Origin of the sequence: Oerskovia enterophila (assembly GCF_044748475.1) — a bacterium.
GTDB lineage: Bacteria > Actinomycetota > Actinomycetes > Actinomycetales > Cellulomonadaceae > Oerskovia > Oerskovia enterophila.
The window spans coordinates 115,344-169,177 of record NZ_JBIVFZ010000005.1 but is presented as its reverse complement, the minus strand read 5'-3'; the positions used below and the strand labels follow the sequence as shown (position 1 = coordinate 169,177).

60 protein-coding genes and 1 riboswitch (2 of these 61 cut by a window edge) are annotated in these 53,834 nt (G+C 72.8%); of the genes, 34 read left to right on the top strand and 26 right to left on the bottom strand.

Going from position 1 to position 53,834, the window contains the following annotated elements:
- The 3 genes in view from ACIPWA_RS16900 to ACIPWA_RS16890 are tightly spaced (each overlapping or abutting the next) and all read right to left on the bottom strand, a layout consistent with a single transcriptional unit that may run on beyond the window.
- Positions 1–1,121, bottom strand: partial view of an MFS transporter gene (locus ACIPWA_RS16900; protein WP_400291733.1) — the 5' portion only. Its footprint begins 280 nt before the window's first position; 1,121 of the gene's 1,401 nt are visible here — the first part of the coding sequence; it begins with the start codon at positions 1,119–1,121; its stop codon lies off the left edge, out of view.
- Entirely contained in the window at positions 1,118–2,110 is a 993-nt protein-coding gene (locus ACIPWA_RS16895; RefSeq protein WP_400291732.1) for a polysaccharide deacetylase family protein, read from the bottom strand. The genes ACIPWA_RS16900 and ACIPWA_RS16895 overlap by 4 nt, the downstream gene beginning before the upstream one ends.
- Positions 2,094–3,332, bottom strand: a complete 1,239-nt coding sequence (locus ACIPWA_RS16890) for an ROK family transcriptional regulator (protein ID WP_400291731.1) — start codon at positions 3,330–3,332, stop codon at positions 2,094–2,096. The genes ACIPWA_RS16895 and ACIPWA_RS16890 overlap by 17 nt, the downstream gene beginning before the upstream one ends.
- A 339-nt stretch (positions 3,333–3,671) precedes the next feature.
- On the opposite strand from ACIPWA_RS16890, the gene ACIPWA_RS16885 reads away from it, so the two are divergent.
- Positions 3,672–4,406 carry a DUF4097 family beta strand repeat-containing protein gene (locus tag ACIPWA_RS16885; protein ID WP_400291730.1) on the top strand — a complete coding sequence of 245 codons (735 nt, stop codon included), beginning with the start codon at positions 3,672–3,674 and terminating at the stop codon, positions 4,404–4,406.
- 90 nt (positions 4,407–4,496) lie between these two features.
- Here the strand turns inward: ACIPWA_RS16885 and ACIPWA_RS16880 are convergent, their stop codons facing one another.
- From ACIPWA_RS16880 to ACIPWA_RS16870, 3 genes are all read right to left on the bottom strand, one after another.
- Positions 4,497–5,018 (bottom strand): hemerythrin domain-containing protein, encoded by a 522-nt coding sequence (locus ACIPWA_RS16880; protein WP_082849128.1) that lies wholly within the window; start codon positions 5,016–5,018, stop codon positions 4,497–4,499.
- 190 nt (positions 5,019–5,208) lie between these two features.
- The gene (locus ACIPWA_RS16875) at positions 5,209–5,841 is read right to left on the bottom strand and encodes a nucleoside/nucleotide kinase family protein (protein ID WP_400291729.1); all 633 of its coding nucleotides are present in this window, start codon (positions 5,839–5,841) and stop codon (positions 5,209–5,211) included.
- A gap of 4 nt (positions 5,842–5,845) precedes the next feature.
- A complete protein-coding gene (locus ACIPWA_RS16870; protein WP_400291728.1) occupies positions 5,846–6,646 on the bottom strand; it encodes an AraC family transcriptional regulator in 801 nt (266 codons plus the stop codon).
- Between the two features lie 92 nt (positions 6,647–6,738).
- On the opposite strand from ACIPWA_RS16870, the gene ACIPWA_RS16865 reads away from it, so the two are divergent.
- A complete protein-coding gene (locus ACIPWA_RS16865) occupies positions 6,739–7,542 on the top strand; it encodes a sulfite exporter TauE/SafE family protein (protein ID WP_400291727.1) in 804 nt (267 codons plus the stop codon).
- 527 nt (positions 7,543–8,069) lie between these two features.
- On the opposite strand, the gene ACIPWA_RS16860 is transcribed toward ACIPWA_RS16865, so the two are convergent.
- The 6 genes from ACIPWA_RS16860 to ACIPWA_RS16835 form a co-directional block, all read right to left on the bottom strand.
- Complete coding sequence (locus ACIPWA_RS16860; RefSeq protein WP_400291726.1) at positions 8,070–8,867, bottom strand: C40 family peptidase; 798 nt, start codon at positions 8,865–8,867, stop codon at positions 8,070–8,072.
- Positions 8,868–9,032, bottom strand: a riboswitch (cyclic di-AMP (ydaO/yuaA leader).
- A 202-nt stretch (positions 9,033–9,234) separates the two neighbouring features.
- Entirely contained in the window at positions 9,235–9,525 is a 291-nt protein-coding gene (locus ACIPWA_RS16855; protein WP_191801683.1) for a DUF4287 domain-containing protein, read from the bottom strand.
- A 73-nt stretch (positions 9,526–9,598) separates the two neighbouring features.
- Positions 9,599–9,883 carry a response regulator transcription factor gene (locus ACIPWA_RS16850; RefSeq protein ID WP_056654161.1) on the bottom strand — a complete coding sequence of 95 codons (285 nt, stop codon included), beginning with the start codon at positions 9,881–9,883 and terminating at the stop codon, positions 9,599–9,601.
- Positions 9,884–9,974: 91 nt separating this feature from the next.
- The gene (locus ACIPWA_RS16845; protein ID WP_400291725.1) at positions 9,975–10,589 is read right to left on the bottom strand and encodes a DUF305 domain-containing protein; all 615 of its coding nucleotides are present in this window, start codon (positions 10,587–10,589) and stop codon (positions 9,975–9,977) included.
- 189 nt (positions 10,590–10,778) lie between these two features.
- Positions 10,779–11,309 (bottom strand): DoxX family protein, encoded by a 531-nt coding sequence (locus ACIPWA_RS16840; protein WP_400291724.1) that lies wholly within the window; start codon positions 11,307–11,309, stop codon positions 10,779–10,781.
- Between the two features lie 128 nt (positions 11,310–11,437).
- The gene (locus ACIPWA_RS16835) at positions 11,438–12,007 is read right to left on the bottom strand and encodes a GNAT family N-acetyltransferase (RefSeq protein WP_400291723.1); all 570 of its coding nucleotides are present in this window, start codon (positions 12,005–12,007) and stop codon (positions 11,438–11,440) included.
- A gap of 78 nt (positions 12,008–12,085) precedes the next feature.
- Between ACIPWA_RS16835 and ACIPWA_RS16830 the strand changes: the two genes are divergently transcribed.
- Positions 12,086–12,472 (top strand): ArsR/SmtB family transcription factor, encoded by a 387-nt coding sequence (locus ACIPWA_RS16830; protein WP_056654155.1) that lies wholly within the window; start codon positions 12,086–12,088, stop codon positions 12,470–12,472.
- Entirely contained in the window at positions 12,469–14,238 is a 1,770-nt protein-coding gene (locus ACIPWA_RS16825; RefSeq protein WP_400291722.1) for a SulP family inorganic anion transporter, read from the top strand. The genes ACIPWA_RS16830 and ACIPWA_RS16825 overlap by 4 nt, the downstream gene beginning before the upstream one ends.
- Here ACIPWA_RS16825 and ACIPWA_RS16820 read toward each other — a convergent pair.
- Entirely contained in the window at positions 14,228–14,521 is a 294-nt protein-coding gene (locus ACIPWA_RS16820) for a DUF1905 domain-containing protein (RefSeq protein ID WP_400291721.1), read from the bottom strand. The two genes, ACIPWA_RS16825 and ACIPWA_RS16820, sit on opposite strands and share 11 nt — an antisense overlap.
- Positions 14,522–14,624: 103 nt before the next feature.
- On the opposite strand from ACIPWA_RS16820, the gene ACIPWA_RS16815 reads away from it, so the two are divergent.
- Both ACIPWA_RS16815 and ACIPWA_RS16810 read left to right on the top strand, forming a co-directional pair.
- Entirely contained in the window at positions 14,625–15,407 is a 783-nt protein-coding gene (locus ACIPWA_RS16815) for an SMI1/KNR4 family protein (RefSeq protein ID WP_400291720.1), read from the top strand.
- Between the two features lie 95 nt (positions 15,408–15,502).
- Positions 15,503–15,880 (top strand): hypothetical protein, encoded by a 378-nt coding sequence (locus tag ACIPWA_RS16810; RefSeq protein ID WP_400291719.1) that lies wholly within the window; start codon positions 15,503–15,505, stop codon positions 15,878–15,880.
- A 3-nt stretch (positions 15,881–15,883) separates the two neighbouring features.
- Here ACIPWA_RS16810 and ACIPWA_RS16805 read toward each other — a convergent pair whose 3' ends face one another.
- A complete protein-coding gene (locus ACIPWA_RS16805; protein ID WP_400291718.1) occupies positions 15,884–16,288 on the bottom strand; it encodes a hypothetical protein in 405 nt (134 codons plus the stop codon).
- A complete protein-coding gene (locus ACIPWA_RS16800) occupies positions 16,285–16,728 on the bottom strand; it encodes an SMI1/KNR4 family protein (protein ID WP_400291717.1) in 444 nt (147 codons plus the stop codon). The genes ACIPWA_RS16805 and ACIPWA_RS16800 overlap by 4 nt, the downstream gene beginning before the upstream one ends.
- Before the next feature lie 124 nt (positions 16,729–16,852).
- Here ACIPWA_RS16800 and ACIPWA_RS16795 point away from each other — a divergent pair, with 124 nt between their 5' ends.
- Positions 16,853–17,260 carry a type II toxin-antitoxin system VapC family toxin gene (locus tag ACIPWA_RS16795; protein ID WP_400291716.1) on the top strand — a complete coding sequence of 136 codons (408 nt, stop codon included), beginning with the start codon at positions 16,853–16,855 and terminating at the stop codon, positions 17,258–17,260.
- A gap of 28 nt (positions 17,261–17,288) precedes the next feature.
- On the opposite strand, the gene ACIPWA_RS16790 is transcribed toward ACIPWA_RS16795, so the two are convergent.
- A complete protein-coding gene (locus tag ACIPWA_RS16790; RefSeq protein WP_400291715.1) occupies positions 17,289–18,320 on the bottom strand; it encodes an alpha/beta hydrolase in 1,032 nt (343 codons plus the stop codon).
- Between the two features lie 235 nt (positions 18,321–18,555).
- Between ACIPWA_RS16790 and ACIPWA_RS16785 the strand changes: the two genes are divergently transcribed.
- The 3 genes from ACIPWA_RS16785 (at position 18,556) to ACIPWA_RS16775 (ending at position 20,923) form a co-directional block, all read left to right on the top strand.
- Positions 18,556–19,443: an alpha/beta fold hydrolase gene (locus tag ACIPWA_RS16785; protein WP_400291714.1), complete on the top strand. Its 888-nt coding sequence runs from the start codon at positions 18,556–18,558 to the stop codon at positions 19,441–19,443.
- A gap of 119 nt (positions 19,444–19,562) precedes the next feature.
- The gene (locus ACIPWA_RS16780; protein ID WP_400291713.1) at positions 19,563–20,000 is read left to right on the top strand and encodes a DoxX family protein; all 438 of its coding nucleotides are present in this window, start codon (positions 19,563–19,565) and stop codon (positions 19,998–20,000) included.
- Between the two features lie 80 nt (positions 20,001–20,080).
- Entirely contained in the window at positions 20,081–20,923 is an 843-nt protein-coding gene (locus ACIPWA_RS16775; protein WP_400291712.1) for an alpha/beta fold hydrolase, read from the top strand.
- A 74-nt stretch (positions 20,924–20,997) separates the two neighbouring features.
- Here the strand turns inward: ACIPWA_RS16775 and ACIPWA_RS16770 are convergent, their stop codons facing one another.
- Positions 20,998–22,197, bottom strand: a complete 1,200-nt coding sequence (locus ACIPWA_RS16770) for an MFS transporter (protein ID WP_400291711.1) — start codon at positions 22,195–22,197, stop codon at positions 20,998–21,000.
- Positions 22,198–22,306: 109 nt separating this feature from the next.
- Here ACIPWA_RS16770 and ACIPWA_RS16765 point away from each other — a divergent pair, with 109 nt between their 5' ends.
- A complete protein-coding gene (locus ACIPWA_RS16765) occupies positions 22,307–22,996 on the top strand; it encodes a M23 family metallopeptidase (RefSeq protein ID WP_400291710.1) in 690 nt (229 codons plus the stop codon).
- 248 nt (positions 22,997–23,244) lie between these two features.
- The gene (locus tag ACIPWA_RS16760; protein WP_400291709.1) at positions 23,245–24,552 is read left to right on the top strand and encodes a cellulase family glycosylhydrolase; all 1,308 of its coding nucleotides are present in this window, start codon (positions 23,245–23,247) and stop codon (positions 24,550–24,552) included.
- Positions 24,553–24,663: 111 nt separating this feature from the next.
- On the opposite strand, the gene ACIPWA_RS16755 is transcribed toward ACIPWA_RS16760, so the two are convergent.
- The 3 genes from ACIPWA_RS16755 to ACIPWA_RS16745 form a co-directional block, all read right to left on the bottom strand.
- The gene (locus ACIPWA_RS16755) at positions 24,664–25,152 is read right to left on the bottom strand and encodes a nitroreductase family deazaflavin-dependent oxidoreductase (RefSeq protein WP_400291708.1); all 489 of its coding nucleotides are present in this window, start codon (positions 25,150–25,152) and stop codon (positions 24,664–24,666) included.
- Between the two features lie 108 nt (positions 25,153–25,260).
- Positions 25,261–25,662, bottom strand: coding sequence for a (R)-mandelonitrile lyase (locus ACIPWA_RS16750; RefSeq protein ID WP_400291707.1), 402 nt, complete (start codon positions 25,660–25,662; stop codon positions 25,261–25,263).
- Positions 25,662–26,648: a helix-turn-helix transcriptional regulator gene (locus ACIPWA_RS16745; protein ID WP_400291706.1), complete on the bottom strand. Its 987-nt coding sequence runs from the start codon at positions 26,646–26,648 to the stop codon at positions 25,662–25,664. Before ACIPWA_RS16745 ends, ACIPWA_RS16750 begins: the two co-directional genes overlap by 1 nt.
- Before the next feature lie 188 nt (positions 26,649–26,836).
- Between ACIPWA_RS16745 and ACIPWA_RS16740 the strand changes: the two genes are divergently transcribed.
- The 3 genes from ACIPWA_RS16740 (at position 26,837) to ACIPWA_RS16730 (ending at position 28,629) form a co-directional block, all read left to right on the top strand.
- On the top strand, positions 26,837–27,874 hold the full coding sequence (locus ACIPWA_RS16740) for an alcohol dehydrogenase catalytic domain-containing protein (protein WP_400291705.1): 1,038 nt from the start codon (positions 26,837–26,839) through the stop codon (positions 27,872–27,874).
- A 63-nt stretch (positions 27,875–27,937) separates the two neighbouring features.
- Positions 27,938–28,414, top strand: coding sequence for a DUF2975 domain-containing protein (locus ACIPWA_RS16735; RefSeq protein WP_400291704.1), 477 nt, complete (start codon positions 27,938–27,940; stop codon positions 28,412–28,414).
- Positions 28,414–28,629, top strand: coding sequence for a helix-turn-helix domain-containing protein (locus ACIPWA_RS16730; protein WP_400291703.1), 216 nt, complete (start codon positions 28,414–28,416; stop codon positions 28,627–28,629). Before ACIPWA_RS16735 ends, ACIPWA_RS16730 begins: the two co-directional genes overlap by 1 nt.
- A 46-nt stretch (positions 28,630–28,675) precedes the next feature.
- Here ACIPWA_RS16730 and ACIPWA_RS16725 read toward each other — a convergent pair whose 3' ends face one another.
- Positions 28,676–29,272, bottom strand: a complete 597-nt coding sequence (locus ACIPWA_RS16725) for a dihydrofolate reductase family protein (protein ID WP_400291702.1) — start codon at positions 29,270–29,272, stop codon at positions 28,676–28,678.
- A gap of 244 nt (positions 29,273–29,516) precedes the next feature.
- Here ACIPWA_RS16725 and ACIPWA_RS16720 point away from each other — a divergent pair, with 244 nt between their 5' ends.
- Together ACIPWA_RS16720 and ACIPWA_RS16715 are read left to right on the top strand one after the other, a co-directional pair.
- The gene (locus tag ACIPWA_RS16720; protein WP_068709541.1) at positions 29,517–29,708 is read left to right on the top strand and encodes a hypothetical protein; all 192 of its coding nucleotides are present in this window, start codon (positions 29,517–29,519) and stop codon (positions 29,706–29,708) included.
- Positions 29,705–30,388, top strand: a complete 684-nt coding sequence (locus ACIPWA_RS16715) for a hypothetical protein (protein WP_400291701.1) — start codon at positions 29,705–29,707, stop codon at positions 30,386–30,388. The genes ACIPWA_RS16720 and ACIPWA_RS16715 overlap by 4 nt, the downstream gene beginning before the upstream one ends.
- A 27-nt stretch (positions 30,389–30,415) precedes the next feature.
- Here ACIPWA_RS16715 and ACIPWA_RS16710 read toward each other — a convergent pair whose 3' ends face one another.
- Positions 30,416–32,191 (bottom strand): SulP family inorganic anion transporter, encoded by a 1,776-nt coding sequence (locus tag ACIPWA_RS16710; RefSeq protein ID WP_400291700.1) that lies wholly within the window; start codon positions 32,189–32,191, stop codon positions 30,416–30,418.
- A gap of 181 nt (positions 32,192–32,372) precedes the next feature.
- On the opposite strand from ACIPWA_RS16710, the gene ACIPWA_RS16705 reads away from it, so the two are divergent.
- The 3 genes from ACIPWA_RS16705 to ACIPWA_RS16695 all read left to right on the top strand — a co-directional run bounded on the left by ACIPWA_RS16705 (position 32,373) and on the right by ACIPWA_RS16695 (position 37,894).
- The gene (locus ACIPWA_RS16705; RefSeq protein ID WP_400291699.1) at positions 32,373–34,262 is read left to right on the top strand and encodes an alkyl/aryl-sulfatase; all 1,890 of its coding nucleotides are present in this window, start codon (positions 32,373–32,375) and stop codon (positions 34,260–34,262) included.
- 8 nt (positions 34,263–34,270) lie between these two features.
- On the top strand, positions 34,271–35,104 hold the full coding sequence (locus tag ACIPWA_RS16700) for a CPBP family intramembrane glutamic endopeptidase (protein WP_400291698.1): 834 nt from the start codon (positions 34,271–34,273) through the stop codon (positions 35,102–35,104).
- A 222-nt stretch (positions 35,105–35,326) separates the two neighbouring features.
- Positions 35,327–37,894: an alkaline phosphatase family protein gene (locus ACIPWA_RS16695; RefSeq protein ID WP_400291697.1), complete on the top strand. Its 2,568-nt coding sequence runs from the start codon at positions 35,327–35,329 to the stop codon at positions 37,892–37,894.
- A 76-nt stretch (positions 37,895–37,970) separates the two neighbouring features.
- Here the strand turns inward: ACIPWA_RS16695 and ACIPWA_RS16690 are convergent, their stop codons facing one another.
- The gene (locus ACIPWA_RS16690) at positions 37,971–39,152 is read right to left on the bottom strand and encodes an alpha-D-ribose 1-methylphosphonate 5-triphosphate diphosphatase (protein ID WP_400291696.1); all 1,182 of its coding nucleotides are present in this window, start codon (positions 39,150–39,152) and stop codon (positions 37,971–37,973) included.
- A gap of 220 nt (positions 39,153–39,372) precedes the next feature.
- Between ACIPWA_RS16690 and ACIPWA_RS16685 the strand changes: the two genes are divergently transcribed.
- The 4 genes from ACIPWA_RS16685 (at position 39,373) to ACIPWA_RS16670 (ending at position 43,902) form a co-directional block, all read left to right on the top strand.
- A complete protein-coding gene (locus tag ACIPWA_RS16685) occupies positions 39,373–40,341 on the top strand; it encodes a phosphate/phosphite/phosphonate ABC transporter substrate-binding protein (RefSeq protein ID WP_056654102.1) in 969 nt (322 codons plus the stop codon).
- 2 nt (positions 40,342–40,343) lie between these two features.
- A complete protein-coding gene (phnC, locus tag ACIPWA_RS16680; RefSeq protein WP_400291695.1) occupies positions 40,344–41,222 on the top strand; it encodes a phosphonate ABC transporter ATP-binding protein in 879 nt (292 codons plus the stop codon).
- Between the two features lie 128 nt (positions 41,223–41,350).
- Complete coding sequence (gene phnE, locus ACIPWA_RS16675) at positions 41,351–42,871, top strand: phosphonate ABC transporter, permease protein PhnE (protein WP_400291694.1); 1,521 nt, start codon at positions 41,351–41,353, stop codon at positions 42,869–42,871.
- A complete protein-coding gene (locus ACIPWA_RS16670) occupies positions 42,847–43,902 on the top strand; it encodes a zinc-binding dehydrogenase (RefSeq protein WP_056654099.1) in 1,056 nt (351 codons plus the stop codon). The genes phnE and ACIPWA_RS16670 overlap by 25 nt, the downstream gene beginning before the upstream one ends.
- A gap of 11 nt (positions 43,903–43,913) precedes the next feature.
- On the opposite strand, the gene ACIPWA_RS16665 is transcribed toward ACIPWA_RS16670, so the two are convergent.
- Positions 43,914–44,621: a GntR family transcriptional regulator gene (locus ACIPWA_RS16665; protein ID WP_197487092.1), complete on the bottom strand. Its 708-nt coding sequence runs from the start codon at positions 44,619–44,621 to the stop codon at positions 43,914–43,916.
- 128 nt (positions 44,622–44,749) lie between these two features.
- Here ACIPWA_RS16665 and ACIPWA_RS16660 point away from each other — a divergent pair, with 128 nt between their 5' ends.
- From ACIPWA_RS16660 to ACIPWA_RS16645, 4 genes are all read left to right on the top strand, one after another.
- Entirely contained in the window at positions 44,750–45,439 is a 690-nt protein-coding gene (locus ACIPWA_RS16660; protein ID WP_056654095.1) for a phosphonatase-like hydrolase, read from the top strand.
- A 116-nt stretch (positions 45,440–45,555) separates the two neighbouring features.
- Complete coding sequence (locus tag ACIPWA_RS16655; RefSeq protein ID WP_400291693.1) at positions 45,556–46,224, top strand: class I SAM-dependent methyltransferase; 669 nt, start codon at positions 45,556–45,558, stop codon at positions 46,222–46,224.
- Positions 46,225–46,284: 60 nt separating this feature from the next.
- Complete coding sequence (locus ACIPWA_RS16650) at positions 46,285–46,788, top strand: VanZ family protein (protein WP_400291692.1); 504 nt, start codon at positions 46,285–46,287, stop codon at positions 46,786–46,788.
- Positions 46,789–46,964: 176 nt separating this feature from the next.
- Entirely contained in the window at positions 46,965–47,198 is a 234-nt protein-coding gene (locus tag ACIPWA_RS16645; protein ID WP_056654376.1) for a hypothetical protein, read from the top strand.
- 172 nt (positions 47,199–47,370) lie between these two features.
- On the opposite strand, the gene ACIPWA_RS16640 is transcribed toward ACIPWA_RS16645, so the two are convergent.
- Both ACIPWA_RS16640 and ACIPWA_RS16635 read right to left on the bottom strand, forming a co-directional pair.
- Entirely contained in the window at positions 47,371–47,721 is a 351-nt protein-coding gene (locus ACIPWA_RS16640) for a transcriptional regulator (protein ID WP_400291691.1), read from the bottom strand.
- On the bottom strand, positions 47,718–48,278 hold the full coding sequence (locus ACIPWA_RS16635) for a hypothetical protein (protein ID WP_400291690.1): 561 nt from the start codon (positions 48,276–48,278) through the stop codon (positions 47,718–47,720). The genes ACIPWA_RS16640 and ACIPWA_RS16635 overlap by 4 nt, the downstream gene beginning before the upstream one ends.
- Positions 48,279–48,615: 337 nt before the next feature.
- Between ACIPWA_RS16635 and ACIPWA_RS16630 the strand changes: the two genes are divergently transcribed.
- The 6 genes from ACIPWA_RS16630 to ACIPWA_RS16605 form a co-directional block, all read left to right on the top strand.
- Positions 48,616–49,134 carry a PadR family transcriptional regulator gene (locus ACIPWA_RS16630; RefSeq protein ID WP_354510418.1) on the top strand — a complete coding sequence of 173 codons (519 nt, stop codon included), beginning with the start codon at positions 48,616–48,618 and terminating at the stop codon, positions 49,132–49,134.
- Positions 49,041–50,510, top strand: a complete 1,470-nt coding sequence (locus ACIPWA_RS16625; protein WP_400291689.1) for a DHA2 family efflux MFS transporter permease subunit — start codon at positions 49,041–49,043, stop codon at positions 50,508–50,510. Before ACIPWA_RS16630 ends, ACIPWA_RS16625 begins: the two co-directional genes overlap by 94 nt.
- 367 nt (positions 50,511–50,877) lie before the next feature.
- Positions 50,878–51,828: an ABC transporter ATP-binding protein gene (locus tag ACIPWA_RS16620; protein ID WP_354510414.1), complete on the top strand. Its 951-nt coding sequence runs from the start codon at positions 50,878–50,880 to the stop codon at positions 51,826–51,828.
- The gene (locus ACIPWA_RS16615; RefSeq protein ID WP_400291688.1) at positions 51,825–52,715 is read left to right on the top strand and encodes an ABC transporter permease subunit; all 891 of its coding nucleotides are present in this window, start codon (positions 51,825–51,827) and stop codon (positions 52,713–52,715) included. Before ACIPWA_RS16620 ends, ACIPWA_RS16615 begins: the two co-directional genes overlap by 4 nt.
- 12 nt (positions 52,716–52,727) lie before the next feature.
- Positions 52,728–53,555: a hypothetical protein gene (locus tag ACIPWA_RS16610; protein ID WP_400291687.1), complete on the top strand. Its 828-nt coding sequence runs from the start codon at positions 52,728–52,730 to the stop codon at positions 53,553–53,555.
- Between the two features lie 55 nt (positions 53,556–53,610).
- Positions 53,611–53,834 carry the beginning of a sensor histidine kinase gene (locus ACIPWA_RS16605; RefSeq protein ID WP_400291686.1) on the top strand. 1,216 nt of this gene lie beyond the right edge of the window, so only the first 224 of its 1,440 coding nucleotides appear in the window; the start codon lies at positions 53,611–53,613; its stop codon lies off the right edge, out of view.

Sequence of the window (53,834 nt, the reverse complement as noted above, 5' to 3'; positions counted from 1 at the left end):
ACCCCGAAGTACATGCCCTCGCGTCGCAGCCCGGTGCGGCGCTCGTCGTCGTCGATGACCTGTCCGAGCGCGACCTCGAGGAGCTGCATCATGCCCGCGACGCCGATGCCGACGAGACCCGCGACGGCCATCGCGCCCGGCATCGAGCCCGGGACCATGAACAGCCCCACGGCCACGCCGTACGCCGCGACCGACCACAGCAGCGCGTTGCGCGGCCCGACCTTGCGCACGACCCAGGACCACCCGACGATCGCCGGGATCGCGACCACGAAGATCGGCGCGAGCACGAGCGTCGCGTCGGCCTCGGCCCCGTCGAGCACGTAGCGCACGTAGAACGGCACCGAGGCCAGCAGGATCGCGGTCGTCGACTGCAGCAGCAGCGACCCCAGGACATAGGTCACGAAGGCCTTGTTCGCGAACGTGTACCGCAGCTGGTCCTTGAGGGGCAGCGCGGCCTCGCGGGCCTTGACCGCGACCTCGTCGACGGGCCGCTCGATCATGCCCAGGAGCGACCACAGGTAGAACCCGAGGCACAGCGCCCCGAGCACGACCGCCATGCCGACCCAACCGAGCGGCGACCCGTAGAGCAGCGGCGCGGCCGCGGTCCCCAGGATCATCCCGACCAGACCGAAGATCTGGCGGGGCGTGTTGCCCCGGGCGCGCTCCGCCGTCGTGCGGAAGATCTCCGGGAAGAGCGCCGAGGTGTTGAGGACGACCACGACGTACGCCACGTCGTAGACCGCGACCACGACGAGGAACCAGACCAGCAGGCCCTGCGCGCTCAGGTCCGGCGGCATCCACACGAGCGAGAACGCCGCGACGAGCGGGATGATCCCCAGGCCGATCCACGGGACGCGGCGCCCCCAGCGCGTGCGGTGGCGGTCGGAGGCCGCGCCGACGAGCGGGTTGAGGACCGCGTTGAGTATGCCGTGGGCGATCATCGCGCCCGCGACCCAGCCCGCGGGGAGCTTGAGGTGGTCGACGTAGAAGAACACGACGAACGCCGAGAACGTCTGCGCCATGAGGTTCGCGGGGAACGCCGAGGCGCCGTAGGCGAGCGTCTGGCCGCGCGTGGGCAGCCCGGTCAGGCGGCGGTCGTGCAGCGTGGTCAGGGCGCTCATCGCGCACCCCCGACGGCGTCGCCCACCCGTGCGGCCGGGGCGCCTGAGGCGTCGCGCACCCGGGGCGGCAGGCCCCGTTGCACGTCGCGCAGGTCGCGCCAGCCCACGCGCACGATCCCTTCCTCGGCGAGCGTCGCCGCGACGTCGGGGTCGGCCAGGAGCCGGCGCTCGAACCCGCGCTTGGCGACCGCGAAGTCCGCGACGTCGCCGAGCTCGTCGTCGTCGAGCATGGGGTGCAGGAAGAACTCGGTGACCCCGGGCTCGGTCGCGCGCACCAGGTCGAGGAAGGTGGCCTTCATCGAGGCGTAGTCCTCCTCCTCCGCGGTGCCCTCGCCCAGCAGCTCGAACGGGTGGGTCAGCAGGTGGTCGAGGATCACCACCCCCGCGGCGTCGGCCGCGGCCGTGGCCTGGTCGAGCACCCCCTGGTAGACGTCGGGCATGCCCATGCCGCCGATCGTGCGCGGGAGGCGGAAGGGCAGGCCGTGGCGCGCCGCGAGCTCGAAGACCTGCGGCAGGAACGTGCGCCCCGTCTCGACGCCGTAGACCGAGCCCATGTGGTTGTCGAGGTGCGTGACGTCCATGCCCGCGGCGAGCGCGGCATCGAGCTGCGCGGCGACCTCGGCCGCGACGTCCGCGTCGCTCGCCTGCTCCTCGACCGTCCGGCAGTCGGCCGGGAAGTACCCGGCCGCGTCCACGAGCGTGGTCCCGACGCCCGTGAGGGGACGCCAGCGGTAGCTCGTCCACTCGCTCGTGAGCACCAGGTGGACGCCGAGGTCCAGGTCGGTGCGGCTCGCGGCGAACGCGAGCGCCTCGGGAGCCCAGGGGCACGGCACCATGAGGGTCGTCGAGTCCAGGTGGCCGTCGACGAGCAGCTCGGTGATCGCGCGGTTCGCGGCCCGGCACATCCCGAAGTCGTCGGCGTTGAGGATGAGCGCCCGCGCGCCCGGCGGGAGGCCGAGCCGGGCGACGAGGTCAGAAGGTGCGGGCATCGTCGGGTTCCTGGGAGGTGAGGTCGGAGTCGGGGTGCGCGGCGTCGTCGGGCACGTCGCCCGACTCGGCCGCCCGGCGGACCGCGGCCGAGAAGGCCTGGTCGCGGAGGGTGTCCCGCGCGAGGGCTGCCGCGCCGAGCAGGACCGCGTCGGCCGCGACCCTGCTGGGCTCGACCACGATCGGCAGGATGCCGACCCTGTCGGCGAGGTACGCCTGGACGCGGCGCAGTACCGCGTCCTCGGAGGCCACGCCCGCGAGGAAGATCTTCTGCGGCTCGAGCAGGAGCGAGATCGAGGCGATCAGCACGGCGAGACGCCCCGAGAGCTCGTCGACGACCGCGACCGCGCGCTCGTCGCCGCCCGCCGCGAGGTCGAGCACCTCGTGCGGCGCCAGGTCGGCGGGCAGGCCCGCGTCGCGCGCGGCCGTCGCGAGCGACGCGGCGCCGATGCTCTCCGCGCCGAGCGCGCGGCCGGGCTGCGGCAGGAACGCGACCTCGCCGGCGCCGCCGGACGCGCCGCGGTAGAGCTTGCCGTCGATGACGATCCCGGCCCCCACCCCGATCCCGAGGCGCAGCAGGACGAACGACCTCAGGTCCTTGCCCGCGCCCGAGCGCTGCTCGGCGATCGCGGCGAGGTTGACGTCGTTCTCGAGCAGGACGGGGCAGCCGAGGCCTTCCTCGAGGGCGGCGTGCAGCGTGGGCCCGCCCTTCTCGAGGCCGGGGACGCGGCGCACCATGGCGTGGTCGAGGTCCACGATCGCGGGGAGCCCGACGACGGCGCACCGGATCGCGACGGACGCGGTCCCCACGTCGTGGCCCACCGCGGCGACGCAGTGGGCGGCGAGCTTCTCGACGACGCTCGCGCGGGCCGCGGGGTCCTTGGCCGACAGGGGTTGCTCGGCGCGGGCGCGGATGCGGCCGACGAGGTCGATCAGCGCGACCCGGACGCGCACGTGGCCGATGTCGACCGCGAGCGCGTAGCCGTGCTCCGGGTCGACCCGGTAGAGCGTGGCCGCGGGGCCGCGGCGCTCGTGGTCGAGACCGGCCTCCTCGACGACACCCTGCTCGACGAAGGTGCGCAGCGTGTGGGCCACGGTGGTCTTGGACAGGCCCGTGGCCGCGACGATCTCGGGTCTGCCGAGGGTGTCGTGGGCGTCGAGCACATCGAGGACGGCCCGGGCGTTGATCTCCCGGAGCAGTCGTTGGTCTCCTGCAAGAAGCATGTCTACCGCTCTCCGTTGACGGTCGTTCCCCTGGGACATGAGTAGGTCGGAAGGTTACCTACCGAGCGAGAGTACATCGGGGGTGTTTCGGGCGCGCGTCGAGCCGGGACTGCCGTCCCAGTCCGGCTCCCTGCCCGGATCTTCCGACCCTCACGCGCGGATCTCTGCGGCTCTCGGGGTGAACCCCGAGCCGGAGATGGGGGGAATGCCCGATGTTCGCGGAACCCTCGGGCGGCCTAGCCTCGATCGTGGTGGGCCCCGCTGGGGGGTGGGGCCCACCGAGCAGACCTCGCCGGCATCCGCCCGGCCACCGACCGATCTCGACGACAGGGGCACGACATGCAGGCCACACACCGACGGCTGGCCACGGCGGGACTCGTCGCCGTCGCGGCGCTCGCCCTCGGGGCGTGCGGGTTCGGACCCCGCACGACGGCCACCGACACCTACACCGAGGACGCCGGGATCACCTCGGTCCGGCTCGACCTCGAGGCCGGGTCCGTCACGCTCCGGGGGTCCGACGAGGCGACCGGGCTGTCGATCGAGCGGACCGTCGACTACGTGGGCGAGCACCCCGCGAGCGAGACGCACCGCATCGAGGACGGCGTCCTGGTGCTCGCGGGCTGCGGTCGCCGCTGCTCCGCGAACTACACCGTGGACCTGCCCGCGGGGCTGCCCGTCACGGGCGAGACGTCGCACGGGAGCATCGACCTGGACCGGACCGGCGCGGTCGACGTCCGGACGAGCAACGGGTCCGTCACGCTCACCGGGGTCGACGCCAGGGTCCTTGCGCGGACCTCGAACGGGAAGATCACCGGGACCGGGCTGGGTGGCGCCGAGGGCGTCGACGTCGAGACCTCCAACGGGTCGATCGAGCTCACGCTCGCGACCCCGCAGGACGTCCGCGCGACGACCGACAACGGCACGGTGCAGCTCACGGTCCCCGAGGGCAGCTACCGCGTGAGCGCGTCCACGGACCTCGGCGGCACCGACGTCTCCGTGCCGGACGACCCCGACGGCGAGTTCCACCTCGACGCGCAGTCGTCGAACGGGCGGGTCACGGTCGCCCAGGGCTGAGGTGCTGGGCGGGCGGGGGCGGCTTGCCCGCCGTCCCGCCCGCCCCGCCGACCTCGATCGCCCCGCCGACCTCGATCGCCCCGCCGCCGCTCAGAGCGGCCCGAGCACCTCGCGCACGTCCGCGTCGAGCGCCAGGGTGTCGAGCACCGTGAGGAGCATGCGTTCCTCGTACCGGAAGTGGGACTCCATGATCGCGGCGACCCCCTCGAGGTGACGCTCGAGCTCGTCCGGGGGCGCCGCCCGGTCCACCGCGGCCGTCAGGCCGCCCAGCAGGTGCGCGATCATCGAGTGGTCCTGCCTCAGGTTCCGCAACGTCCCGACCAGCTCGGGGTGCGCGGCCGCGATCGCGGGGAACAGCTCGCGGTCCTCGCCCTCGTGGTGCCCCGTGAGCGCGGTGCAGAATCCGTGGCAGAACAGCAGCAGGTCGCGGGTCGCGGGTTCGGCGGGCTCTCCGTCGTCGAGCGCGGCACGGGTCACGCGCAGCGCCTCGCGCAGCCGGTCGTGCACGGCCCGCAGCTCGCGGCTCCAGGCGACGAGCCGGGGTGTCTCGGGGAGACCGGTCTCGACGAGCTCCGGCGTCTCGGCGAGGTGGTTCTTCTCGCCCTCAGTCACGTGAGGGCGAAGGGGGCGACGTGGTCATCGTCGGGCTCCTTCGTGTCCGGCGCCTCCATGCCTGACACGGTCTGCCACCGGCACGCGACGCTGCGCAGACCTTACCGGATGCTCGAGCGCGGGGTGCGTGACGCCGTCGGGCCGTGCGAGGTTGCTGCCCGACGGCGCGGCTCCCCCTCCGCGCGACGGCTCACGCCCGCGTGACCCATGCCGGACGGCGCGCGTCGTCGACGCGCACGACCACGTCGGCCGTCCGCTCGGGCGCGACCTCGCCCCGGTACCGCGCGTACGCGGGCAGGGTCCAGGCGTCGGCGGGCGGCGTGCGTCGCGCGACCGTCGCGTCCTGGAGCGCGAGGTGGACGGTCAGGTCGACGTCGAGCCCGCGGCCGAGCGACAGCGACCCGTCGAGCAGCACGACCAGCCCCGGCGGCGCCTCGACGTAGTCGGCCCGCGTCGAGCGCGAGGTCACGGGGTCGCGCAGGCTCGGGAGGTAGCGCCCCTCCCCCGCAGGCCCGACGGCGGACAGCACCTCCCGGTTCAGCGCACCGACGTCGATCCACTCGTCGAGCAGGGCGTCCGGGTCCTCGTGGCCGTGCTCGAGCCGCACCGACGCCGGCCGCAGGAAGTCGCGCACGCTGACGCGCGCCGTCGGGCGGCCCGCGACGCGCAGGGGCTCGACGAGCAGGTCGGCGAGCGTCTCCGGGTGCGTCGAGGGGTGGCCGTCGACGAGCACGCGCAATGCCCCGTCCGCGCGGGGCCGCTCCGCGACGAGCGCGGCGACCCGCGCGACCAGGACCTCGGGGCTGACCGGCTCGACGCGCATCGCGTCAGGATGTCACGGCGCCGGGACGGCTCGGTCGCGCTCCCGTGCCGAGGTACTCCTGCGGGCTCGCGTCGAGCACCCGGCGGAACATGGTCGAGAAGGCGGCCGGGCTCTCGTACCCCAGCGCGCCGGCGACGCGCGTCACGGACTCTCCCGCCGCGAGCCTGGGCAGGGCGGCCAGCACGCACGCGCGCTGTCGCCACCGGTCGAAGGTCAGCCCGGTCTGCGCCCCGAAGCGGCGGTTGAACGTCCTCAGGCTCACGTGCAGGGCCGCCGCCCAGGCGACGGGCGAGGCGTGCGCGTCCGGCTCGTCGAGGAACGCTCGGCACATCGCCAGCAGCGCGCGGTCGCTCGGCAGCGGGACGTGCAACGGCAGGGGCGTCATGCGCGACACCTCGAACAGGAGCAGCCGGACCAGCGCGCCGTCCCGGCCGTGCTCGTCGTACTCCACGGGGAGGTCGACCGCCTCGAGGAGGAGCTGCCGGGCGAGGGGCGAGACCGTGACGACCTCGCACGTGGTCGGCCCCCACGGCGCGGCGGCGGGCTCGAAGTAGAGGGAGCACGTGCTGACGCCGTACATCGTGACCTGGTGGACGGTCTCCGGGGGGATCCACACGGCGCGGTGCGTCGGGACGACCCAGCTGCCGTCGTCCGTCTCGACGTGCATGACCCCGGTCGCTCCGTACAGCAGCTGAGCCCGGCGGTGACGGTGCGGGACGAGCACCTCGCCCATCGCATAGTCGGTGCCGATCGGGAGAACGTCGCGGGGGGCGTCGTCGACCAGGTCGATCGGGGTGTTGCGCACACCGCGACCCTACCCAGCGCTGGCGTGATCGCGAAAGAACCTGGCACATCCGCGGATGCACGCCACGGGCTCGCTTCTTAGCGTGGACCCTGATGTTTCTCGTCCTGCTCCTGTCCGGATGCCTCACCGGCGTCACCACCGTCCTCTTCGGCTTCGGCGGCGGCTTCATGATCGTCCCGTTGCTGCTCTGGCTCCTCTCGGGGCCCGGATCCGCGCCGCTCGCCGAGGACATGGGGATGCACGTCGCGGTCGCCACCTCGTCCGCGGTCATGGTCGTCAACGCGGGCGTCGCGACGTTCGCCCAGCACCGTGCAGGGACCTTGAGGACCGACGCGCTCTGGCCCCTCACGGCGTTCATCGCCATCGGCGCTGCGCTCGGCGCCTCGGTCGCCGGCCTGGTGCCCGGCGAGGCGCTGCGATGGGCGTTCGTCGTCTACCTCGCCGTCACGCTCCTCAACGCGGTGCTGCGCCCGGGGTTCCTCGCCACGGCACGCCCCGCGCGTCCGCTGGGCCGAGCGACGACCATCGTCGTCGGGCCCGCGGTGGGCGCGGTCGCGGCGCTGCTGGGCGTGGGCGGCAGCGTCATGACGGTCCCGCTCTTCCGTCGCCACGGCTGGTCCATGACGGACTCTGCCGGTCTCGCCAACCCGCTCGGCCTACCCGTCGCCGTCGCGGCGTCGATCACCTACGTGGTGGCCGGCGGCGCCTCGGCATCGGTCCTCGGGGCCGGTCACCTCGGCTACGTCGACCTCTCGGCCTTCGTCGGCCTGGCGATCGGATCCGTCCTGGGGATCGTGCTCACGCGCCGGTTCGTCGGCCGGATGCCGGACCGCGTGCACGCCCGCGCCTACCTCGTGCTGCTCGCGGTGGTCCTCGTGGCGACCGTCGTCGTCTGACGGGCTCGGCCCGTTCCCGAGCAGAACACCGACCCAGGCGACCGACAGGCATCCGGCCACCGCGATCTCGTCCGGGGAGGCGCCGGCAGTCGCAGCGGCGCGGACCGCCTCGGCGACCGGTTCGAGGACGTGCCGGTCAGGCGCCTCGGGCAGACCGCTCGTGAGGGCGGCAAGGCGTACGAGGGCGGTCTCCGACGACGGGTCCACGCGTGGAACCTACCAAGGGCCCCGGATGAGTTGTCAGAACGTGGCCGGTGGTGAGCCCGGGCCACTTCTGACAGCTCGGCGGTAGCGGCGGGTCCGGCCGACTGACTGCGGAGCCCCCGGATCAGTTGTCAGAACGTGGCCGGGGTATGGCCCGGCCACGTTCTGACAACTCATCCGCGGCGGTGGTCGTGGAGCGCATCTCGTGGAGCGCCGCCCAGGGAGCGACGTCCCGGGGTCGCCGCCCCGCTCGCACGCTCGTGCCCGGGAACGCACGAGGCCCCGTCCACAGTGCTGTGGACGGGGCCTCGTGGGCGGGAAGATCAGCCGACGCGGACGAACGTCGGGTTGTTCTGCCAGATCTTGCTGTACTTGACGGTGCTGCCCGGGGTCGTGGCCTCGATCTGCATGCCGTTGCCGGCGTAGATCGCGACGTGACCGGGGGTCCAGATGATGTCTCCGGGGCGTGCCTCCGAGGCCGAGACGGCCGTGCCCGCGTTGCGCTGCGCACCGGACTGGTGCGGGAGCGAGACGCCGAGCTGTCCGTACACGTACTGGACCAGGCCCGAGCAGTCGAAGCCGCTGGGCGAGGAGCCGCCGTAGACGTAGGGGACACCCACGTACTGCATGGCGATGTCGACGACCGACGAACCGGAGGCCGCAGGCGCCGGGGCGGCAGCCTGGACGGTCGTGGCCGCGGCGGGGGCGGCACGCTCGACCGAGCGCGACGGCGCGGCGGCACGCTGCGGTGCCGGTGCGGGAGCCGGCTCGGGCTCGGGCTCCGGCTCCGGTGCGGGGGTCACGGCGACCGGGGCCTGCTCGATCGCGAGCGCCGCGTCGGCGGCAACCGTGACCACAGGGCTGGTCTGCAGGGCCTCGCGGGCCTGTGCGGTGACGGCGGCGAGGTCGACCGTGCCGACCGACGTCTTCGCCTGGTCGGTCGAGGGGGCCGCGTTCGCCGGGGCCGTGAAGACCGAGATCAGCAGGCCGGACGATGCCGCGACGACGGCGCTGCGGCGGGCGACCGAGCTGACGCTCGACGCGGCGGATCGTCCGAGGGACGTCAAGGGGGTGATGGGACGGTGCGCGGCACGATGGCGCGCGGACGTGCGTGAGGTCACGAGTGTTCTCCTGGACGCCTGAGAGGTCAGCTGTCGGGTTCGGGTCGGAGAAGCTCACCCGGCCGTGCGGACCGAGGTCCGTGCGGCTTCACCCCAAGGACACCGTCTCCGGTGCCCACAAGAATGGGTCCCCCACCCCTGTCATGGGTGTAGTTCGTGGCCTCGGGAGGTGACAGGGTTCGGCGTCCACCTGAGGGCTCCGGCGAGAGGGTTCTCTGCGAAGCAGAATCGACGGTACATGGCAAGAGAGCGATTGTCACAGTGAGGTAACGAACTCCGCGAGTCGGACATCGATCCCTTTCGACGACGAACCACACCTTCTGCGAGAGGGCGCGCGCCGCCGTCGGGCAGGGCGGGACGCCCCGCCTCAGGCGGGCTTGGTCGCCTTGCCGTCCAACCACAGCGTGTCCGACTCATCGCGGTGCGTACCGGTCGACCCGACGTGCTTGCTGTCGATCGTGGGCCCCTTCTTGATGACGTGGACCAGCGCCATCGCGTGGCCACGACCCAGGTCGTAGTCCTCCTTGAGCCACTCCACGATCACGCCGGCCTTGACCGACGGGTCGTCGTAGCCCTTCTCCTGCGCGATCGTCAGGAGCTCGCGCGGGGTGAGCCCCGTCTTGTCCTCGATGGTGTCCAGGTACGCCTGAAAAGACATGGGGTCCTCGGTTCTCTCGGTCCAGCAGGTGCGGTCGAGGGGTCAGACCGCACCGACCAGCAGAACTCATCGGTCAGGACGGCGCGCCCTCTGGTCGGTGTCGCACGCGCCGCGCGACCCAGCCGCGCTGCGCGGCCAGGACCCCCGCCTGGAAGCGGCTCGTCGCACCGAGCACCTGGAAGAGCGTCGCCACGTGCCGACGGCACGTGCGGACGCTGATGCCGAGGCGACCGGCGATGGCCTCGTCCGTGAGCCCCGCGCTCAGCCCCGACAGGATCGAGACCTGCACCGTCGTCAGTACCGACCGGCCCCCGTCCTGGGGCGTCCCGACGATCTCCGACAGCTCCCTGTCGACCATGCTGCCCCCTTCTCCCGACGTCCGGGAGTGTAGCCACGGCGGGCCGCTACCGGCCGGTAGCGTTCGCGCGGGGCGGGGCAGGCGCGCGGTGCTACCGCCCGAGCAGCCCGTCGATCTCGGCCATCTCGGCCGTCTGCACGTCGACCATCTGCTGCGCGAGGTCCTGCAGGTCGGTGTACCCACCGTCCGCGATCTCGCCCTGCGTCATCGCGATCGCGCCCTCGTGGTGCGAGTGCATGAGCTCGAGGAACGTCTTCTCGGCCTCTGCCACCGCTGTCGCGTCCCCCGCGCTCGCGTCCGCGAGACGTTCGAGCGACCCCATCTGGTCGCCCGTCAGCATGCCGTTCGCGACGTGCACCGAGTGCATCTGCATGAGGTCGTCCTGCCCCCACGCGTCGGCCCAGCCACGCATGATCCCGATCTCCTCGGCCTGCCCGTCGAGGATCCGCTGCGCGAGGTCGCGCGTCGCGTCGCTCACGCCGTCGACGGCCAGGATGATCTCGCTCATCTCGACGGCCTGCTCGTGGTGCGGGGTCATCATCGCGAGGAAGTGCAGGTCCGTGTCGTTCGCCTCGGCCGGCGCCGCCACCTCCGAGGCGGCCGACGAGGCCGGCGCCTCCGCCTGGGGCGCTTCCCCTCCGGTCGAGCACCCCGCGAGGGCTGCTGTCACGACGAGCGCGGTGAGGACGGCGGGCAGCTTCTTCATGAGGACTCCGGTGTGTCTCGGGATCGCCGGGGCACGCGGGCGCCGGTGCGGCGAGCGTCCGAGCAGCGTAGGTGCCGAGTCTGGGAGTCGGCTGTGCCTCGCGAGGCAGGCCCCGCGGGACCGCGGCCCGACGGCGCCGCGCGCGTGGCGCCGTCGGGCTGCGGTTGCGGACGTGGTGGGCCTAGGCCCTCAGCGGGCGTCGCACGTCAGACGGGCCCCGAGCGTGGCCGCAGCGATCACGCCGGCCGCCGCGACGAAGACGATGTCCTTGAGCACGTACTGCCCCATGAGCGTCATGCCGTCACCGAACAGCTCGCCGGCGAACAGCACCACGGGCGACATCATGCCGACCAGCGCGACCGCGAGCACGACGAGACCTGCCTGCAGCCACCGCCCCGTCAGGAGCGTCAGCCCGATGAACGTCTCGACGACCGCCGTCAGGGCCAGGGCCGCCGCGCCCTCGACGACGCCGAACGTCAGCGCGCCGACCGTCTGCGTCACGATCTCCTCCGCGGGGCTCGCCCCGGGAAAGAGCTTGAGGACCCCGAAGCCGAGGAACACCAGGCCCAGCGTGATCCGGAGTGCGGGGATCGACCATCGGGCGAGGTGGACCGCCAGGGCGGTGATCGCGGACTCGGAACGGCGCGCGAACCCCTGCCGCGCGGGTGCGTCACTGGGGAGCGTCTGCGGGATCGACACATCGGTCTCCGTGCTGGGCATCTGTTCTCCTCGTCGAGAGCGCGCAGACGACGAGGCGCTCTGCGGAGAAAGCCCCCTGACGTCCGCATGGGTGATGAGCCGCCGAGCGTAGCCACCGCGGATGAGGGCCAGATGAGCCGGGCAGGCGGTCAGTCGGCGAGGCGCCCGTGCAGGTGCATGTCGTGCCACCCGTCGACGTGCTTGCCGCTCCCGCGGAGCGTGCCCTCGGGCACGAACCCTGCGGCGAGCGCGACCTTGCACGACGCCTCGTTGCGCGTCGAGTGCACGAGTCGCAGCCTGTGCAGGCCGAGGTCCTCGAACGCCCAGGCGACCAGCAGCCCGACGGCCCGGGGAGCGACCCGGCGGCCCCGTGCGGCAGGAAGGACCCAGTAGCCAACCTCTCCCCCGCCCTCGTGCAGGTCGAGGTGGTGCAGCGCGGTGTGGCCGACCACGACACCGTCGGACTCGACCGCCCAGTCTCCGGCCGCCTCCTGCACCCAGTGCTCGTGCCGCGAGTCGATCCAGGCCTCCGCCTCGGCGACGTCGGCCATCGCGCGAGCGTGCCAGAGCTGAATCGCCGGGTCCTGGTACGCGGCGAGGAGGCTCGAGGCGTCGGTCCGGACCCAGGGCCGCAGCGTCAGGCCGTCGCCCGTGAGGACGGGCATCGGCTGCGCGCTCAGGCGGCCGGGGTGGACGGTGGGCTCGGTGAGGAGGGGCACGCCGCGATGATGCCACGGACGGTACGCACGAGGGCGGTTTGAGGAGTTGCTAAACTCACCAAGTCCCCAGGAGGTCCTGTGCCCACCACCGCCACCACGGCGCCGCTCTACGCGATCAAGGCCGAGCTCTTCCGCTCGCTCGCGCACCCCACCCGCATCCAGGCCCTCGAGGTGCTCAGCGCCGCGCCCGACCACGAGGCCCCCGTGGCCGACCTGCTCGCCGCGACCGGCGTCGAGGCCTCGGTCCTGTCCCAGCACCTGGCGGTCCTCAAGCGCGCCGGTGTCGTGACGTCCTCGCGCACGGGCAACACCGTCGTCTACCGGCTGAGCCGCCCGCTTGTCGCCGAGCTGCTCGTCGTGGCACGCGCCTTCCTGCGCGAGACCCTCGACGCGTCCGGCCGACAGCTCGCCGCCGCGGACGAGCTGCCTCCGCTCCAGGGGGCGAGCGAACGGACCGGGCAGTGAGCCGGGCGGGCCGCTCGGTACGCGACCTCCTGCCGTCCCGCGCCGACGTCGACCTCCGACCGAGGACGCTGCGCGCCGACCTGCTGGCGGGCATCACGGTCGGCGTGGTGGCCCTGCCGCTCGCCCTCGCGTTCGGCGTGAGCGCCGGGGTAGGGCCCGGCCCGGGCCTCGTGACAGCCGTGGTCGCGGGCATCGTGGCCGCAGTGCTCGGCGGCTCGCGCGTCCAGGTCAGCGGGCCGACGGGCGCGATGGCCGTGGTCCTGGCCCCGATCGTCGCCCAGCACGGCCCCGCGGCGGTACCGCTCGTCGCAATCCTCGCGGGCGTGGTCGTGCTCCTGGCCGGGGTGACGCGTCTCGGCCGCGTCGTGACCTTCATCCCGTGGCCCGTGGTCGAGGGGTTCACGGCCGGGATCGCCGCGATCATCTTCCTCCAGCAGGTGCCGGCGGCCCTGGGTGTCACGGGCGCGGTGGGCGGCAACCCGCTGCGCGTGGCCATCGACTCCGCCGTCGCCGCGTCCGGGGACGGCCCGACCGTCCTGTGGACCCTCGGCACCGTCGCCCTCGTGGCCGTCGTGATGCTGGTCCTGCCCCGCGTCGCGCCGGCACTGCCCGCCTCGCTCGTCGCGGTCGTGCTCGCCACCGTGGTCGCCCAGCTCGTCGGCGCCCCCGTCGCGCGCATCGGAGCGCTGCCCGATTCCCTGCCCCTGCCGTCCGTGCCGCACCTCGACGCCGGGATGCTGCGGTCGCTGATCGGCCCCGCGGTCGCGGTCGCGGCGCTCGCCGCGATCGAGTCCCTCCTCTCGGCCCGCGTCGCCGCGGCCATGCCGTCCCCCGAGCCGGCCGGGCGGCGCGGGGCGACCGGGAGCGCGATCGTGCCCGACGACGCGACCCACCGCTACGACCCCGACCGGGAGCTCGTGGGCCAGGGGCTCGCGTCGATCGCGAGCGGCGCGTTCGGCGGCATGCCCGCGACCGGTGCCATCGCGCGCACGGCCGTCAACGTGCGCGCCGGTGCGCGCACGCGGCTCGCGGCCGTCGTGCACTCGGTCGTGATCCTGGGCGTCATCTACCTCGCGACCGGTCCCGTCTCCGTCATCCCGCTCGCCGCACTGTCCGGGGTCCTCATGGTCACCGCGGTGCGCATGGTCTCGGTCTCGACCCTCCGGGCCGTGCTGACCTCGACGCGCGCGGACGCCGTGGTGCTCGTCGTGACGGCGGTCGTGACCGTCGCGGTCGACCTCATCGAGGCCGTGCAGATCGGGCTGCTCGTCGCGGCGTTCTTCGCGCTGCGCTCGGTCGCGCAGGCTGCCGCGGTCCATCGCGAGCCCCTCCCGGGGCCGGCGCAGCCGGGCGACGAGCACATCGCGCTCTACCGGCTCGACGGCGCCATGTTCTTCGGCGCCGCGGACCGCATCCACGCGCAGATCCGCGACGACCAGGACGCCCTGGTCGTCGTCCTGCGGCTCTCGCACCTGCGCCTGGTCGACGCGACGGGTGCCCACGCGCTCGGTGAGCTCGTCGCGGACCTCGAACGCTCGGGCGTCACGGTCCTGGTCAAGGGCATCCAGCCCGCCCACCTGCCCGTGCTCACGCGCGTCGGCGTCCTCGACGAGCTGCGCCACGAGAAGCACCTGTTCGCCGACCTCCCGCCCGCGATCGAGCATGCGCGCTCGCACGTCGCGCGGGCTCAGGCGGGGGTCGGGGCCGTGACCCGGCCCCCGGGCCCTGCCGCGGTCGTGGCTCCCGGGGACGCCCTCAGCGGTTGACGTCGAGCGTCAGCACGACCGTGACCGTGTCGCCCAGCTCGACGTCCTCGACCGCGCGGATCCGGTCCTTGAGCGGGACGACGTAGAGACCGTCCTTGGCGAACAGCGACGTGGTCCACGTCGTCGCCCCGATCCGGGCCGAGACGGGGATCATGCCCCAGCCGTAGGTCACGAGCGACGCGACCTCGCGGATACGGGCGCTCTCCGCGTCGGGCACGGACACGAAGTGGAAGGGCGCGGGTCCACGCCAGTGCCACACCTCGCCGACGGCCTCGATCTCCATCTGACCAGCATCACCCCTGCGCGCGGAGCCCGCCGCACCGACGCCCGGGCAGGCACGTGTCGACGCGCGCCCGCAGGCACGAAGGCTGGCAGACTCGGCCTCCATGACGCCCGACCTCGCCATGCTGCGCGACCTCGTCGAGTCGACACCGGAGATCCGGCGGTGGCCGGGGGACGGGGCCTCTGAGAGGTGGGTCCGGGCGGCCGAGGCCCGGGTCGGACGGCTCCCGGCGTCGTACCGCTGGTGGCTCACGGAGGCCCGCGCGGGCGGCGTCGGTCACGTGGAGGTCGCGTCGCTCGCGGACCCGGAGCACGTCACGGAGGCGGACGACGCCCTCACGGCCGGGTGGCGTCTCGCAACGGGCAGGTTGTGCTTCGCGAGCGAGCCCGACGGCGCGGAGACCTTCTCCTTCGCGCTCGACCGGACCAGCGCCAGCGGTGAGCACCCGGTCGTGCGCGTCGACGGCATCGACGGGTCCGAGGAGGTCGTCGCCGAGACGTTCGCGGGGTTCGTGTCGGTGCAGGTCGCACTCCTGCGCGGCCTGGGTGACGGACCGAACCCCGTGATCGCCGAGCTCTGGCGCTCGACGCCGGGCGTGCGGCGCCCCGACGGCTTCACGATCCTCGGCCCGCACCGCTTCGCCGAGGCCAACGAGGCCCACGACATTGCCGACCTCGCCCCGCACTGGGTCCTGGTCGGTGAGGACGGTGAGGGGGCGGGTCTGTTCATGCGGCGTCACGGCCGCGACCGGACGAGCGTCCACCGCCTCGACCTCTCGGCGTTCGCGAGGTCACGCCCCGGCGAGGGCGGGTCGCGCATCGAGGCCGAGGGCGAGCTCGTCACGACCGACCTGCTCGGCCTCCTCGGGGGCGACCCCGCCGCCTGAGGGCGCCGCGCGGGACAGGTCGGTCGCCGTCGGGCCCCCTGACCGTCCCACGCATTCCTGGTGACTCCGCACCCCCGGCCTGGCATGCTCGCTTCATGCCCAAGGCCGCGAGACTCACCCGTGCCGCACGGCGGTCGCAGCGCGCAGTCGTCCCGGACGCCGGTGTCTACGGCGTCGTCGCCCAGGACGCCGGGGCGACCACGTGGACCGGGAGCTACCTGTTCTTCGCCACGTCACCGCGGGCCGCAGCAGCCCGGATCAGGGCCGCCGGATTCCACAAGAAGGGCATCTTCGGGACCTGGAGCCCCCGGGTGCCACCCCCAGGTCCGCTTCCTGGCGACCTGCTCGCCGGGGGCGAGCACTGGTACCGCAGCCGCTGCGACGACGACGGCTGGACGCCCTGGGAGCGTCTCCCGGCGGACTACCGGCACCCGCCCCAGGGGCTCGCGGCCGTGGACCCGACGGTGCGGTGAACATCAGGCCGCGCGAGCGGCCCCCACCGCTCGCTCGAACGCACCCGCGAGCGCCTCGCGCACCGCGTCCGGCTCGGCGGGCACGCACCGTGACGCCACGGTCGCGGCCAGCTCGGCGAGGTAGGGCAGCAGCGCGTCGATCTCCGGGCTGGCCGCGTCGAGCTCGGCCGCAGGGACGGTGACGGTCGCCGTGATCCGTCGCCGTGACCGCGAGAAGCGCACGTTCCGCACCCCCGCCTGGCCTGCCGAGGGGGTGATCGAGCCGCCGAGCGCGAGCATCACGTCGAGCTCGTCGAGCCCGGGGACCTCGACCGCAGCACACTCCGCCTGGAGCGCCCGGCGCAGGACGATCGCCGCGGCGAGGTCTCGCTCGGGGCCGCCCAGCACGTTGCGCTGCGTGAGGATCATCTCTCGCCCTCCGGCGGTCCGAGGTCGGGAACGTTCTGGTCGAGCAGGTCCGCGAAGGTCTCCGCGAGGACGTACCGCTCCCCCGTGTCGTGGTCGGACGTCACGACCGGTCCGTCGTTCGTGACGACGAGCGGGTTTCCCGACCCGTCGAACCCGATCACGAGGCCTTCCTCCGCGACGTCCCAGCCGTCCGTGCGGAAGCTGCGCGTCAGGGTCGCGACGTCGGTGTCCTCGAGCAGTGGAGCGTTGCGCAGCCCGTGGACGGGGACACCCACGAAGCAGCCGCCGTGCCGCCCGACGAGCTCGACGTAGCCCGGGTCGAGAGCTACCCCGAGGCCGCGCACGGCCTCCTCGAGCTGGGCGCGCGTTCCCGGCTCGCCCGCACCGTAGAGGGCGACGGCCGCGTCGAGCCGGGCCAGGAGGTCGGGTGGGAGCGCCATGCCGGCCACCGTAGCGGCGGGGTGGGACACGCGGCCCGACGGCGCCACGCACGCAGGTGCGTGTGTCACCGGTGAGCGTGACGATGGGTGCGACACGTCCCGCCCCTGACCCGCGAGGTGCACCATGACCAGGTTCGTCGTCGACGCCGGCACCGCCCTGCGCCTCGTCGCAGAGGATGCCCAGGTCCCGGACGCCCACGAGCTGCTCGCCCCGACCCTCCTGCGGTCGCAGACCCTGTCGGCATTGCACGAGGCCGTGCACCGGGGCGACCTCCCGGCCGAGGTCGGGCGCGAGCACCTGGCGCGCGTCGGCCGCCTCCCGGTCAGGTTGTTCGGGGACGCCGTGCTGCGCCGCACGTCGTGGAAGGTCGCCGACGAGCTGGGCCTGGCCTCGACGTACGACGCCGAGTACGTGGCCCTCGCCCGGCTCCGCGGCATCGCGCTCGTGACCACGGATGCCGACCTGGTTCGTGCCGTCGTGGGCGTGGTCGAGACGGCGCCGTACGAGGCGCTGCTCGACGTGGGGGCGTGAGCGGCGGCCGTCGGTCGGTGGACGAGCCTCAGGGGCTCGGTACCCCCAGGCGGTCGAGCGCGCCGATGCTCGCCTCGACGATCTGCGCCTGCGCGTCGGCGCGGCTCGTGGCCGGCTGACCGTCTCCCGGTTGCTCGCCGTAGTCGGCGAAGAAGGCGTGGACGCCCCCTGGGACCTCGACGAACTCGGTGGTGGCGGGCAGGTCGGCGCGGGACGCCTCGATCTTGTCGGGCGTCGTCAGGCCGTCGCGCGATCCCCACACCGAGGTCACCTCGACGTCGGCCGTGCTCATGTCGCCCGACGGGTACGAGGCGTGCAGGAGCAGGCCGGTGACCTCGTCGTCGTGCGCGGCGGCGAACGACGACGCGACGACGCCGCCCAGCGAGTGACCACCCACCGCCCAGGTGTCGACCTCGTCGAACGCAGCCATCGCCGATGCCGACTGGTTCGGTGACGTGAAGGCGATGCCCAGCGGTTCCTTGAGCGCCACGACCAGGTACCCGGCCTCGGCGAGCGGGCGCAGCACGGCGGCGGTCGCACGCACGTCCACCCGCGCGCCGGGCGAGTAGACCAGGCCGGTCGTCGCCGCACCGTCCCGCGGGACGAACGCGATCCAGCCCGCCTCGTCGCGGACCTCGACGGAACCGTCGCTCTCGAGAGCTGCGAGCGCGGGCGCCGTCGCGGGGAAGGGCCGGAGCCACACGACGGCCGCCGCCAGGACGACCAGGACGGCGATCCCGATACCCACGGCGACCCCACGCAGGATCCGGCGGGCCCGCGGTCGCCGTGGCGAAGGACCACGATCACGTCGGCGGGCACCCAGGAGGGCCACCGCGAGGATGAGCAGGCCCGCGACCACGCTCGCTCCGAGGACCGCAGCGAGCGCCCAGTGCTGGTGGCGCACGGTGTCGCCGGTCGTCGCGACGACCCAGACGGGCGCTGCGACCAGCGCGACCCCCAGGACGACGAGCAGCAACCGCCCAAGGGTCGCGGCAGGAGATTCCCTGGGCGGGACGGCCAGACCTGCCTCGGCACCCGATGCCGCGCTCGACGTGTTCACCGGTGCTCCGTACTTCTCGACGACGCCCACAGGGGCTGGGCGTCCGTCACGCTAGCAGCCGCGGACCAGCGACGAGGTCGGCAGCGTACGGTGCGCGCGCGGGACGACGCCTCCTCTGGACACACTGGTCCGGGCGCGCGCGATGAGTTCCGGGGGCGCCCAGGGTCTACCCCGACGACACCACGAGACGGGCCGCGAGCAGACCGGGCCGCTCGACCGACCGAGAGGCTCCGCCATGACCGACATCGAGACCCGCACGCTCGAGGCACCGGGAGCGACCGTGACCTACGACGTCCGCGGCGACCTGAGCGCCGCCACCCCCGAGGTGCCCGCGCTGCTGCTCATCGGCTCGCCCATGGGCGCCGACGGGTTCGGCACTCTCGCCTCGCACTTCACCGACCGACCGGTCGTCACCTACGACCCTCGCGGGGTCTCGCGCAGCGTCCGGCCCGACCCCGGGTCGCCCGTCCGCCCCGAGGACCACGCCGACGACCTCCACCGCGTGATCGACGCCCTGGGCGTCGGGCCCGTCGACATCATGGCGAGCAGCGGCGGTGCCATCAACGCGCTCGCCCTCGTGGCCGAGCACCCCGAGCAGGTACGGACCCTCGTGGCCCACGAGCCGCCGTCGGGCCCCGCGCTGCCCGACAGCGACGCCGCGCTCGCGGCGGTCCAGGCCGTCGCGGAGACCTACCGGACCAAGGGGTTCGGGGCCGGCATGGCGCGGTTCATCACCCTGACGAGCTGGGAGGGGCCGTTCCCCGACGACGTCGCCGAGCTCCCCGCGCCGGACCCGGCCGCGTTCGGCTTCCCCGCCGGGGACGACGGGTCGCGCGACGACCCGCTGCTGGGTCAGAACCTCATCTCCTGCACCCACTACGAGCCCGCCTACGACGCGCTCACCTCGGCCTCGACCCGCGTGGTCCTCGCGGCGGGCGACGAGTCCGGCCAGCAGATGGCCGCGCGCGCGGCGCGGGCCATCGCCAAGAACCTCGGCTCCGAGGCGGTCGCGTTCCCGAGCGGGCACGGCGGCTTCCTGGGCGACGAGTACGGGATGCCGGGCGACCCCGCGGGCTTCGCCGCGGCGCTGCGGACCGTGCTCGACGGCGACGGGCCGCGCTGAGCACCTCGTGGAGGGCGGCGGGCTCCCGCGAGGTGAGCCGGCCGCCCGGGTGAGTGCCGCCGTCGGGCACTCTGCGTCCCCCAGATGCCAGCAGCGGCGACCGCGAGGACCATGGCCGCATGACGAACCTGCTGACCGCCGACCCGCCGCCCGACACCCTGGCTCGACGCATCGGGCGCATCGCGCTCGGGCTGAGCCTGGTCTTCGCCGGGATCGGGCACCTGACGTTCTCGCGCGAGGAGTTCCAGGCCCAGGTCCCCGACTGGTTCCCCGTGAACGAGGACGTGACGGTCCTCGCGTCGGGGGCCGTCGAGATCGCGCTCGGTTCGTCGCTCGTCGTGCTCTCGCGCCGACGGGTCGCGGTCGGGCTCGTCGCGGCGGCGTTCTTCGTCGTGATCTTCCCCGGGAACATCGGGCAGTGGCTCGAGCACAAGGACGGGTTCGGGCTCGACACGGACGCCAAGCGGTTCGGCCGCCTGTTCTTCCAGCCCGTGCTCGTCGCGTGGGCGCTCTGGTCGACGGGCGCGTTCAGCGCGCTGCGTCGCCCGCGCGACTGACCCGCCCGACCCGGCGGGCCCCGCACCGCACCGGCACCCCAGAAACCCCTCGACCCCCCTCTCGAACGAAAGGACGCATCATGGGCACGATCACCTCCGGCACCGAGAACAGCACACCCGTCGAGCTCTACTACGAGGACCACGGGACGGGGCAGGCCGTCGTCCTCGTCCACGGCTACCCGCTCGACGGGAACAGCTGGGAGCGCCAGTCCCGCGTCCTGCTCGACGCCGGGTACCGCGTCATCACCTATGACCGCCGAGGGTTCGGCCGGTCCAGCAAGGTCGGGACCGGGTACGACTACGACACGTTCGCGGCCGACCTCGACGCCGTCCTCGAGACCCTCGACCTGCGCGACGTGATCCTCGTCGGCTTCTCCATGGGCACGGGCGAGCTCGCCCGCTACGTCACGAACCACGGCCACGACCGCGTCGCCAAGCTCGCGTTCCTCGCCTCGCTCGAGCCCTTCCTCGTCCAGCGCGACGACAACCCCACGGGCGTCCCGCAGGAGGTGTTCGACGGGATCGCCGAGACGGCCCGCGCCGACCGCTTCGCCTGGTTCACGCAGTTCTACAACGACTTCTACAACCTCGACGAGAACCTCGGCGAGCGCATCTCCCAGGAGGTCGTCACGGCGAGCTGGAACACCGCGACCGGCTCGGCCCCCGTCGCCGCCTACGCCGTCGTGCCCACCTGGATCGAGGACTTCCGCGACGACGTCGCGGCCGTCCGGGCGAGCGGCAAGCCCGCGCTCATCCTGCACGGCACGGCCGACCGCATCCTGCCGATCGACTCGACGGGCCGTCCGTTCCACGCGGCCTTCCCCGAGGCCGACTACGTCGAGGTCGACGGCGCACCGCACGGGCTCCTGTGGACCCACGCCGAGGACGTCAACCGGGCACTGCTCGCGTTCGTCCAGAAGTAGCGCACGCCCCGCGCGGCGCACCGGGCCCCTGGTCCGGTACGCCGCGTCGGCGTGCGGGGTGGGCGACCACGGGGCTACACGGTCGAAGGGAACGCCTTGCGCGCGACCACCACGACGACGAGCCCCACGAGCACCAGGGCCGCCCCCACGAAGGGCAGCCAGCCGACCCCGTACCCCGCGAGCACGGCACCGCCCAGGGCCGCTCCCCCGCCGATCCCGATGTTCGCCGTCGAGTTCACGAGCGCCCCCACGACGTCGGGCGACGCCCCGCGCGTACGGATCGCAGCCGTCTGGAAGATCGACGCCACGCCGCCGAACCCCGCGCCCCACACGGCCGCGGCCACGAGCACGGGGGCGAGGGCGGGGAACGCCAGGCCCAGCGCGCACAGGCCCAGCGTCAGCGTCACCAGGACCGTGAGGACCGTCCGGCGCGGCCGGCGGTCGAGCGAGACCCCCGCGTACCAGGTCCCGACCAGGCCCAGCGCCCCGAGCCCGAGCAGCACCGGTCCCACACCCGCGACCGAGAGCCCGGCGGCCAGGAGCAGGACCGACACGTAGGTGTACACCGAGAACTGGCCCAGGTAGACGAGCGCGTTCGCGGTCGAGACCACGGCCAGGCGCGAACGTCGGGCAGCCTGCCCGTGATCGTCTCGCCGCGCGCCCCCTCCGCCCGCGACGGCCGGCAGGAGCAGCGCGACCAGCACCGTGGTGAGCGCGCAGACCCCGGCGAGCACCGCGAACGCGGTCCGCCAGCCCACGGCTGCACCCAACGAGGTCGACAGAGGCACGCCGAAGACGAAGCCCGCCGACGCCCCGGCGGTCACGAGCGCGAGCGCACGGCCCGTGAACAGCGGCTGCACGAGCCGCGCGCCGTACCCGATGCTCACCGAGAAGAACAGCGCGTGCGCGATCCCGCCCACGGCCCGCCCGGCCGCGACGACGGCGAACGTCGGCGCCACCGCGACCAGGGCGTTGCTCACGGTGTACGCGACGAGCGTCCCGAGCAGCAGGCCCTTGCGCGGGAGGCGCACGGTCGCGAGCGTCAGCGGCACCGCGAGCGCGGCGACCATGAAGGCGTAGACCGTCACGAGCAGCCCCGCGGTCGACTCCGTGACGTCCAGCTCGTCGCTCATGAGCGGCAGCAGGCCCACCGGGAGCAGCTCGGTCGTCACGGCGAGGAAGGTCGCGAGCATGAGCGCGAGGATCCCCCCGGCGGCGTCCCGCACGGTCCCCGGACGCCAGCCCGGGGAGGCGTTCGGCGCAGGATCGGTCACCCAGGCATCTTGGCACGGCGCGTCGCCCTCCTCGCGACGCGCCGCAGGGACGGGCACGCGGGGCCGCACCTAGGGTGAGGAGGAGGACCCGAGGGGACGGGAGGCACGGATGGTCGAGACCGTGACGCTCGACCTGCCCTTCCGCGACCGCTGGCTCGTGCAGAACAGCCCCGCCCGGCGCGTCCCGAGCCACGGGGTCGACATCCTGGGCGAGCGGTACGCGATCGACTTCGTGGGCGTCGACGAGCGGCACCGCACGGCCGCGGTGCGCGACTGGCGCACGCTCCTCGCGACCGAGCCGCCCGAGCGCTTCGTCGCGTTCGGGCGCCCGATCCTCGCGCCTGCGGGCGGTGTCGTGGTCCAGGTGCACGACGGCGAGCACGACCACGAGGCCCGTCGCTCCCAGCCCGCCCTCGTGCCCTACGCGCTCGGGGCCGCCGGACGCCTGCGCGAGGGCGTGCACGCCGTGGCGGGGAACCACGTGACGATCGCGCTCCCCGGTGCCCGGACGTTCGTGTCGCTCGTGCACCTGCGGCGCGGGACCGTGCAGGTCGGGGTCGGCGACGAGGTGCACGTGCGGCAACAGCTCGCCGAGTGCGGCAACTCCGGGAACTCGACCCAGCCGCACGTCCACGTGCAGGTCGCCGACAGCCTGGACCTCACGGTCGCCCAGGGGGTCCCGGTCGCGTTCCGCGACTTCCGCGAGTGGCTCCGCGGCCGGGGCGAGCCCCTCGACCGGGCGACAGGACTGCCCGGCGAACGCTCCGTCGTCGAACCCCTGCCCCTCGCCGAGGCCTGACGGGCACGGGCCGCCCGGCACCGGCTCACCCGGGGCACGAGCGCAGCGGGGCTAAACGCTTCACCCCCTGGCCACCGACGCCCCGTGCTCCTCACTATGGGCCGGGTCCGCACGACCGTGCGGACGACGCCGCCAGAGACGAGGACGTCCGATGAGCCGCACCCCCCTCCCACCCGACGCCGCCCCCGGGCGCCTCGCCCGTCGTCGCGGGCCTCACGACGGCCGCGCTGCTCGCGACCCTCGCGGCGGTGGGCGTCGGAGCCGCCGCGCGCACGGCCCACGCCGCCGAGACCCCGGGCATCCACGTCGCCGACGGCCGGATCGTCGAGGGCGACGGCACCGACCTGGTGCTGCGCGGCGTCAACCACGCGCACACCTGGTTCACGGGCCAGACCTCGTCGATCGAGGCCATCAAGGACGCGGGCGCGAACTCGGTGCGCGTCGTGCTCTCGAGCGGCGACCAGTGGACGCGGAACACCCCCGAGGACGTCGCGCACATCGTCGACCTCTGCGAGGAGAACCGGCTCGTGTGCGTCCTCGAGGTCCACGACACCACGGGCTACGGCGACCAGTACGCGCCCGCGGCGGGCACGCTCGACCAGGCCGTCGACTACTGGGAGGACCTGTATCCCACGCTCGCGGGGACCGAGGACTTCGTCATGGTCAACATCGGCAACGAGCCGTTCGGCAACGACGCCGCGACCAACACGCGCTGGGGTGCGGAGACGTCCGCGGCGATCGGGCGCCTGCGAGACATCGGGTACGAGCACGCGATCGTCGTCGACGCCCCGAACTGGGGGCAGGACTGGACGAACATCATGCGGGCCGAGGCCGACGAGGTCTTCGCGTCCGACCCCGACGCCAACACGATCTTCTCGATCCACATGTACGGCGTGTACGCGCAGGCCTCGACCGTCACGCAGTACCTCGAGCACTTCGTCGACGCAGGCCTGCCCCTGATCGTCGGCGAGTTCGGCTGGCGCCAGACGTCGTCCGACGTCGACGAGGACGTCGTGCTGGCCGAGGCCGAGCGCCTCGACCTCGGGTGGCTCGCCTGGTCGTGGAGCGGCAACACCGACCCGTACCTCGACATGGTCCTGGGCTTCGACCCGGCGAACCCGAGCGCGTGGGGCACGCGCATCGTCGACGGGCCCGACGGCCTGCGGGACACCGCGGTCGAGGCGTCGTGGTTCGGCGGCACGGTCGAGCCCACCGAGGAACCCACGGAGGAGCCGACCGAGCAGCCCACCGAAGGGCCCGAGGACTGCACCGCGGCGCTGCGCGTCGTGGGCTCGTGGCCCGGAGGGTGGCAGGGCGAGGTCACGGTCACGGCGGGGTCCGCGCCGGTCGACGGCTGGTCGGTCGGCGTCCCGCTCCCGGCGGGGGCCTCGGTGACCCAACTCTGGGGCGGGGTCCGCACCTCCACGCCCGACGGCGTCGTCGTGACCCCCGCGGCCTGGAACGGGACGCTCGCGGCGGGCGGGGCGGCGACGTTCGGGTTCATCGGGACGGGTGCCGCGCCGTCGGGCACGGGCGTGACCTGCGCGGGGTCCTGACGGGACTGCCGGGCGCTCCTCGCGGGGAGCGCCCGGCGGGACGCGCCGGGGCTGCATGCCCGACGGCGCAGCCTGGGTCGCGTGTTCGGCGCGGCCGGGAGCGACCGAGGTTCACGCCAGCGGCTGGAGCCTGAACAGGCGGACCACCCGGCCCGACTCGCGCTCGTACGCGCGGTACCCCGGCCACTGCGCCTGGATGAGGTCCCACGCGGCCTCACGCTCGCCGTCGTCCTCGACGAGCGACGCCCGCACCCTCATGTCCCGGCCGCGCACCGTGATCACGGCGTCGGGGTGCGCCAGCAGGTTGTACGTCCAGGCCGGGTGCCGGTCCCGCGCGAACGACGTCCCTGCCACGATCGCGCGGCCATGGCCGTCGGGCGTGTACATGAGGTACGTGCTGCGCGGCTCGCCCGACCGCGCGCCCGTCGTGTGCAGGACGAGCGAGGGCACGAGGATCGCACTGAGCTGCACCCGACCTCCCGAGATACGCGCGAGGAAGCGTTCGGCCGGCGGCAGCACGACCGGCCCGATCCTGCGGAACGCGCGCGTGCGCGTGAGCGGGGCGACGAGCGACCGGACGACCTGCAGCGGGGAGGTCATGCCCCCATGATGGCGGGGACGGCTCCGGGGTGCGCGTCCGGGGTGGCCGATCGAGCGGCCGGGTGCGAGGCGAGGGGCGAGATCGACGGGCGCCAGGCGTCGGGCCCGTCAGCGCGCCGCGTACTCCTCATCGGTCACGTGCTCGAGCCACGTCGTGGTGGTCGTGGGGTCGTCGGCGTTCTCGAGCATCGCGAGGTGCTCCATGAAGTCGTCCGCGGTCGCGCCGTGCCAGTGCTCCTCGCCCGGCGGGCAGTAGACCGTCTCGCCGGGATGCACCTCGACCACGGACTCCCCGCGGGACTGGACGAGCGCCACGCCCGACACCACGTGCAGCGTCTGCCCCTTGGCGTGCGAGTGCCAGGCGGTCCGTGCCCCCGGCGCGAAGCGCACGAGCGCGACGACCATGCGCTGCGAGGGGTCCTGCGGCAGGGCGATCGGGTCGAGCCACACGTCGCCCGTGAACTGCTCGGGCGGGTTCTTGGTGGTCGCGGGCTTGGTCAGCTTCTGCATCAGAGGTCCTTCTCGGTGGAGATGGTGGTCGGGCGTCCTGTCGGCCCGGGGCTCCCGGCGGGAGCACCGGCCTGCACCCCGTGGCCTTCGGCGGCCGCGCCGTCGGCCTCCGTGGCGCGCGTGGCGGCCCACGAGGCGAGGAGCTTGAGCCCGTCGTCGGACGACGACCCGGGTACCGCGGTGTAGACGTTGAGCTGCAGGCCGGCGTCCGCGGGCAGCTCCAACGCCTCGTAGTCGAGCTCGAGCCTGCCCACCGCCGGGTGGTGGAAGACCTTGGTCCCCGTCCGGTGGAGCCGCACGTCGTGCGACGCCCAGAGCCGACGGAAGTCCTCGCTGCGGGTCGACAGCTCCCCGACCAGCGCGGTGAGCGCCGAGTCGAACGGGTTCTTCCCGGCCTCGGCCCGCAGGATCGCGACCGCGTCGTGCGCGATCCGGTCGTACCGGTCGCCCCAGAACTCGCGTGCGGCGTCCGGGTCGAGGAACTGGAACCGGGCCGTGTTGACGGGCTTGTTCGCGATCCGCTCGGGCGAGTCGTAGATCGGCGCGTAGAGGGCACGGCCCAGGGTGTTCGTGCCCAGCACGTCGAGCCGACCGTTGCGCACGAACGCCGGTGCGCCGTCCATCGCGTCGAGGATCCGCTGGACGGCCGGCCGCAGGACCGGCGCCGGAGCCCGGCGGGCGCGCGACCGCGCGGCGCCCGACGCGTTGGCCGCCCGCGCCAGGTCGAACAGGTGGCGGTGCTCGGCCTCGTCGAGCTGGAGCGCCTGGGCCAGGGCCTCGAGCACCTCCTCGGACACTCCGTTGAGGCTCCCGCGCTCGAGCCGCGTGTAGTAGTCGACGCTCACCCCGGCGAGCATCGCGACCTCCTCGCGACGCAGGCCAGGGACCCGACGGTTGGTGCCGTACGCGGGCAGACCGGCGCGGTCCGGGGTGATCCGGGCGCGGCGCGTCGTGAGGAAGTCGCGGGTCTCCGCCTTCAGGTCCATGCCTACGACGGTACGACCAGGGTCCGGTCGCGGGGAGGTACTGGTGGTACCCGGGTCGGGGCCCGACCGCGGCACGGCACGGCGCGGCCAGGCCATCGTGAGCCGGGTACCGACAGGGCCTGCCACGTCCTGGCGACGGCCCCTAGCGTGGGGAGCACCGAACCCCCATCGAGAGGCACGACCACTTCATGCGAGCAACGTTCATGCACGGCGCAGGCGACGTCCGGGTCGAGGAGGTCCCCGACCCGACCCTGCAGGCACCGACCGACGCGATCGTCCGGGTCACCCTGGCCTGCGTGTGCGGGTCCGACCTGCATCCCTACCACTCGATGCCCGCGAGCGCCGAGGGCGTCCCCATGGGGCACGAGTTCATCGGCGTCGTCGAGCAGGTCGGCGACGCCGTGACCGACCTGGCCGAGGGCGACCTGGTCATCTCCCCCTTCGCGTACTCCGACAACACGTGCGTCTTCTGCCGCGAGGGAGTCCACACCTCGTGCGTGCACGGCGGGTTCTACGCCGCCGGGGGTGTGGGCGGGGCGCAGGCCGAGAAGGTCCGCGTGCCCCAGGCGCAGGGAACGCTCGTGAAGATCCCGTCCGACGTCGACCCGGCGCTCCTGCCGTCGCTGCTCACGCTCTCGGACGTCTACCTCACGGGGTACCACGCGGCGCACCAGGGCCGGGTGGGTCCGGGGAAGACCGTCACGGTCGTCGGCGACGGTGCGGTCGGGCTGTCCGCGGTGCTGGCCTCGAAGCAGCTCGGCGCGGACAGGATCGTCCTCATGGGTCGGCACACCGCGCGCACCGACCTGGGCCGGCGCTTCGGCGCGACCGACGTCGTGGCCGAGCGCGGCGCCGAGGGCATCGCGAAGGTCCTCGAGCTGACCGGCGGCGAGGGCTCGCACGTGGTGCTCGAGGCCGTCGGGCACATGCCCGCGTACGAGCAGGCCCACGGCGTGGTGCGCCCGGGCGGTGTGGTGTCGCGCGTCGGTGTCCCCCAGTACGAGGAGGCGCCCGTGGGCTTCGGGTCGCTGTTCGGCAAGAACGCGACGCTGACCGGCGGTCCCGCCCCCGTGCGCGCGTACATCGAGGCGGCGATCCCCCAGGTCCTCGCGGGCGAGATCGACCCCGGGCAGGTGTTCGACGCCGAGGTCTCGCTCGACGACGTCGCCGAGGCCTACCGCCTCATGGACTCGCGCGAGGCCCTCAAGGTGATCGTGCGGCCGTGAGCCACTGGTCCGGCACGACATTCATCTCTTGACTGACGCTCGATATCCATCGATCATCGATAGATGAACGAGACGTTGGCGATGTTCCTGCGCTTGACCCTGTTCGCCCTGGGCCTGGGCACGCTCCTGGCCCAGGGCCTGATCCCCGTCCTGGCCGGCGAGCTGAGCGCCCCGTACCCGGAGGTCGCCCACCTGGTCGTCCCCTACTCCGTGGCGGCGATCCTCGCGATCGTCTGCGTCCAGGTGGCGCTCGTCGCGGTGTGGAGGCTGCTGTCGATGATCAGCGGCGACCAGATCTTCGACGTCGCGTCCCTGAAGTGGGTCGACACGATCACGGTCGGCGCAGCGGTCGCGACGGTCCTGTCGGCCGCCGTCTGGGTCCACCTGGCTCTGGTCGAGCAGGTCGGGGGTCCGGGCATGGTCCTCGGTCTCACCGCGTGCGTCCTGGTCGGCACGGCCGTCGCACTCCTGATGGTCGTGATGCGAGGCCTGCTGAGCGCCGCGATCGCCGATCGCCACGAGCTCGCCGAGGTCATCTGATGCCCATCGTCGTCGACCTCGACGTCATGCTCGCCCGGCGCAAGATGTCGGTGGGCGACTTCGCAGACGCGGTCGGCATCTCGCCCGCGAACGTCGCGGTCCTGAAGAACAACAGGGCCAAGGCCGTCCGCTTCACGACCCTCGACGCGATCTGCCGGGTGCTGGACTGCCAGCCGGGGGACGTCCTGCGCTGGGAGCCGGACCCCGCGGACTAGGCCCGACGGCGCCGGGCCCACCCGCTGGCTCAGCGACGCGCCCGGCTCACCGCGCCACGTCGTAGGTCAGGCGCAGCGCGCCCGTCTCCGTCGGCTCGGAAGCCGTCAGGCGCCAGCTCGAGGCCGGCAGGCCGTCGTCGAACAGCCGCTCTCCCCCGCCCGAGATCTCGGGGCACAGCATGAGGCTCAGGCGGTCGAGCCGCCCCGCGACGACGAGCTGCCGCAGGATCGATGCGCTCGACATGACCCACACGTCACCGCCGGTCTGCTCCTGAAGGTGCGCGACGACGTCGGGCGGGCTCTGCGCGGTCACGCGCGCCCCCGACCACTCGGCCTCGGTGAGCGTGCGCGAGAAGACGATCTTCTCGACGTCGTCCAGCCAGCGCGAGAACTCCCGGCTGCGCGGGTCCGCGGACTCGTCGCCCGCGACCGCGGGCCAGTAGGAGCGGAACCCCTCGTAGTTCTTGCGGCCGAGCAGGACCGTGGTGCTGGTCCGCATCAGGTCCTCCAGGAGGCCGAACGCAGCGTCGCTCACGGCGTGCGGGGCCACCCATCCCATGTCGTTCGCCCCGCCGGGCCCGTTGATGCGCCCGTCGAGCGACACGGAGATGTTGCCGACGACGGTGCGCGGGTCCTGAGCCATGGTGCGATCCTCCTGCGGTGGGACTGGTGTCGCACGGTAGACGGCCGTCGGATCGAGAACTCATCGGTCCCCATCCGCAGACGGCGCGGCGGCCGTACCGAGAACCGGACATCTCGACCAGCAGGAGGGGCGAGCCGACGCTCTTCCGACAGCAACAGTCATGGCGTCCAGTCGCTACCGCGAGCAATGCCGCCGGTGCTACAGTCTCGCAGTTCACCTCCCCCCGAGACACGAGGCGCGGTCCATGATCACCCAGCTTGCCCGGTACACCCGACACATGATCCTTCTGACGATCGTCGGGATCCTCCTGATCCTCGTCTCGCAGGCCGGCTCCGACTCGGGGGGCTTCCTCGTGACGGGGATCCTCGCCGTGGTCGTCGGGGTGGGCCTGATCGTCCTGACCATCGTCGGCGGCCGACGCCAGCGCCGCCAGTGACGGGCCGCACGGGTCCGCGCCGCCGCGCTACGGTCCTTCTCGCCGCCCCGATCGCCCTCGTCCTCACGCTGTCCGCCTGCTCGGGCGGGGCGGACGAGGCCTCCCCGACCCCCACGCCGTCCGCTCCGAGCGGCGTGCTCGCAGGGTCCGAGCACGGCCTCGCCGTGGGGAGCACGGAGGCCGTCCCGTTCGACGCGTCGGCCGTCAGCCAGGGACCGCAGGCCACGTTCACCACCCCGGCGACGAGCCTCGTCTACGACGGCAAGGGCAACGAGGACCCGGCCGTCGCCCAGGTCGAGCTCACCTCCCTGACCGAGGGCAAGGTCGAGGACCTGAACCTCGACGAGTCGTCGCTCGCTCTCGTCGAGGGCGCCACGCTCTACTACCTGTCGTACAAGCTCTCGTACGTCAACGGTCCCGTGTTCACCATGCCGAACTTCAACTCGTTCGCTCTCCTCGCGGGCGACGAGAACGTCACGGACGACATCTCCAACTTCAGCGCAGGGAACGCCGAGTGCGGCACGGCCTACGAGGTCGAGAACTTCGGGGCCGGCGCCTCCATGGAGACCTGCACCTGGTTCTTCGTCACCGCGGGCAACCCCGCCCCCACCGCCGTGCAGTGGTACTCGCCCGCGATGCTGGACGCGGGACTGACCCCGGTCACCTGGCCCATCGGCTGAGTCCGCGGGGCACTGCGCCGGTGGTCGTCATCCCCGGCGCAGCGCCCCGCGTACCCGCGACCACCACCGCTTGACCGGGCCGTCTGGCCGGACGACGGGGACCGGGGCCGTCTCGACCCCGCGCACCAGCCAGGCCTCCGCGTGACGCATGGCGTCGGCCGTGGACTCCCCGAGGACCGCGCGAGCCGGGAAGACCTCGATGCGTTCGTGCAGCCGCACGTCGATCACGGTCCGGAACTTCGCCGCGAGAGCCGCGTCGACGCCGCTCACGTACAGCCGCCCGCCGTGCTCACCGAGCCGGTCGGCGTAGTGAGCGAGCACCGTGAACGCCGTGGCCCCGAGGCTCGCCCGGCCGCGCAGCCGCAGCACGACCACGGTGTCGCGCGCACTCCCCGGCTCGGGCAGCGCGGCGTCGAGCGACCGGGCCCCCGCGTAGAACAGGCTCCCGTAGACGTCGAGCACGGTCACGGTGCCAGCCTGCAGCCGGCGAGGGACGGGCTCCTCGCGGTAGTGGCCTCCGTCGAGGGGGACGAGCCGGACGATGCGCAGGTCCTGCGACTCGCGGTTGGCCTGCAGCAGGATCGACAGGGCCGCACCGATCCCGACGGCGGCGGCCACCGGGAGCAGCAGCGTTGCGAGGAACGTGGTCGCCATGGCGACCTGGGACTGGCCCCCCGTATGCCAGGCCGTCGCCATCGCCGACAGACGGATCGAGCCGACCGACGCGACCGCGAGGACCGCGGCGAGGGTCGCCGTCGGGATGGCCCCCACGGGTCCGGACAGTGCGACGAGCACGACCAGGACCCAGACGCCCGACATGATCCCGGCCCAGCGGTCCCGCGCCCCGGCGGACGTGCTGACCGCCGTCTGGCCCACCGAACCGCCGACGGGGATACCCCGCATGAAGCCGACCGCGAGGTTCGCGACCCCCTGGCCGATGAAGTTCCGGTCCGGGCTGGCACGCCGCCCGCCCGGGTTCGGCACGGACTCCGCGACCCCCGCCCCCTGCACGAGTACGATCGCCGCGACCGCGAACGCCCCCACGGCGACGTCGAGCGTGAAGGTTCCGAGCTCGGGAAGAGCAGGGACGGGCAGCCCGACCGGGATCGCCCCCGAGTCGCTCACGAGCTCCACGGACCCGGCGTGCAGGAGCCACACCCCGACCGAGGCGACCACGAGCGCGACCACCGCGGCGAAGGGCGCGAGCCGGGTCCGGGCGAGGAGCACCAGGAGGAGCACCGACCCGACGCCGACGACCACCGTCGGGACGTCCCACGTCCCGGGGGACCGCAGTACCTGCCACGCCTGCACGATCGCGAGCGACCCCTCGGGCCGTGTCCCGGTGAGAGCGTCGAGCTGGCCCAGCAGGATGTTGACCGAGACTCCCGTGAGAAAGCCCGTCATGACCGAGTGCGACACGAACCCGGTCAGGCGTCCGAGCCCGCAGAACCCCGCGACGACCATGAGCGCGCCCGCGAGCGTCGTCAAGAGTACGAGCGAGGTCAGCCGATCCTCGGGGGCCACGTCCACGAGCGCCGAACCGGCCGCGAGGGCGGCCGCGCTCGTGGTCGTGACGATCATGAGCTGGGAGTCGACCGTCAGGCCCCCGGCGATCCGGCCGACCGCGGTCGCATACAGGCCGTGGATGGGGTTGACCCCGACGAGGGTGGCCGCGGCCATGCCGTCCGGGACGCCGCCGACGGCCCCCGGGACACCTGCCCCGGCCGACTGCCAGAACCCGCCCTCGGCCGGACGGACGCGGTCCCACCACGCCCTCGCCGCACGTACCGGCCGAACCCTCATCCCGGTCCCTCCGCGCGAGCGCCCACGGCGCACGAGCGCGTGCGCCTCCGTCGCGACGACAGTGCCACACGCCCCTGCCGTCGGCCCGCCGAACGCAGCGCGGCGGATGGTGGACGGCGGTCGGCGGACCCTTCCACCGCTCCGGATGCGCAAGTCGTGAACGGCTGAAAGGCTCCGAGACATGTCACGATCCAAGCCAGCCTCCCCCGCCATCGTCCGGCAGCAGCAGGTCTTGCGAGACAGCCTGCCGTTCCACGACACCCAGGACTTCGACGACACCAGTCGCGGGCTCCTCGGCCGACGCACCCCGAACGCGGTGACCGCCGAGGACGGCCGCGTCGTCTGGGACAACGACACCTACGACTTCCTCCAGGGCGAGGCCCCGGACACGGTCAACCCGAGCCTGTGGCGCCAGTCCCAGCTCGTCGCGACGCAGGGCCTGTTCGAGGTCGTCGAGGGCATCTACCAGGTCCGTGGCTTCGACCTGTCCAACGTCACCTTCATCGAGGGCGAGACCGGCGTGATCGTGCTGGACCCCCTCATCTCGACGGAGACGGCCGCCGCGGCGCTCGCGCTGTACCGCGAGCACCGCGGGGACCGCCCGGTCACGGGCGTCATCTACACCCACTCGCACGTCGACCACTTCGGCGGTGTCAAGGGGGTCACGACCCAGGACGACGTCGACGCCGGGCGCGTGCCGGTCCTCGCTCCCGAGGGGTTCACCGAGCACGCCGTCTCGGAGAACGTCTACGCGGGCACGGCCATGGGGCGCAGGTCGGGATACATGTACGGGGCGGCGCTCGCGCGCGGGCCGCAGGGACAGGTCGGGGCCGGGCTGGGACAGACGACGTCGACGGGAACCATCACCCTCATCGCCCCGACCGTGGACATCACCACGACCGGCGAGGAGAAGACGGTCGACGGCGTCCGGATGATCTTCCAGATGGCCCCCGACACCGAGGCGCCGTCCGAGATGCTCGTCTACTTCCCCGACCACCGCGCGCTGTGCGCGGCCGAGGACGCGACGCACAACCTGCACAACCTGCTGACGCTGCGCGGCGCCGTCGTGCGTGACCCGCATGCCTGGGCGCACTACCTCACCGAGTCGATCGCGCTCTTCGGCGACGACCTCGAGGTCGTCTTCGCGTCCCACCACTGGCCCACGTGGGGCAACGCACGCATCCTCGAGTACCTGAACATCCAGCGCGACCTCTACGCGTACCTCCACGACCAGACCTTGCGCCTGCTCAACCAGGGGCTCACCGGGATCGAGATCGCCGAGGTCCTCACGCTCCCCCCGGCGCTCGAGAACGCGTGGAGCACCCATGGCTACTACGGCTCCGTGAGCCACAACGTCAAGGCCATCTACCAGCGGTACATGGGCTGGTACGACGGGAACCCCGCGCACCTGTGGGAGCACCCTCCGGTCGAGGCGGGCAAGCGCTACGTCGAGCTCGGCGGTGGTGCGGACGCCGTGGTCGCCAAGGCCCAGACCGCGTTCGACGAGGGCGACTACCGCTGGGTCGCGGAGCTCCTGAACCACGTCGTCTTCGCCGAGCCCGACCACGCCGGGGCACGCGAGCTGCTCGCCGACACCTACGAGCAGCTCGGGTACGGGGCGGAGAACGGCACCTGGCGCAGCGTCTACCTCTCGGGGACGACCGAGCTGCGCGACGGCCCGTTCGGGACGCCCATCGTCACGGTGTCGGGTGACATGGTCGCCCAGCTCTCCCCGACGATGCTGTTCGACGCCCTCGCGATCCAGGTCGACGGGCCGGCGGCGTGGGACGAGAACCTGTCGATCGACGTCGTGCTGACCGACGTCGACGAGCGCTACCGTCTGCGCCTCGCCAACGGGGTGCTCAGCTACAACACGGCCGTCCAGAAGAGCCCTGCCGACGCCACGCTCACCGGGACCAAGCGTGCGCTACCGGTCCTCGCGAGCGGGAACGTCACCCCGGACACGCTTGCCCAGGCGGGCATCGAGCTGACCGGTGACGCAACCGTGCTGGGTCGCCTCGCCGCCGTGCTGGACCCGGGAGACCGGGACTTCGCCATCGTCACCCCGTGACCCGGGCCATGTCCTCACCTGTCGCAGTCCCGTCCCCCCGGTGGCGAGTCGCGCCCTCGGTGCCCGTCGCGGCGGTCGTGTTCGTCGTCTACTGCGTGATCGTCGTCGGCCTGATGAAGGTCTCGGGCGTCGGGTACGAGCACTTCTTCGACACAGCGGACACCACGCTGCGCACCGCGGTCCTGCCGCTCGCGGCAGGCGCCGTCTGGCTCGTCGCCTTCCTCGCCTGGGCGCGCTGGGACCACGTGTTCCGGGACGCTCGGCGCCTGCCGACGAGCTGGTTCCTCTGGACGCTGCCGGCCGTCATGGTCCTCATCTCGGTGCTGCACCTCCTGGGACTCGAGTGGAGCCTGTTCGCCCCCGCGCACGTGCTCGCCGTCCTGCTGGCGAGCCTGCTCGTCGGGTTCACCGAGGAGACCTTGTTCCGTGGGGTCGTCCTGCGCTCGATGCGGCAGGGGGAACGGTCCGAGGGCATCGCGATCCTGTGGACGACGCTCTGGTTCGGCGGGTTCCACCTGACCAACCTCCTGCTGAACGAGCCCGGCGCCGTCATCCAGATCTTCTTCGCCGCCCTCGCAGGGACCGGCCTCTACCTGGCGCGGCGCGGGACCGGCACGATCATCGCGGCCATGGCCCTCCACGCGCTCTGGGACTTCTCGTCCTTCCTGGTCGGGGTCCACCCGGCCGACAACGGTGCGGCCATGGGCGCGAACTTCCTCGTCCCGGTCGTCTATGTCCTGGCTGGGGTGACGCTCGTCGTGCTCGTCGTCCGTGAGCGCACCCGGCCCGCCCGCGAGGCGATCACCCCGGCGCTCGTGCCCGACGTCGGGGCGCGCCCGTGAGCTGCGTCCGGTGGGGCTCGCGCCCTCTCGCCGACCGCTGATCAGCGCCCCACCTGCGACGACGGAACTTGAGCGCCGACCTGCTCGCAGGCGGGAGGACGCTTGTCCGCACAACCCGCCGAGAGCGACAGGAGGTGTTCATCGGTCGTTCGTCGGCCCGCAGCCGCCAGGTCGTCGCGTGGAAAGACCGTCTGAGGGTCCCCACCCGACGAAAGGACCACGATGCGACCACGCAACGGAGCGACCCTCGCCACCGCGACCTGCCTCTCGGCAACGTTGCTGCTGGCCGGGCTCCCGGCGGCTGCGACCGCCGACGACCACGCGCACAGCACGACCCCGACGACCTCCGAGGGCCACGTCCTCGCGAGCGAGAGCTTCGACGGGCTCACCACGAGCCTGCGGCCCCGGGTCCACGAGACCCACATCCCCATGAGCACCCTCGGCTGGACGCCCGAAGCGCCGACCGGCTGGACGGTCACGAACGATCCGTCGATGACCGGCAAGGGCAAGGACGAGTGGCGGGGATGGACCTTCGCGACCCCGGCGTTCTGGTCGGCGGCCCAGACCGGGCAGGGGCGCGAGCAGTTCACCAAGGCGTCGGGGGTGCTCGCCGTGGCGGAGAACGACGAGTGGGACGACGGCAACACCCCCGGCGAGCAGCTCTTCTCGAGCACGCTCACGTCCCCCGGGATCACTGTGGCCGGGGGCTCGACCGTGCACGTGAACTTCGACTCGAGCTACCGGCAGACGGGCCCCCAGGTCGCAGGCCTCGAGGTCTCGTTCGACGGCGGGGCTCCTCGACGGCTCTTCGAGTACTCGACCGAGGTCCTCGGCGACCAGGTCTACCTGCAGGACCGGACCCTCACCCAGCCCGTGGTGGTCCCCGCCGGCGTGACCTCCATGCGGGTGTCGTGGGTCGTCGAGCGGGCGACGAACGACTGGTACTGGGCCATCGACGACTTCTCCGTGACCGACGCGGCCGTGCCTGGAGCGGAGTCCCCGCTTCCACCTCCCCCACCAGGTCCCGCCGACGTCCCGGACGGCATCAGCGACCGCAAGGTACTGTTCGTCGACTTCGACGGCGTCCGGCTCGACAAGCTGCGCGAGTACGACACCCCGAACATCGACGCGCTCGCCGCGGCGGGCCAGCTCAGCGCCTCGTACCTGCAGGACAACGCCCTCGGCCCGACCGTCTCGGGTCACGGGCACGCCAACCTGCTGTCCGGTGTCTGGGTCGACAAGCACCGTTCTCCCGACAACAGCTTCACGAACCCCAACATCGAGGCGTACCCCGACGTCCTGACGCGGCTCGAGCAGGTGAACCCGCGCTTCTCGACGTTCTCCACCGCCGACTGGGCTCCCCTCAACCAGCACCTGATCCTGCGGCCCGACGTGAAGATGCAGCAGAAGGGCGCGTCGGTCGCCGCGACCGACGCCCAGAGCGTCGAGGACGCCGTCGAGGTGCTCTCGACCCGCAACCCGGACGCCATGGTCGTCTACCTGCACAACGGCGACGCCACGGGGCACGCGTACACCGCAGAGTCGCCGCAGTACAAGACGACGATCGAGACGCTCGACCGCCAGGTCGGTGAGCTCGTGGACGCCATCGAGGCCCGTGCGACAGCCCAGCAGGAGGACTGGCTGATCGTGTCGTCGACCGACCACGGATTCACGGGGTACGGGCACGGTGGGGACCAGCACCTGACCCGCAAGGTCTGGGTCCTCGCGTCAGGCGGCGACGTACCGGCGACGGGAACGGCGATCCGGGAGTGGCGCCAGGTCGACCTCGTCCCGACGATGCTCAAGCACCTCGGGGTCGAGATCGACCCCTCGTGGGGCCTCGAGGGCGTCCCGATCGGCACGCCCTCGCGCGACCCCTTCGACACCGTCGCGACGGCGTTCCAGGGCGTGGTCGACGAGCCTGCCAAGCCCGAGGACACCCAGGGGTGGACCAAGCAGACGCCCGCGGGATGGTCGATCGACGAGAGGACTCCCGACGTCGGGGTCACGGAGTACCGCGGGTGGTCCTTCATGTCGGGCGAGTTCTGGACCACGAGCCAGGAAGGACAAGGACGGGGATCGTTCGTCCGCGGCCGCGACGTCATCGCCGTCGCCGACCCCGACGAGTGGGACGACCTCGGCGAGCCGACGGTGTCGGGCGCCCGCTTCGACTCGACGCTGTGGTCACCGTGGCAGACGGTCGGGGGCGGTGGCGCGGTGAACCTGTCGTTCGTCCACCACTACCGCCAGATCAACGCGTCCGCCTCGCAGCACGCCGAGGTCGTCGCCGAGTTCGACGACGGCACGACCCAGGTCCTGTGGGAGCGAGACGCCTCCCAGGGGCCGCTGTTCGAGATCTCCCGGCCGGTGTCGTTGTACACGACGGCACCCGACGATGCGACCGGGGTGCGGATCGGATGGCGCCTGTCCGACGCGGGGAACAACGGGTACTGGGCGGTCGACGCGCCCCAGATCGCCGCGGAGGGGTCGACCGAGGATCCCGCCGTCGAGCTGGACGTCGAGGTCACGCCGCGCTGCGTCGCCGGCAGGGTCACCCTCGCCGTGCGTGCGGTCAACGTGGGAGACGTCCCTGCTGACGTGAAGGTGACCACGCCCTTCGGCAGCCGGACCTTCGTGGGTGTGCTCCCCGGGAAGAGCGCCCACCAGTCGTTCGCGACCCGGGCGTCGTCGGTCGAGGCCGGCACGGTCACCGTCACGGGAACCGCGAGCATCGACGGGTCGCCGGTGAGCACGCCGTACGAGCAGTCGTTCCCCGCGGCGGCCTGCTGACCCTTCGACCGTCCGGACCGTACCGGAGCGACGAGGGCGCTGGGCACGCGGCTGTCCGCGCTGCCCAGCGCCCTCGTCAGGCGACCGATCGCAGGGTCGCCACCACGGAGAGCCACGCACCACGTCGGCGCGCGAGGACCAGGTCGGCCCTGGTCCCGGGAACGAGCGCACCCCGGTCGACGAGCCCCGCCGCACGCGCGGGGCCGGACGTCACGAGCTCGACCGCCCGCGGCAACGTCGCCAGGCCCTCGCGCACGAGCACGTCCACGGCCGCAAGCATCGAGGCCGGCACGTAGTCCGACGCGAGCGCGTCGACCACCCCCTCCTCGACGAGCTCGCGTGCGGACACGTTGCCGGTGTGCGACGCCCCGCGCACGACGTTCGGCGCTCCCATCACGACCGACAGCCCGGCGGAACGTGCAGCGCGCGCGGCAGCGACCGTCGTCGGGAACTCCGCCACGGCTCCTCCGCGGGCAACCAGAGCGTCGACGTCCTCGACCGTCTCCGGGTCGTGGCCCGCGAGGCGGACCCGACCGCTGCGCGCGAGATCGCCCAGGTACGCGAGCGTCACGGCGGCGACCTCAGCACGCTCCTCTCGGTCGGCCCGCCAGCGTGCGACGTGCTCGAGCGCGCCCGCCGACGACATCCCGGCGCGCTCGACCAACCATCGTTCCATCGTCCCGAGACGTGCGTACTGACCGATCCCCGGGGTGTGGTCCTCGTGCGAGACCAGGACCGGCCCACCGCCCGCGGCACGGAGATCCCTCGCCTCCGCGCTCTCGAGCACACCGCGCAGCGACTCGACCGCGGACGGGCAGCGGATGTCGACCCGGTGCAGGACCCGCGCACCGTCCTCGCGCACCTCGTCGCCCGCGAGCGCCGTCAGCAACGCCTCGGCCCCGGGCCCTGCCGGCGGCAGGCCGACGGGCGTGCGATCCCCGTAGGCCACACCGTGGTACGCCGTGAGCACCCCTGCCGCCACGAGCCGGTCGGTCGCCGCGCGGGTCGCCAGGTCGAGCGGGAGACGCGCGCCGGGTCGCGGACTGGCCTCGTGGCCGAGGACGTCGGTGTGCACGTCCACGAGCCCGGGGAGGCACAGCGCACCCCCGCCGTGAAGGTCGGCCCGGCTCCCTCGCGGAGCGGGCCCGACCTCGACGACCTGCCCTCCGTGCACGACGACCCGTGCGTCCTCGACGACCCGGCCCGGGAGCACCGCGTCCACGCCGTCGAGCGTGTAGTCGCGGGGAGCACGTCCCACCTCACGAGGAGGCGGACAGCTCTCGTCGGGACGACCGGACCGGCAGGTGGGCGCTGGCGTCACAGGCATGCCCGACATCTTGTCCGAACAACCTGGCGAAACGATGAACGACAGTTCACACCTCGTTCACCGTCGCAGGCACGACTGTTCTCGGGGTCCTCGCAGACTCCTCGACGGTGCTCGTCCCGGGCACCACCTGGACGTCACGACCGGAGACGACATGAAGACCACGACCACCCTCACCGCAGCCGCACTCGCCGCCGTCACGGCCCTCACGCTCTCCGCGTGCGGTGGCTCGAGCGCGGCCTCGGACGCCTCGACGGCCACGACCGGTTTCCCGGAGGTCCTGCGCCTGGGCGCGATCCCCGCGGAGAACTCGACCGACCTCGCCGCGGGGTACGACCCGATCATCAAGATGCTCGAGGCGGAGACCGGCGCGAAGGTCGAGGTGAGCCAGGCGTCCGACTACGCGGGCGTCATCGAGGGCCTCATCGCCGACAAGGTCGACCTCGCCTTCCTCGGCTCGTTCGCCTACGTCATCGCGACGCACAACGACGCGGCGATCACCCCGCTGGGCGCCGTGGTCGCGGAGAAGGGCGTCGACCCCGGCTACTACTCCCTCGGGATCACGCAGGGCGACAACGCCGAGATCGACGGCCTCGAGGACTTCGCGGGCCGCAGCGTCTGCTTCGTCGACCCCGGCTCGACGTCCGGCTTCCTCTACCCGAGCTCGGGCCTCATCGATGCAGGCATCATCGAGTCCGGGACCGAGAAGGACCTCGCGCAGGGCGTCCAGCCGGTGTTCGCCGGCGGCCACGACGCGTCCGCGCTCGCCGTCGCGGCCGGTGACTGCGAGGCAGGGTTCGCGATGCAGTCGATGGTCGAGGACACCCTGCCGGAGGCCGGCGACCTCGCCGAGGGCGACCTCAAGGAGGTCTGGAAGTCTCCCAAGATCTCGGGCTCGCTGTTCGTCGGCAACGACGCGCTCGGTGCCGAGGCGATCGAGACCCTGACCACGCTCATCACCGAGAAGGCCAACTCGGAGTACCTGCTGTCGAAGGGCTACTGCGACGGGGAGTGCCTCCTCACGGACGAGGACGCCTGGGGCTTCGCGCCCGCGCAGGACTCCGACTACGACGGCACCCGCGAGGTGTGCACCTTGACCAAGTCCGACAAGTGCGAGGGGTGACCGTGCGTTCCGGTCCCTCCCTCGCCGTCCCGTCGACCCGGAGCGAGAGCCTCGTGCAGGTCCGTGGGCTCGTCAAGCAGTTCGACGAGACCACGGCCCTGGCGGGGGTCGACCTCGACGTCGCACGTGGCGAGCTGCTCGTCCTGCTGGGGTTGTCGGGCTCGGGCAAGTCGACGCTCCTTCGCTGCCTCAACGGCCTGCACCGGCCGAGCGCGGGCGAGGTGACCGTCGCCGGCACGCGGGTCGACCGCGCCTCGTCGCGCGAGCTGCGCCAGCTGCGCACCGAGGTCGGCTTCGTCTTCCAGCACTTCAACCTCGTCGGACGCCTGACGTGCCTCGAGAACGTCCTGATCGGTGGCCTCGGCCGCGTGCGCGGGCCCCGCTACGGCATCTCCACCTACTCGCGGTCGATGCGGGAGGAGGCGCTGGCACACATCGAGCGGGTGGGGCTCGCCGACCAGGCCTACCAGCGGGCCGACACGCTCTCGGGCGGTCAGCAGCAACGCGTCGCGATCGCGCGCACGCTCATGCAGCGGCCCCAGCTCGTCCTCGCGGACGAGCCCGTCGCGTCGCTCGACCCCGAGAACGCGGCGGCCGTGATGGACCTGTTCGTGCGCGTCTGCGCCGAGGAGGGCCTGACCGTGGTGTGCACGCTCCACCAGGTGGACCTCGCGCTCGGCTGGGCGGACCGCCTCGTCGGGCTCCGGCACGGCGAGAAGGTCCTCGACCGCCCCGCTGCGGGACTCACTCGGGAGGACGCCATGGCGATCTACCGCCGCGTCGAGCCCCTGTCCGAGGACAGGACGCACGTGGAGGGCCCCACCGGCACGCCCGACGACGGCGCCCGGCTCGCCGAGCGCCGCACCGAGGTCCCGGCGTGACGGCCCCCGCCCCGGCACCGGCGCGGGACACGTCCCACGGCACAGCACCGGAGACCGGGCCCCGTGGCGACCTCGGCGTCCCACACGTGGTCGCGCGCCGGCCCCCGGCCACGCGCCAGCAACGTCTCTTGCGCTGGTTCGGCGGTGGCGCGGTCGTCCTCACGCTCGTCGCCGCCTCGTCCATCGGCCTCGACCTGCCTGCCCTCGTCGCAGGAGGCGAGGACGTCGCCAACCTGCTCGAGCGCATGCTGCCGCCGCGGCTCGACGACCCGGCCCGCATCACGACGCTCGCCCTCGACACCGTCCTCATGGCGTTCCTCGGCACCGTGCTGGCAACGGTCCTCTCCGTTCCGCTCGCGTTCCTCGCCGCCCGCAACACGACCCCGCACCCTGCGGTGGCCGCCGTCGCACGTGCCGTCGTGACGTTCTGCCGAGCGGTGCCGGACCTGGTCTTCGCGGCGCTGTTCGTCCGCGCGCTCGGGCTCGGCGTCCTGCCGGGAGTGCTCGCTCTCGCCCTGCACTCGGTGGGCATGCTCGGCAAGCTCTTCGCCGACGCGATCGAGGGCATCGACCCAGGACCGCGGGAAGCGGTGCGCAGCGTCGGCGTCGGACGCGTGCGCGAGCTCGTGAACGGCGTCCTCCCGCAGGTCGTGCCCGCCTGGATCTCCGCGTTCGTCTACCGCGTCGACATCAACCTGCGCACGTCCGTCGTGCTCGGCTTCGTCGGCGCCGGCGGTATCGGTTTCGCGCTCCAGGACGCGCTGCGCGGTCTGGTCTACCCGAAGGCGCTCGGCATCGTCGCGGTCGTCCTCGTGCTCGTTGCCGCCATGGAGCTCCTGTCGGTCAGGATCCGGCGCTCGCTGCTCGCGCCGAGCCGCCCACGGTTCCAGCGTGACCGTACGGTCCGCTGGGCGTGCGGGGCCGGCGCGGCCGTCCTCGTCGTGGTCTCGTTCGTCCGCCTCGACATCGACCCGCTCGCCGTCGTGACCTCGATCCCGAGCCTCCTCGAGGTCGCGGGCCGCACGTTCCCGCCCGACCTCACATCGCTCGGGCCGGCACTCTGGGAGGCCATGCTGCAGACGCTGGCCATCGGGCTCGTCGCGACCGGGCTGGGCGTGGTGCTGTCGCTGCCGCTCGGTCTGCTGGCCGCTCGCAACGTCGCGCCGCACCCGGTCGTCTACGGCGCCGCCCGCACGACGATCCTCCTCGTCCGTGCGGTCCCCGAGCTCATCCTCGCGGTGATCTTCGTCGCCGCCGTGGGCCTCGGCCCGGTCGCCGGAGCGATCGCCCTCGGCATCGGCTCGATCGGTTTCCTCGGCAAGCTGGTCGCGGACGCGGTCGAAGAGATCCCGACCGGCCCCCTCGAGGCCGTGCGCTCGGTGGGCGGTGGCTGGTGGAAGGTGCTGTTCTCCGCGGTGCTGCCGCAGGGCATGCCGTCGATCGTCGGTTCCGGCCTCTATCTGCTGGACGTCAACATCCGTACCTCGACCGTCCTCGGGATCGTCGGCGCCGGTGGCGTCGGATTCCTGCTCTTCGAGGCGGTCCGCACCCTCCACTTCGAGGTGGCCGGCGGGATCGTCCTCCTCGTGTTCCTCGTCGTCCTCGCCATCGAAAGGCTCTCCGGATGGATCCGCGCCCAGCTGACCTGACCACCGTCGCCCTCTGGGAGGGCGACGGCGCCCTCCGCCTCGTGGAGGTCCCGCTGCCCACGCTCGTTCAGGGGGAGGTCCTCGTCCGCGTCCGTCTCGCCACGGTCTGCGGCAGCGACCGGCACACCGTGTCCGGTCGCCGCTCCTCCCCCTGCCCCTCGGTCCTGGGGCACGAGGCTGTCGGGGAGGTCGTCGGTCTCGGCCCGCACGGCGCCCCTGGCGACGACGGCCGGCCGTTGGAGATCGGTGATCGCGTCGTCTTCGGTGTCACCGTGGCGTGCGGGTCCTGCGACCGTTGCCTGGCCGGCCGCAGCGCCAAGTGCCGGTCGGTGCGCAAGGTCGGCCACGAGGCCTTCGGCTCGGCGTGGCCGTTGAGCGGGACGTACGCCCGCCACCTCGTGCTGCCCTCGGGCGCGACCGTCGCCCGGGTGCCCGCCGGGCTCCCCGATCTCCTGGCGGCCCCTGCGGGGTGCGCGACGGCGACCGTCATGGCGACGATCGAGGCGGCCGGCCCGCTCGAGGGACGCCGAGTGCTCGTCAGCGGGGCCGGGATGCTCGGCATCACGGCCGTCGCCGCCGCCCGGGACGCCGGTGCCGACCAGGTGGTCGTCACGGACCCCGACGCCGAGAGGCGCGCACTCGCGCTGCGGTTCGGCGCGACGTCCGCGCGGGACACGGACGAGCCCGTCGGCCTGGTCGACGTCGCGATCGAGCTGTCGGGCGCGAGTCCTGCTGTCGCTCGTTGCCTCGAGCTCCTCGACCTCGGGGGCCGGCTCGTCCTGGCGGGCTCGGTGGCCCCCGGGCCGGACGTCCCGGTCGACGCCGAGCGCGTCGTGCGCGGCTGGCTGACGATCACCGGGGTGCACAACTACGAGCCGCACCACCTGCGTGCCGCGCTCGACCTGCTCGAGCGGACCCGTGACCACGTGCCGTGGGACGAGCTGGTCACGCCCCCGGTCGGCCTCGACGACATCGGTCGGCTCCTCACGGGCCCCACCGAGACGCGACCCCGCGCTGCGGTCGTTCCGTGAGCGCGCCCCGCTCAGGCCTCACCCAGCTCGACGACGACGCGCACCGCGTCGGCCCTCACCCACCGCTCCGTGGACAGCAGCGGACGACCGTCGCGGCCGTCACGGGCCAGGCTCACGATGAGCCACGCCGGGTCCCCCGGCCGACAGCCCAGCCCCGCGCTCGCCTCCTCCGGCGCGGACTCCATGCTCGCCCGGGTCCAGGCGCGCTCGGGCAGCACCTTCGCGGTCCCGCGCAGGATCGCGTCGAGCGACTCCTCGTGCCGCAGCGCGAGGGGCAGCTCGGGGACGAGCTCCGCGGTCATCCACTCGACGCCCCACGCGGCCGGCATGTCGTCGATGAACGACCGCCGGACCAGGCGGAACCCCGGCACGCCGGTCGCCACCTCGAGCGCGCCGGCGACGTCGTCGGGCAACGCGACCTCGTCGCACGCGAGGACGACCGTCCGTGGAGTTCCGCCCGCCTCCCGCACCGTCCTGCTCCACGACGGTGCGCTGCCGGGCGACACGAGGTAGTCCACGCGGTGCCGGGAGAACGTCCCGAGCCCCTGGATGCGGCTCACGAGCATGCGGCGCTCGAGCTCCTCGAGAGCCGAGCGCGCCGCAGCGCGACCGACGCCGAACCGCGCCCCCACCTCGGCCTCCGACGCGACCCGCTTCCCGGGAGGCATGACGGCGAGCTCCTCGGCGAGCACGCGGACGATCTCCGACGACCTGGTCACGCGCGGACTGTACCCGTGCCGGACCGCCTCCAGGTGAACACCACCCGGCCGACCTCCCGCGACCGGATCTCGCGCGTCGCACCGCGACACCCCACCCCTGCACCACCCCACCACTGGAAGGACATCCCATGATCGCTCTCGCCGCTCTGGACATCGCCGGCACCACGATCGAGGAGGGCAGCGCCGTCTACCGCGCCCTCCACGACGCCGTGCGACGACACGGAAGCTCCGCCGACGTCGCCGACGTGGCGCGCTGGATGGGGGCCGACAAGCGCACCGCCATCCGCGCCCTGCTGGCGCTCGACGGCGACGCGTCAGCTGTCGAGCAGACGTTCGTCGACTTCGAACGCCTCCTGGCCGAGGCCTACGAGGCGACACCCCCGGTCGCCATGCCGGGCGTCCTCGACGCGTTCGCGGCGTTCCGCGACCGCGGGGCACGGATCGCGCTCACGACGGGATTCTCGACCGACGTCACCGAACAGCTGCTCGAACGACTGGGGTGGACCGATGGCGTCGTCGACGCGGTCGTCACCACCGACGACGTACCCGCCGGCCGCCCGGCGCCCTACATGGTCCACCGCGCGATGGAGCGTACGGGCGTGACGGACGTCGCGCAGGTCCTCACTGCGGGTGACACGGTCCTCGACCTCCAGGCCGGGAGGAACGCGGGCGCCCGCTTCGTCGTCGGTGTGCTCTCGGGTGGCGTCCCCCGGGAGGTGCTCGAGGCTGCGCCGCACACCCACGTCGTGCCGAGCATCGCCGACGTCCCGATGCTGCTGGACCTGCTCGACACACCGGCCGCGCTCGCCACGGTCTGACACGACGCTCCGTCCCGCCGGCCGGTATCCCTCCCGACGCCGGCGGGACGGCTCGCCGCGCCTGTGCCGAGCGCGAGCCGTTGTCGACGCACCTGTGCCTGGCTAAGGTCGACGGCATGCCCGCACCTCGTTCCTGGCAGTCCGAGACCGCGCGGCTCGGCAACGCCGAGCCGTCCGACCCCACGGGCTGGTTCGAGCGGCTCTGGTCCTCCGCCGCGCACGGCGACATCACCATGCCGTGGGACCGGGTCGATCCGCACCCGGCGCTGGCCTCGTGGACCGGAGCCCCCGCGCCGGGCGCCGCGAGCGGGACCGCGGTCGTCGTCGGGTGCGGGCTCGGGGCCGACGCCGAGCACCTGGCCCGGCTCGGCTACCAGACGACGGGCTTCGACGTCTCGCCCACCGCGGTCCAGGCCGCCCGCGACCGGAACCCTGGATCGTCGGTGACCTACGCCGTCGGGAACCTGCTCGACCTGCCGCCCGCGTGGGCGGGCGCGTTCGACCTGGTCGTGGAGATCTACACCGTCCAGGCCGTGAACCGCAGCGTCCGCGACGCACTCACGGCCGGGGTCCGCTCGCTCGTCGCGCCGGGAGGGACCCTGCTCGCCGTCCAGGGGGCCGCACGCCGGCCCGACGACGACGGCCCGCCCTGGCCGTTGACGCGCACCGAGATCGAGGCGTTCGGCCGAGACGGCCTGGAGGCCGTGTCGATCGAGGAGCTCGCGGCGCCGGGTGCTGCTCCTGGCCGGCCCGGGACGTGGCGGGCGGAGTTCCGTCGGGGCTGAGCGTCCGCCCCGGCTACGGTGGGTCCTTCTGCCCGACCGAGCCGGAGCGTTCGTCCCCCCGTGATCTCCACCCTTCTCGTCGCCCACCCGTGGTTCTCCCCCGTGGTCCTCGCCGTGCTCGTGCTCGGCGGGCCGGTCGCGGGGCGCTGGCTGTACTGGCGGCCGCGCACCGCGTGGACGGTGTTCGCGGCGTCCCTGCTGCCGATCGTGCTGCTGACGCTCGTCCCGACGAGCCGGGAGGTCCTCGAACGGTGCGCCGTCTCCTGGTACCTGCCGACGTTCGGCCGGGTCGAGCTCATGGCCAACGTGATCCTGTTCGTCCCGCCTGTCCTGCTCGCCGCCGTCGCGAGCCGCCGCCCCGTGGTGGCGCTGGTCGGGGGTGTCGTCGGTTCCGCCGTGATCGAGGCGGTGCAAGCGCTGGCCCCCGGTCTCGGGCGCTCGTGCGACACCAACGACTGGCTCACGAACTCGATCGGTGCGGTGATCGGCGCAGTTCTGGCCTGGACCGCGATCTGGGCGGCACGACGGTGGCCGCGACGGATCGGGACCACGGGCCGTCGGTGAGGCGCGTGGCGTGAGGCGCGTTCTGTCCGAGGGGCGCTGGGGGGCGGGCGCTCGGTGGGGCGTCCCGCGTCTGATCGGGCGTCGGCCTGGGCCGGGTAACCGGCGTCGTGCGTGTCGGGTCGAGCGCGCGTAGCGTCGAGGGCACAAGCCGTCGTACCGACACAGGAGGGGTGCTCATGGCACGCAAGAAGTCGTGGAGCGAGTTCAGCAGCGGCAAGAAGGCACTGATGGTGGTGGCCTCGATCGTGCAGATCTCGCTCACGGTCGCGGGCTACCGCGACCTGGCCAAGCGCTCCGACGACGAGGTCGAGGGCTCGAAGCTCGCATGGGGCGTGGCGATGCTCGCGAACTGGGTGGGCCCGATCACCTACTTCGCCAAGGGGCGCAAGGGGCTGGGTCTCAACAGCTGAGTCGTCGGGGCGCGGGCCGCAGTGGCAGAGAGGCACTCTGCTTCCCGCCACGGTGCGCGGGTGCAGGGTTCACCGCGGCGGCGCCTCGTGCGATCGAGAACGGTGGGCACGTCGAGCGCCCCGCCGGTCGTTCTTCTCACGGGGCGTCATGGGGATCTTCCTGCGCGGCAGGTCACCGTGCTTCGTCTCCCGTCGCTGGAGGCCCCACGGTCGGCAGGCTGGCGAGCAGACCGCGCAGGAGCTCCACCTCGACGAGCAGTGCTTGCTTGCCGCGCGGAGTGATGCGGGCCCAGGTGCGAGATCGGCGCCCGTCGCTGCCCTTGCGGAGATCGACGTAGCCACTGGTCACCAGGACCTCGAGATGCCTTCCCAGGTTGCCGTCGGTGAGCTGGAGCGCGCGCTTGAGGTACGTGAAGTCGGCGTCGCGAGTCTCGACGAGGATCGCGAGAATCCCCAGCCTGGCTCGTTGGTGGACGGTCTCGTCGAGCTGGGAGAGAGGATGCGGGTCGGACGCGGAGCTCACGCTGGAGCCACCTGGGCGAGACGTCGTTCTCGGACGAATGCCAGCACACCCAGGACCAGGAGCCCGACGGTGCAGACGACCATCCCACCGACACCGCCTCCCAGGAGGGCCGCGTGGTTGTCGAGCGTGCCGAGCGAGACCAGCGGACTGACGGCCATGAGAGCCAGCCCGGGCCCCCACAGCCACGCTGTCTCCGCGCGCCATCCGAGCACGCCGAGACCCACACCCAAGAAGAACACCGGGCCGACGAGGAACACGGCGACGAAGCCGAACGGGACGAAGAGCAACGCCAACAGCGCCAGGGCGAGGACGCCGTACCTGTCGTTGCCGACCCCGACCCCGATCAACCGCCGCTGGACCAGCATGACCGCCAGCAGCACCCCGTAGGTGACCGCCGGAACGAGAATCTTCGGGAAGAGCATCCCGAACGTGGCCGCCTCGAGGTACGTCAGATAGACCATGGCCAACGCGTTGACGAGCAACGGCAACGACGTCGCGTGCCGCACCGCCCGCTGCTGGACCCGGATCGCTTCGACGTACTCCGACGCAGTTGTCATACCCACACTCTGTCAGGCAGAGTAAATCGGATCAAGATGCCTCGCCCGCGGCTGCGAGCTCCGGCGGCTGACGTCGCAACTGATGGCAGTTCGTCGACGCGTTGGTTCGCCGGCGAAAGGGTCGAGGTCGGCGGCGGGAAGGACACGATCGAGTCCATGGCGGTCCGTCTGAAACGTCTGGGTCTGGGCCAACCCGGCCGTCGGTGACCGGTGAGAGCGTCGTCGTTTCCTCCTCGATGTGGACGGCGGACGCGTGCGCATCGACGCCGATCGAAAGCGGCGACCCCTTGCCCGAGAAAACCACGTCGTCCAGCCTAACCTAGGTTAAACTGGACGGATGACGATCAAGATCTACGCCCTGAGTGTCCTGCGGAGCGGCCCGGCGCACGGCTACGAGCTGAAGAGCCGGATACGGCGCCCGTCGATCGCGCCGGTCAACAACAACTCGCTCTACCCGGCCCTCAAGCAGCTGGAGCGCGACGGAGCGGTGACCAAGTCTGTCGAGCAGCAGGAAGGGCGTCCGGCGCGCAACGTCTACACCATCACCGCAACCGGCCGCGGCATGCTGCACGACCTCGTGTCGACACTGCCGCGCGAGCTGGCGAGCGACGATGAGGAGTTCTTGCTCCGCGTCAGCTTCTTCGACGAGCTCCCGGTACCGTCGCGCCTCGGCATCCTGGGGGTGCGACGGCAGATCGTCGAGCACGCGCTCGCTCAGGTGCGGGGCCTCCTGGCCGAGGCCCCGCGGGACCCGGCCCTGCCATGGCGGCGCCGCGCACAGGAACAGCTGGTCGATCGCCTCACGCAGGAGCTGCGCTGGCTCGACGACCTGCGCAACGAGGCGGAACGGTCGTGACCGTCGACGGCGCGGACACACGCCCCGGCGCCACGAGGATCGGCCGAGTCGCACGGTATGGACTGCTCATCGGCCCTTCCCTCAGCATGCTCGACTCAAGCATCGTCAACGTCGCGGTCCCGGACATCGCCCAAGACCTCCGCGCCGGGCTCGACACGGTCCACTGGGTCGTCTCCGGGTACCTGCTGTCCCTCGCCGTAGGACTGGCACTGACCGCGTACGCCTCACGCCGCTTCGGCACGATGCGTGTCTACCTGGTCAGCATGGCGCTGTTCGTCGCTGCCTCTGCCGTGTGCGCCTTGGCCCCGAGCATCGAGCTGCTCGTCACCGCTCGGGTCGTGCAGGGCTTCGTCGGCGCTCCCCTGGTCCCGCTGGCATTGAGCATCCTGATGGGCAAGGACGGCCTGAGCGGTGGCAAGGTCCCCGTCTCGGCCGCCGTGGTGCTGTTCCTTGCTCCCGCCCTCGGACCGTCACTCGGAGGCCTTCTGATCGGCGCCGGAGGGTGGCGGTGGGTCTTCCTGGTCAACGTACCGGTGGGCGCGGCCGGACTGCTGCTCGCGCTGCGCCTGCGCCACCTCGGAACGCGCGCCCAGGCCGACTCCCGGTTCGACCCGATCGGTTTCGTCCTGCTGTCGGGCGGTCTGGTGACCACGCTCCTCGGGGCCACGCGCGGCTCCGCCAGCGGATGGGGCAGCCCCGCACCACTCGCGCTGGTCGTCGCAGGGATCGGGCTGCTCGCCGCGTACGTCAGAACCTCGTCCCGGCGACAGGACCCTCCGGTACGCCTCGACGTCATCCGTAGCAGTCAGTCGCTCCTCGCGCTGGTACTTCAGGTGCTCGCCTCGGTCATCGCCTTCGGGACCGTGTTCCTGATACCCGTGTTCACCCAGCAGGTACAAGGGCACACCGCTCTCGCCACAGGGCTCGCCCTGATCCCTCAGGGCATCGTCATGGGCGTGGGAACTGCACTAGGTCAGCGCATCTCGACACACATCCCGCTGCGAACCCTGGTGACGCTCGGGTTCGCCGCACTCGCCGTGTCAAGCGGCGTGATGCTGCTGCTCACGAACGACACACCGCTGTGGGTCACTGCGATCATGCTGTGCGGACGTGCCCTCGCCGCGGGATTCGTCACGACGCCGCTGCTCGCCGCCTTCCTTGCGCCACTCGGCGAGGACGAGCTTGCCGACGGCAACACCCTGTACAACATCACCCAGCGGCTCGGCGGTGCGGTCGGGGTAGGCATCCTCGGGTCGATGGTCGCGACCGGCGCAGACAGCGGTGCGGCACTCGCCGCGTTCCACCACGTGGGCGCCGTGCTCGTCGCGCTCGCACTCGCAGCGGGCGTCCTGGCCCGGTCGTTGACCCGCGCATGAACTCGTCGAGGCAAGACCATCACCGTGGGAGACGGTCGCCTGACCGGCGCGTCGCAGGGTCGGATGCGGTCTTGTTCGGCGACCTCACAACCAGCCTTCCACCCCGGCGCACGCCCGTCCGGTGGGGGCAGGTGACTGGTTGACAGTCCGGATCGTGCCGACACCCAGGAGACGAGTGAGTTGGAGTTCCACATCTCACTCGCCCCGGTCGCACGGCGACCCAGGTCGTCGGCCTCCTCCTTCGGGAGGAGGAGCGCTCGCCAACGATCTCGGCCGTCGGTAGGTGCTGCCCCCTGAACCGCGTCCGTAGCGTCGACGACGGACCGGGCAGGCGCCGACCAGGTGGCCCGACGACGACAGGAGACGCATGATCCAGGTAGAGGCGCTCACGAAGCGCTACGGCCCCACGACAGCCGTGGACGGGCTGACGTTCACGGCCCGTCCCGGGACGGTGACCGGGTTCCTCGGTCCGAACGGCGCCGGGAAGTCGACGACCATGCGCATGATCGTCGGGCTCGAACGCCCCACCTCGGGAACCGCGGCGGTCGGCGGTCGCCGGTACGCCGACCTGCCCGCGCCCTTGCATGCCGTCGGCGTCATGCTCGACGCGCGCTCCGTCCACCCAGGACGCACGGCGTTCCGACACCTCCTTGCGCAGGCCCGGACCCACGGCATCCCCCGTTCACGCGTGGACGAGGTGATCGCGGCCACCGGGCTCGAGTCCGTCGCCGGGCGCCGGGCCGGGACGTACTCGCTGGGCATGGGCCAACGCCTCGGGATCGCCGGCGCCCTCCTCGGCGACCCGGCGACGCTGATCCTCGACGAGCCAGTCAACGGCCTGGACCCTGACGGGGTCCTGTGGGTGCGCGGGCTCGTGCGGAGCCTCGCTGCCGAGGGGCGCACGGTCTTCCTCTCGTCACACCTCATGCACGAGCTCTCGCTGTGCGCCGACCGAGTCGTCATCATCGGCAAAGGTCGGCTGCTCGCCGACGCCTCGGTGTCCGAGCTCGTCCAGCGCTCCGAGCGCGCGAGCACCGTCCGCGTACGCACGACCGATCCCGACCTGCTCACGAAGGCCCTCGCAGGCCTCGGCGCCGACGTGATGCCCCACGAGAACGGGGTGCTCAACGTCCAGGGTGCATCCGTCGACGACGTCGGCGCGGCCGCCGCTCGCTGCGGCGCGACGGTCCTGGAGCTCGCGACCGACGGCGGCTCGCTCGAGGACGCCTACCTGCACCTCACCGCCGAAGCCGTCCAGTACCGGGGCGGCAGGACCGACGGCACGACGACCGGCACGTCTGCCGGAGCGGTCCGATGAGCGCCCTCACCGCATCCTCCGCGGGAGGCGCCCGCGCGCGGGCTGTCGAGCCTGCGGTCGGTCGCGGCCCGACCTTCCCCCGCGCCCTCGCCTCGGAGTGGACCAAGCTCACGAGCCTGCGGTCCACGGCCGTGATCGCGGTCGCGACGGTCGTGGTGACGTGGGTACTGACGTTCCTGGCCGCGAACGCCTCGTCGGTGGACCCGGGGTTCGTCCCGCTCGACTCGCTCACGACAGGGCTCCTGCTCGCCCAGGTCGGCCCGTTGGTCCTGGGCGTCCTCGCCGGGACGGGTGAGTTCACCTCGGGCACGTTCCGCGCGACGTTCACGGCCGTACCCCGGCGGCTGCCCGTGCTCGCCGCGCAGGTGGTCGCGGTGGGAGCGTTCGCGCTCCTGGTCGCGGCCGTCGTCGTGGGTGCCGCCGTCGTGGCACTGGCACCGGCAGCGTCCTCACGCGGTGTCTCGCTGGATCTGACCGGTGAAGGGACCGCGCAGCTCCTGGTCGGTATGACGACGTTCCTCGTCGCCATGGCGCTGCTCGGTCTGGCGGTCGGTGCGCTGTTGCGCAGCCCGGTACCAGCCGTCGCGCTCGCGGTCGTCGTGGTCCTCGTCCTGCCCATCGTGCTCGCGCTGGGTTCCGATCTGGCCACAGACCCGATGTCCGGGCCCACGGACGGCACCGTGTCGTCGCAGCAGTCCGTCGTGAACACCGTGGTGACGTTCCTCCCCAGCGGCGCGGCCGAGCTCCTCGTGCGAGGACCGGGAAGCAGCGGCATCGAGGGGGCCCCGAACCTCGGGCCCTGGGGCGGGGGGCTCGTGCTCGCTGGCTGGATCCTGGTCCCCCTCGCGGTCGCCGCGGCCCGGCTGCGCGCCCGCGATGTGGTCTGAGGAGGACGACCGATGGGCCACCTTCTCGACCGCACCACAGCCCCCGTACCCGGGAGTACCCGGGGCCCCACGGCAACCCGCGCGCTCGCGGCCGAGTGGACCAAGATCACGGGCCTGCGATCGACCGCCTGGCTCGCGGCGGCCACCGTCGTCGCGGCGGCCGGCCTCGCCTTCGGTCTGGGCCTGTTCGTCCGACCGGGGGACGCCGGGAGCGGGGCGTCTCTCGCGGTCGCGGGCTACGCGCTCGCACAGCTCGGCCCGCTCGTCCTGGGCGTGCTGGTCGGTACGGGCGAGTACGCGACGGGTACCTTCCGCGCCACGTTCACAGCCGTCCCACGTCGTCTGCCGGTCCTCGGCAGCCAGGCCGTGCTCACGGCCGGGTGGGGGGCCGTCACCGCGGCCGCAGCGGTCGGCGCCTCGCTCCTCGTCACGTCGGGGCAGCGCGCTGGAGCCGGGCTCGTCGTGGATGTCGCCGACGCCGAGACAGCGCGTCTGCTGGTGGGCTACGTGCTCCACCAGACGGGCGTCGCGCTGCTCGGGCTCGCGATCGGCGCGCTCCTACGTCACGCCACCGCAGCGGTCGTCACGGTGGTCATGCTGCTGCTCGTCCTCGACCAGTTCCTCGCCGCCAACCCGGGCCGGTTCACCGACCTCCTGCGGGCCCTGCTGCCCGCGGCCGGTGCCCGCCTCGTCCAGGGCGATGCTCAGGTCACGGCACTGGACGCCACGAGCCTCGGTCCGGACCTCGGGGCATGGGGCGGGGGCCTGGTCCTCCTCGGGTGGGTCGTCGCGTTGCTCGGCGCAGCCATCTACCGTCTGCGTCGCCATGACGTCTCCTGACCCGCACCGAGCGGCAGAGACCTCGCGCAGGGCGATCAGTGGGACAGTGGGGTCCATGGCCACCCCGCGCTCGGTCGCACCGCCGACCCCGGCGCCGACCGTCCTGACCGAGACGCAGGCCCTGCACGCCGGCCCTGTCGGGCGCTTCGTCGCGGCTCGTCCGTGGACTGCGGACCTTGCCCTCGCCCTCGGCGTGCTGCTGCTCGGTCTGGTGACGACCGAGGTGGCCCGGATGACGGTCCAGGGGTCGATCGGCCTGGGCCTGTTCCTGCCAGGAAC

Coding starts and splice junctions, on each gene's coding strand:
- ACIPWA_RS16895 (WP_400291732.1), bottom strand. CDS start 2,110: ATGCCCGCACCTTCTGACCTCGTCGCCCGGCTCGGCCTCCCGCCGGGC.
- ACIPWA_RS16890 (WP_400291731.1), bottom strand. CDS start 3,332: ATGCTTCTTGCAGGAGACCAACGACTGCTCCGGGAGATCAACGCCCGG.
- ACIPWA_RS16885 (WP_400291730.1), top strand. CDS start 3,672: ATGCAGGCCACACACCGACGGCTGGCCACGGCGGGACTCGTCGCCGTC.
- ACIPWA_RS16875 (WP_400291729.1), bottom strand. CDS start 5,841: ATGCGCGTCGAGCCGGTCAGCCCCGAGGTCCTGGTCGCGCGGGTCGCC.
- ACIPWA_RS16865 (WP_400291727.1), top strand. CDS start 6,739: ATGTTTCTCGTCCTGCTCCTGTCCGGATGCCTCACCGGCGTCACCACC.
- ACIPWA_RS16855 (WP_191801683.1), bottom strand. CDS start 9,525: ATGTCTTTTCAGGCGTACCTGGACACCATCGAGGACAAGACGGGGCTC.
- ACIPWA_RS16850 (WP_056654161.1), bottom strand. CDS start 9,883: ATGGTCGACAGGGAGCTGTCGGAGATCGTCGGGACGCCCCAGGACGGG.
- ACIPWA_RS16845 (WP_400291725.1), bottom strand. CDS start 10,589: ATGAAGAAGCTGCCCGCCGTCCTCACCGCGCTCGTCGTGACAGCAGCC.
- ACIPWA_RS16840 (WP_400291724.1), bottom strand. CDS start 11,309: ATGCCCAGCACGGAGACCGATGTGTCGATCCCGCAGACGCTCCCCAGT.
- ACIPWA_RS16820 (WP_400291721.1), bottom strand. CDS start 14,521: ATGGAGATCGAGGCCGTCGGCGAGGTGTGGCACTGGCGTGGACCCGCG.
- ACIPWA_RS16815 (WP_400291720.1), top strand. CDS start 14,625: ATGACGCCCGACCTCGCCATGCTGCGCGACCTCGTCGAGTCGACACCG.
- ACIPWA_RS16810 (WP_400291719.1), top strand. CDS start 15,503: ATGCCCAAGGCCGCGAGACTCACCCGTGCCGCACGGCGGTCGCAGCGC.
- ACIPWA_RS16805 (WP_400291718.1), bottom strand. CDS start 16,288: ATGATCCTCACGCAGCGCAACGTGCTGGGCGGCCCCGAGCGAGACCTC.
- ACIPWA_RS16800 (WP_400291717.1), bottom strand. CDS start 16,728: ATGGCGCTCCCACCCGACCTCCTGGCCCGGCTCGACGCGGCCGTCGCC.
- ACIPWA_RS16795 (WP_400291716.1), top strand. CDS start 16,853: ATGACCAGGTTCGTCGTCGACGCCGGCACCGCCCTGCGCCTCGTCGCA.
- ACIPWA_RS16785 (WP_400291714.1), top strand. CDS start 18,556: ATGACCGACATCGAGACCCGCACGCTCGAGGCACCGGGAGCGACCGTG.
- ACIPWA_RS16780 (WP_400291713.1), top strand. CDS start 19,563: ATGACGAACCTGCTGACCGCCGACCCGCCGCCCGACACCCTGGCTCGA.
- ACIPWA_RS16775 (WP_400291712.1), top strand. CDS start 20,081: ATGGGCACGATCACCTCCGGCACCGAGAACAGCACACCCGTCGAGCTC.
- ACIPWA_RS16765 (WP_400291710.1), top strand. CDS start 22,307: ATGGTCGAGACCGTGACGCTCGACCTGCCCTTCCGCGACCGCTGGCTC.
- ACIPWA_RS16755 (WP_400291708.1), bottom strand. CDS start 25,152: ATGACCTCCCCGCTGCAGGTCGTCCGGTCGCTCGTCGCCCCGCTCACG.
- ACIPWA_RS16750 (WP_400291707.1), bottom strand. CDS start 25,662: ATGCAGAAGCTGACCAAGCCCGCGACCACCAAGAACCCGCCCGAGCAG.
- ACIPWA_RS16745 (WP_400291706.1), bottom strand. CDS start 26,648: ATGGACCTGAAGGCGGAGACCCGCGACTTCCTCACGACGCGCCGCGCC.
- ACIPWA_RS16740 (WP_400291705.1), top strand. CDS start 26,837: ATGCGAGCAACGTTCATGCACGGCGCAGGCGACGTCCGGGTCGAGGAG.
- ACIPWA_RS16735 (WP_400291704.1), top strand. CDS start 27,938: ATGAACGAGACGTTGGCGATGTTCCTGCGCTTGACCCTGTTCGCCCTG.
- ACIPWA_RS16730 (WP_400291703.1), top strand. CDS start 28,414: ATGCCCATCGTCGTCGACCTCGACGTCATGCTCGCCCGGCGCAAGATG.
- ACIPWA_RS16725 (WP_400291702.1), bottom strand. CDS start 29,272: ATGGCTCAGGACCCGCGCACCGTCGTCGGCAACATCTCCGTGTCGCTC.
- ACIPWA_RS16720 (WP_068709541.1), top strand. CDS start 29,517: ATGATCACCCAGCTTGCCCGGTACACCCGACACATGATCCTTCTGACG.
- ACIPWA_RS16710 (WP_400291700.1), bottom strand. CDS start 32,191: ATGAGGGTTCGGCCGGTACGTGCGGCGAGGGCGTGGTGGGACCGCGTC.
- ACIPWA_RS16705 (WP_400291699.1), top strand. CDS start 32,373: ATGTCACGATCCAAGCCAGCCTCCCCCGCCATCGTCCGGCAGCAGCAG.
- ACIPWA_RS16700 (WP_400291698.1), top strand. CDS start 34,271: ATGTCCTCACCTGTCGCAGTCCCGTCCCCCCGGTGGCGAGTCGCGCCC.
- ACIPWA_RS16695 (WP_400291697.1), top strand. CDS start 35,327: ATGCGACCACGCAACGGAGCGACCCTCGCCACCGCGACCTGCCTCTCG.
- ACIPWA_RS16685 (WP_056654102.1), top strand. CDS start 39,373: ATGAAGACCACGACCACCCTCACCGCAGCCGCACTCGCCGCCGTCACG.
- ACIPWA_RS16670 (WP_056654099.1), top strand. CDS start 42,847: ATGGATCCGCGCCCAGCTGACCTGACCACCGTCGCCCTCTGGGAGGGC.
- ACIPWA_RS16660 (WP_056654095.1), top strand. CDS start 44,750: ATGATCGCTCTCGCCGCTCTGGACATCGCCGGCACCACGATCGAGGAG.
- ACIPWA_RS16655 (WP_400291693.1), top strand. CDS start 45,556: ATGCCCGCACCTCGTTCCTGGCAGTCCGAGACCGCGCGGCTCGGCAAC.
- ACIPWA_RS16645 (WP_056654376.1), top strand. CDS start 46,965: ATGGCACGCAAGAAGTCGTGGAGCGAGTTCAGCAGCGGCAAGAAGGCA.
- ACIPWA_RS16635 (WP_400291690.1), bottom strand. CDS start 48,278: ATGACAACTGCGTCGGAGTACGTCGAAGCGATCCGGGTCCAGCAGCGG.
- ACIPWA_RS16630 (WP_354510418.1), top strand. CDS start 48,616: ATGACGATCAAGATCTACGCCCTGAGTGTCCTGCGGAGCGGCCCGGCG.
- ACIPWA_RS16625 (WP_400291689.1), top strand. CDS start 49,041: ATGGCGGCGCCGCGCACAGGAACAGCTGGTCGATCGCCTCACGCAGGA.
- ACIPWA_RS16620 (WP_354510414.1), top strand. CDS start 50,878: ATGATCCAGGTAGAGGCGCTCACGAAGCGCTACGGCCCCACGACAGCC.
- ACIPWA_RS16615 (WP_400291688.1), top strand. CDS start 51,825: ATGAGCGCCCTCACCGCATCCTCCGCGGGAGGCGCCCGCGCGCGGGCT.
- ACIPWA_RS16610 (WP_400291687.1), top strand. CDS start 52,728: ATGGGCCACCTTCTCGACCGCACCACAGCCCCCGTACCCGGGAGTACC.